The organism is Dactylosporangium sp. NPDC051087, assembly GCF_055586325.1.
In genome coordinates this window covers 26,760-84,247 of sequence record NZ_JBVJIJ010000041.1, presented here as the reverse complement: position 1 = coordinate 84,247, position 57,488 = coordinate 26,760, and the positions used below count along the sequence as shown (strand labels likewise).

Here is a 57,488-nt window from a genome sequence, read left to right as displayed (position 1 = left end):
GATGATGATGCCGGTGGCGATGAAGATGACGTCCATTTTCACGGCCGGGTCGATGCGGAACCCGATGCCGGGGACGAACCGGTCCAGGTCGCGGCTCAGACAAACTGACCAACCAGCCAAGATCACCAACAGCATCCGGAGCGTGCGCCAGAGGCGAGAACGAAACCCGTTTGTCGTTGAACTCGGGACCCACCGGTCGACGGTCGGATCATGTGTTCGCCAGTTCGGGACCCACCCGGGTTGCGTTGGTCGCGGGGCGGGAGCTCAAGGGTGGCGAGCCCGGTTCCTGGCCGACAGCTGACAGACCATGTGGACGCGTCGTCGTAGGGTGACGCCCAACGTCGACGGCGTGGAGGACGCGAAATGGCGCAGATACTCGCGAAGGGACAGAACGTGCCCGTGCAGGCGTCGGTGGTCCACGCCGTGCTGAGCTGGCAGCCGGGTCCCTCCGTGCCCGACGTCGACGTCTCGGCGTTGTTGCTGACCGGCGCCGGGCGGGTGCGCAGCGACGGCGACTTCGTGTACTACAACCAGGCGGGCCACGCGAGCGGGTCGGTCCGCCACGCGGGCAAGCGGACGGACCCGCGGTGGCTGGCGGACACCGTCAGCGTCACGCTCGGACAGGTCGAGCCGGTGGTGGAGCGGATCGTGGTCGCGGCGTCGGCCGAGGGGGTGTTCGGCCGGGTGCCGGGCTTGACCTTGTGCCTGTACGACGAGGCGGACACCGAACTGGTCCGCTTCGTGGTGGCGGGTGCGGTGACGGAGACCTCGATGGTCCTCGGCGAGCTGTACCGGCGCGGCGCCGAGTGGAAGTTCCGGGCGGTGGGGCAGGGCTTCGACAACGGGCTGGCCGGTCTGGCCACGGCGTTCGGCATCCAGGTCGACGACCCGCCAGCGCCGCCGGCGCCCGCCGCGGGGCCGCCTGCACCGGTCAACCTCGACAAGGGCCGGATGATGCTCCGCAAGAACGAGTCGGTGAGTCTGGTGAAGACCGGCGTGCCGCCGCTGGTCCGCATTCGGATGGGTCTGGGCTGGGATCCGGCGAAGGCCGGGAGAAGCATCGACCTGGACGCGGGCGTGATCGCCTTCGTCGGCGGCCAGCCGGCAGTCACCGTCTATTTCGGCAGGAAGACCGGGTACGACGGCGCGATCAAGCTCAGCGGGGACAACCAGACCGGCCGCGGAGAAGGCGACGACGAGCAGATCCGGGTGGCGCTCGACCTGCTCCCCGTGGAGGTGCACGCCCTCGTCTTCACTGTCAACAGCTACGGCTCGCACAAGTTCACCGCGATCAGGCGGGCCTACTGCCGGTTGCTCGAGGACCGCAGCGGCAACGAGCTCGTCCGCTTCGACCTCACCCAGTCGGAGCCGTCCACGGGCGTGCTGATGGCGGTACTGCGGCGTGGGCCGGCCGGTGTCTGGACGATGCAGGCGCTCGGCGTGTTCCAGGACGGCAGAAAGGCGGAGGACATGGAACCGCTGGCGACGAGGCTGCTGTCCGCCACGGCGTAGCCGGCGCCGCAGCGTCCGACCGAGATCACCCGATCGAGTCCCGGCTCACTCCCGGACGAATATTGGCGTCTTGCCAGATCCGGTCCACGTGGGTGTAAGGCGCCCGTAACGCCTCGACTGCCCGCGGGCCGGCCGAATCCAGCTCGGCAAGGCGGCCGGCGTCGTGACCGGCGGCGGCGCCACCTTCGTGACCAGCAAACGTCGAAATTCCCGCATTCGCCGACACCGTCGAACGCTCCACGCGCACCGAGCGCCGTCCGATAGCAACCTGGACCCACCCGACCAGCCGGGACATCCCGACGCTGCTGCAGCCCACCTATCTGAACCTCGCCGCAGGCTCCGACCCGCCGTTCTGAACAACCAGACCATGACCAAAGTGGATCCCGAACTCACCAACAACGACGAGCCTCCCGCCGGCATGGCGTCGGCCGTGGCGTCATGACCGCTGACCGGCCACCGCCCGGCCCAGCCGACCCGGCCGACATCCAGGCCACCAAGGCCACCCGACTGGCAGCCGGCCAGGCTGACACGATCGTCCGGCACTGGTGGAACGGCACGAGGGGACGGCTCAACCGGCGCGACGTCTACATCCGCACCGACGGGACCGCCTACACCCTGAAGCTCCGGCTCGGCGGTGTTGACGGCCGCCGGTGGCAGCGGCCGGACGACACCCGGACGAGTCCGCCGACGAGGCACGTGTGCGCTCTCAACAAATCTGATTTGGCCGGAAGCCGCTGAGCTGCGCGGATCAGATCGGTGAGAAATGCCGGGGCTCGGTGCTTCTTAACGAATGTGATCCGGCGGTGGGGATTCTTGCCGCTGACGGGTCGCCGCCACCGCCCGGCAGAGAGGCCGGGCGGTGGCGATGGTGACGGCAGGTCACGGCGTGCACTGCGGCCGCCAGGCGGGTATCGCGGTAGACGATGCCGACCGGCTTGCCGTCCTGCACCGGTGCAGTCACCGCCTGCCTGGCCGGCTCGGGCTGTGCTGGCTGGGCACGCCGGGGCGGTCCGGCGGCGGGCCGTGCCGGTACCGTCTGCGTGTCGGATTAGCCAGGGAGGGCGCACCGCTATGGATGCCAACAGCACTACACGTATCGACGCTCCCAGCCCGGGTGAGCTGGCTGGGCAGCTAGCGGTGCCGGCCGCCGAGCTTGGCGAGTTGGCCGAGGTGTGGACTTCTGGGCTGTCGGGCCGGGATCGGCTGCCGGCGCATCTGCGCTTGGCCGTGCTGGCCAGCGACGTGGTGCAGTCGGCCCGGCTTGTGCAGGTGTACCTCGACGAAGGCGACACCACCGGGGCGTTGCGGAATCTGCACGGCGTCACCGCGGTGTGCGAGCAGCTCACCGCGGCAGCCCGGGTGGCGGCGGTGCAGTACTGCGGGCCGCGGCCGGCGCTGGACGGGCACTGTCTGGCCACCGTGCGCCTCGGCCACGACGAGCAGGCATGGCTGTCCCTGCGGCCATACGCGTACTGCGACATGCCGGCCGAGCTGCGTTGCGAGCTTCCGGCCGGGCATCCCGAGCCGCACGCCGCCAGAGCGCAGGGCGGCGACGACCGTGGCGACTGGTGGGCCCGCTGGACTTTGCGGGCCTGCGAGCTGGTGCAGCTGCCGGACTGCCCCGCCAACCAGCCCGCCGGTGTGGAACCGGCTGCCGAGCCCAGCGGCTGCCCGCTGTACGCAGAGCACCCCGGCCCGCACGGCAGCGGCCTGCCGGGCTGACCCGCTAATAGCCGCCGCGGCACCACGCTGACGGCCGGCCGCTCCCGCTGCAGCTGCCGCTACGACCGCGCACCGGCAGTACCGACTCGAACGCCACCACTGCCGCCGCCGCCAGGCCATCACGCCGCTCACGACCGTCCACGCCGACGTACCCGACCACGAAGCCCGACAATGAAGCCCGACAACGACACCGGCGCCGAACCCTCCAGCGCCACCAGACCGCCCAACCCGCCGCCTCTTCGCCCCAAGATCAGGCACAGGCTATCGGCCGCTATCGCCGAACCCCGACGCGGGCGGATCAGAACGAATGAGACAGATCAGGTAGGGATCAGATCCGGTGAGAAGAGATCAGCTCCATTGAGAACCCCCAGCACGGCGTCACATGGCAGCAGATCAGCAGTGGCGCGACACTACTGCCACCCACACCAGAGCCAAGCCGACGCGACCGTAGCCCTAGCGGTAGCGCCCGCGGACTTTGCGGCTGGCCAGGTCTGGGGCGCCTGGTAGTAGACGACCTTCTTCTTAGGGTGCCAGACGCGCGCCGGATGCTGCGCGGAGCGCAGCGTGAAGTTGAGCAGTGACACGAAGCGCCGCAGGACGTCATCGTCCTCGGTGTCGGACCCACTGCGCGGTCGGCATCGAGGTGACCGGGCCGTCGCACAGCACCGCGAGTGCAGTCGTCGCAATCACTCCGCTGGCGAGCTGATGACGCGGATCGACCCAGACCCTTGCCCCCGGTAGTAGCTATTTTCCTCGACGTCACAGCGGCGTGGTGACCTCCGTGAGGCGGCGCCGCCGGAGACTCGCCCAGAGTCCTGGTCGGTTCAGATTTCGTCGGTCTTGAGCTTGCGGGTGTCGCGCAGCTCCACATAGGGCTCCTCGGTTTCGGCGTGGCCGGCTTGGATGGCGCGGCTGCGTTGGAGTTCGGCGTCGAACTCGGCGCCGAGGAGAATGGCGATGTTGCTGATCCACAGCCAGACGAGGAAGACGATGACGGCGGCGAGGCTGCCGTAAGTCTTGTTGTAGGAGCCGAAGTTGCCGACGTAGAACCCGAACCCGACCGATGCGGCCAGCCAGAGGATGACGGCGAGGATGCTACCGGGGCTGATCCACCGGAATCCGCCGTGTTTGGCATTCGGTGAGGCCCAGTACAGCAGAGCGAACAACAGGCTGATGATCACGATGAGGACCGGCCACTTGGCGATGCTCCACGCGGTGACGGCGGCGTCGCCGATGCCGATGGCCTTGCCGGTCTGTTCAGCGACGGGACCTGTGAACACCACCAGGAGCGCGGCAACGGTGAGCAGCACCCCAGTGATGGCGGTGATGCCGAGACGGATCGGCAGGGTCTTCCAGACCGGTCGGCCTTCCGGCACGTCGTAGATCGCGTTCGAGGCTTGCATGAACGCGCCGACGTACCCGGACGCTGACCAGAGGGCGGCGGCGATGCTGACGACGGCCAGAACCCCGGCGGTACTTTGTTGACCTTCCTGGAGGTTCTTCGCGGCGGTGCCGAGGATCGTACTGGTGGAGCCGGGAGCGACACCGCTGACGTTCTCGATGACCTTCTGCACGGTGTTCTTGCCGAACAGGCGTAGGACGGTGACCATGAGCAGCAATCCGGGGAAGATCGACAGGATGCCGTAGTAGGTGAGGGCAGCGGCCCAGACGGTGATGTTGTCGTCGGTGAACTCTGGCGCCCTGGGTGCCAGGTACGCGGCGCCGGGAAGCCATTCGCAGACGTGAAGGTTTGTCGGATTCCTGGCTTGCGATCGCAGCGGAATGCGGAAGTGTCCTCGGTGCCGGCGTTCCTCACGCCCTGCCGATCATGTTCGTTTTCAGGGGTCGGTCTTGTCGGCTGCGGCGGTTGGCGAGCTTGAGGGCCTTGAACTTCGCATCGGCGAAGAGCATCTCGCTCCGCGCGGAGCGATGTCGCGGGCCGCAAAGGAAAGAGGTCACTATCCAGGGCTGCCCCGCGGGCCCAAGTCGGCGAGCTTGCTCTTATCGGCGCACCTCGCACACGAGAAGGTCATTTCTCGTGTCAGGAGGGTCACCGTACGTGGCTTCGATGAGTAAGAATCTGCCTATGTCCGATGTGACTGCTGTGACCTTTGGGATTGATGTGGGATCCCGGCGAGTCAAGGCCGCTGTCGCCGATGTCGACGGCGTGGTGACAGTCGTAGGGTTCGACGGCACGTCGTGGCTGGATGCTGGGGTATATGTCGGTGTGGACGGCGCCGTGTCGACGGGTGCAGTGGCGCGGCAGCGCGCGCTGTACCGTCCACAGGGGTGGGTGCCCGATCCGATGGCCCGGTTGACGCACGGCGCGTTCGAGGTCGGCGGGGTGAGCGTCGACGCCGTGGATGTGGTGGCGGCGTTGTTGCGGCCGGTTCGGTCACGGGTTGGCGCAGTGGCGGTGTCCGGGCAGGGCGTGGTGCGGGTCGTGGTGCCGGCGGGCTGGGGACCACGACGGCGCACGGCGTTGCGTGCGGCGCTCGAGCGGGCCGGTTTCGCGGATGTGGAGCTGGTGGTTGCGCCGGTGGCGGTGGCGTGGAATCTGGCCGCTGGCGGTGCGGACCTCGAGGTCGGTCGGTGTCTCGTGGTGTGTGACTTCGGAGCGGGGTTCACTGTCAGTGTGGTGGCCCGCACCGTCGACGGTTTCGAGGTCCTCTCCACCATCGACGTTCCATCGGCGGGTGGGGCCGCCATGGATGCTGCGGTCGCCGATGTACTCACCGCCTTGGGGAACTCGAGCGACGTCCTGGGCGCGGATGTGGTGCCGACCGGGTTGCCCACCGTGGAAGCGGTGGAGCGGGCACGGATGACGAAGGAGGCGTTGTCGACGGCAACCACAGTGCAGGCGCACATGGGTACGCAGCCGACGCTGTTCACGGTGACGGATCTGCGGGCTGCCGTCGCGCCGGTCGTCGGTGCCGCTGCCGGGGCGGCCCGGCAGGCGGTGGAGGCCGCGGACATGACCGCTGGGCAGGTGCAGTGGGTGGTGTGTGTCGGTGGTGGTGCCCGCTCGCCAGTGATCGCGGACGTGTTCACCGCTGGCCTCGGTGTGCGACCGGTCATGGTGGCTCATCCCGAGGTCAGTGCGGTGTTCGGCGCGGTCCAGGCACCGGTCGTCACGTCATCGGACCGGTCCGCTGCGGGCGACACGGTGGACGTGGGCGGCGGAGCGGTGGCGGCGGTGGCGGCGGTCGGGGCGGTGGGCCTGTTCGCGCAGTTCGTGGCGGGTGCCGAGCGGCATGGGCCGCGAGAGTCGATCGTGCCCGGGATGCTGCTGGCGCATTGGGGTGGGTTGGCGTACGCCGCCGCATTGGCGGTCCTGGCGGCGTTGGCGGGCATGGCGTGGCTGGGTGCCATGCGGTTTGCGGAGCTGCGGGACGGGCGACTGCGCGTCCGCGTGTATGCCGCGATGCTGGCGGGTGGTGCGGTGCTCGGGACTGCGGTCGCGGCCGGGTTCGGGGTGTTCGGGGTCGGGTACTTCGACGTGTCGGCAGGGCCGTTGCTGCGGTGGTCGGTGCTGGCCGCGCTCCCCGTCGCGGCGGCGGCGCTGTTCACTGCTGTCGTGGTGTGGTGGCGGCCGGATGCTGCCGCCATGCCAGGTGGGTCGTGGGCGTTGTGGCTGCGGTTCCCGGTGTCGGCGGTGGTGCTGGTGGTCGTCGGCGCGACGCTGATCGGATACGACGGGACAGGATCGCCGACCGGACTGGACCCGCTGTGGCTGTGGCTGGAGCGGTACACATCGCCCACCAATCAGATCATCGGTGCGACAGGTCGGCTGGGTGGGGCGTGCGTGGGTGCCGCGGTGGCAATGTTGCTCGTGCGGCGGCTCTGGTTGCGGCCGCTGGTGGCGGTGCCGTTGGCTGCGTTGACCGCGGTGTCGTTGAGCTGGCGGAGCACCGGCCTGATCGCGGTGGGGTTCGTGGTGGCCGCGGCCTGGTGGTGGCTGCAGCGCGCGGTGTCAGTGCTGGCCCAGGGTGTGCTGCAGGCGGACACGTCGACGTCGTCATCCGCTGCAGAGCTCGCTATGTCCGGTCCGCCCGGTGAACCATCGGCGCATACTTCGGCACTGCCGGAGTCTCGGCCGGCGGCCGCGTACGTCGGTCGCGGCCTCCTGCCGGTCTCGGCGGTCAACGCGCCGGGCCAGCCCCTACAGCCCGCACCGACCGGGCAGGCCGAGCTCGTCACGCAGGTCGTGGAGCCCGGACCGGCGGCTGGTGAGCGGACGTGAGCCGGTCGCCGTGGGCCGGTGGCGTCGGCTGGGCCATGACCATGCGGGTCCTACGGACCGTGTGCATGTTCTGGCTGATGCTGACGACGCTTGCCGGTCTTCCCTGGGTGCTGGCCGTAGCGACCCGGCAGTTGATCCTGGCTGAACCGGACTGGGCGATGCTGATCGATGAGCCGCTCAGCGCGCCGGGCCTGGTGATCGGCGGCCTGCTCCTCGGCTGGCTAGTATGGCTGTGGTTGCTGATCACCTCGGTGCTCGACCTGGTCGACGCGATCCGCCGGCCGCAGCGACGGCACCACCGGTTGCCGGTGCCGGTACACACGGTGGTCACTGCCGCGGCCGGCTCCGCGGTCCTACTGATCGATGCCGTCACCGGCCGTGGCGCAGCAGCGGTGCCCGACCGGCAACCGCCGCAGACGCCGCAGCCGACCGTCGCCGCAGACATCGCAACGCCAACGCCAACGCATGGTGTGGCGGTGACCGACACCGCCGGGACCGACGCGCCGACAGCAGAAGACAGCGAAATCAGCGGTGTCAACCTTCGCGACGGCTGGCTGCCGCTGCCGACCGCGGCGGTGCTCGCGGCAGTGACCGCCCTCATGTGGACGCAACGCCGGCGCCACTACCACCCGCAGCCGCCCGGCCACGCCGACCGGCACGACCCCGACCTGACCCCGCTCGACCCGACCCTGGCGGTCCTGGACATTCTGCCGGACCTCGACACCGCAGCTCCATCCGCCACTGACGGCGACACGCCGCCGGTGGTCATTGGCGTCGCTGGTGACCGATGGCTGAACCTCACCGCGCTGCCCGGCGACGGCATCACCCTCACCGGTCCGGGCGCCCTCGACGCGGCTCGAGGCATGCTCATCGCAGCGCTCGCCGCAGCCATCGCCCGCGGCGACGGAACCCAGGTGATCCTGCATCGCCAGGCCGCCCGCCTGGTGATCGGCACCGAATCCGCCGCCGTGCCAGGGCTGCGGCTGCACGCCGACACGCCACGAGGTCCGGACCCCACGGACGCATCGATACCCCCACCGGCAACCGGTGCACCAACGGCGCTGATCGCCGTCAACGCGAGGAATACCGGCACCAACGACAACGCCATGCATGGCTTGCAGGATCTACACATCACCGTCGCCGACGGCGCGCCGCGCAGTGCAACGGTCTGGTCCGTCGCCGCCGACGGGACCGTCGGCACGCCGGCACAGCGAATGGCGGTACCCGCGGAGCCGACACGGCTCGCGATAGTGAACCTCCCCACGGCACGGACCTTGCTGTCGGTGCTGCGGCAGACCCCGGCGGCCACCGCCGCCCATGTAAACAGCGCACGCGACGTCCCCGCCGCGGCGGTGGCGCATACCACGACTCGCCCGCCCGGACCGCCGCTGACTGGCGTGCCGCACGGCAGCGTCGCACCATGGCCCGACCGGCCCCCGAACGACTCCTACCAGCCGCGTCGCCTCCTCGTCGGGGTCCTCGGCCCGGTCCAGGTACTGCAGCCCCGGCCGGACGGCACGTTCACCGCCGTCCAGGTTCGGCGCGCAGCGAGCCAGCACCTCCTTGTTCTGCTCGCCGTCCATCGCGACGGGGTCACCGGCAACGATCTCAAGGAAGCACTCTGGCCGGATGTGCCGAACAACGCCGCCACCCGCCGTCTCGCGACCAGCCTGTCGGAACTGCGGCGGGCGCTGCAGGACGCCGCTGGCGGTGACGTGGTGCGTCGCACCGCCGAACTCGCCGCCGGCGGCGGCCGGTATCGGCTCGACCCGGACCGGGTCCAGGTCGACCTGTGGCAGCTCCATGACCTCCTCGACGCTGCGGCGATCCACACCAGCGACGCCGCAGACCGTTACCGGCTGCTACACGAAGCTGCCGCACTCGATCGTGGTGAACTCGGTGACCGGCTTCCCGACGGCCCGTCCACCAGCTGGCTCGCTGTGTACCGGGAGCAGACAGCACGGCACGTCGTCGACTGCTACGTGCATCTCGCCGAAGCGGAGCCCGACCCGAATGCGGCGCTGCACCTGCTGCGCCGGGCGATCGGTGTGGCCCCGCACACCGAATCGTTGTACCGGGCGGTGATGACCCGTCAGGCCGCGGTCGGTGACCACGACGGGGTTCGGCGCACGATGGCGACCCTGACCGAACGGCTGACCGAACTGCACGTCGTGCCCGAGCACACGACCGTCGAGCTGTACCGCGACCTCGCAGCACACCAGGCTGAAAACCCAGCCGACGACCCAGTCGACGGCATGGCTCCCACCAGCGTGCCCGTGCCGCACGACCCGGTCGAAGCAGCGACGGACGACGGACCGCATGCCATGTCCAGCAGGCAAGGACACCTCCTGTGAACCATGACCTCGAGGGCACCCGCGTTCTGGTTCCGTACGGGCCGAGCGGCTACCCGATGCTGCCCGACCTCGATCCACCGGTCTACGTCATCCAATCACCCAACACCCGGGCTGCGCTTACACCAGCGGCCGGCGGGGCCCGTTCGCCGTTGACGCGGTGGCGTCTGCGGCGGGCAGGACGACGCCGGAGGCTCATCACCGCCGGAGTCGTCGCGGTGCTGCTGGGCGCGGTCCTGGTCCGCTGTTCCGGTATCGGAACGAGCGACTCACCGGAAACGGTGGTCCGGGCGCTGTTCGCAGCGCTCACCGACCGCGACGGCGCCCGGGTCGACCGGTTGGCGCCGTGCGACGACAGCCCGCTGTGCAGCCCCGCAGGGCTCCGAGACGGCTACCAGCCGCCCGAGCAGGTGACGATCGCGTCAAGCCGAAGCGTCACCAGGACCGCCGGCAAAGGCAAGGACGTCGTCGTGCGCTACACCGTCGCCGGTACCGCATACCAGGAGACCGTGGGACTGACCCGGTACCGAAGCGGATACCTCGGACACGTCTGGCTGATCACGCACCTCGCCGGCGGCCACCTCGACATCCGCAGCAGCGCCTACCGACGGGCCCAGCTCGCCGGTGTCGAGATCACCCCGAACCCGATCGAACCGGCTGGGCAGTCTGACGCTCAACGGATCTGGGCGCCACCGGGCACCTACACAGTCGCGGCCGGCGGCAACTCCCTCTATGAACCGGTCACGGTCTCCGTCACCGTCGCCGGGGGCATCGACCCGGCCGCTGTCATCCTCGATCCGACGCTCACCGCGGACGTCCTGCCGCAGATCGAACAACAAGTCCACGCCCGCATCGACGCCTGCGCCGCCATCCACGCCATGGAACCGGACACGGACGAGCGAGTCGGCTCGCTCCGCGACTGCCCCTTCCGGCACCTGTTTCCGTCACCATTCATCGACAACCCGACATGGACCGTGGACCAGTACCCGACCATCACGTTGCATGTCGACGCCACCGGTGCCGTCACAATCCGGACTGTCACACAGGGTGCCGCTACCGTCCGGTTCCGGTGGAGCACTGACATCGTCCAACCTCGCCGATGGACAGACGCCAGCGCCACCGTGCCGTTCGAGATCAGCGGAGATGTCATCTCCGCTGACGGTCAGCTCACCTGGATTCGATGACGCATCCAGCGACTTCTATCAAGCAAGGGATCGTTCATCGGTTCGGATGGCACGGGCGTGGGTGGTGCTGAAGATCGGCCTCGTGCAACTGTCCGCGAAACCGGTTGCTGCCGCCGATGGGGCTTCACCCCGATCCCGGACACGCGATCATGCGGTTTGGGCAGCATGGCCGTACTGGGCCACGACTCGAGCGACTACAAGCGCCGGCAGCAGCCGATGCTTGTAGTCGTCGACAGACATGGGTTGATGCGCCACAGCCCGCTGAGGAAGCCAGAACCAGCAGGCCGGGTGCGCATTACTCGCGCAGGCTTCGCGTCACTGCACCTCACCCGACGGGTCGAGGCTCTCTCCGCTGCCCTTCGTTCCCGGTGCCTGCGCGAGACGATAATCAGGCAAGGTGATGGCGTCGGCCGTGGTCGGCTCATTGGCAGCGCCCCGGCTCAGACGCGCTACCAACGGCGATGCCGCGGCCCAAGCACCGGCCCGCAGAAGCGGACGTTGCAGCAGCGAGCGTTCCAGTTGGGTACGGGGGTGGGCGACGCGGCAGATGGTGGGTGCGGACTTCTGGCCGGCGGCGACCATGGGACGCATGCGTCGTTCGTAGGCCGCGAACGCCGCGTACGGGTCAGGGTGGGTAGCGAGCTCACCGGCGAGGATGTAGCCGCCTGTCACGGCGAGCGTGGCTCCGATTCCGGCGAACGGCGAGGTGGCCCACGCGGCGTCGCCGAGCAGGACGACCCGTCCGCGGCTCCAGTTCGGCAGGCGGGCCTGCCCGAGTGCTTCGAAGTACATCGGGGCGTCGTCGAGTGCGGCGAGGATGCGTGAGGTCTCCCAGCCTAGGTCGATGAAGTTGGCGCGCAGCATGGTGACGATGCCGGCCCGGTCGAGGCGTTCGAGGCCGCGGACCGGAGTGCGCAGTGTCAGTGTGGTGGTCATCGTGCCGGCGTCGTGGGGGCGTACAGCGACCGTGCGCCCCCGGTCGGCCAGCAGCCAGCGCCAACGGTCGGTGTCGGTGTCGACGCGGGGAACGGTGACGTACGCGCAGTAGACGCCGAGCTCGTGTATCCGAGCCTCGGGCATGACCATCGCTCGGGTACGGGAGCGTAGGCCTTCGGCGATGACGACGACGTCGAAGCGACGGTGCTCGCCGCCGGCGAAGGTGACTGTCACGCCGTCGCCGTCGCCGTCGAGTGCGGCAATCTGGTCGCCGAAGCGGTATTCGGCGCCGTCGGCGTGGTCGACCAGCAGGCGCGAGAGTCGTCCGCGCACGATCTCGAGTTCGGCGCTGGGGCCGTCGCTGTCGCCGGTGCCAGCGGGGAGGCTGGCGAATGGCGCGCCGTCGTCGTCGACGAAGTCCAGACCGCTTTCGGCGGTGGTGGCCGCCCGCACGGCATCCTCGAGGCCCATGCGCCGCAAGACCTCACGGGCGGCGCCGCGCATGTCGACGTTCTGACCCTCTTCCCGTAGGCGGTCGAATCGTTCCACCACGGTGACGTTCCAACCGGTTCGGATGAGCCAGGAGGCAAGGGTGGGCCCCGCGATGCTGGCGCCGGCGGTCAGGACGCTTGGGAGAGTCACGTTCGCTACCTTCGTGGTTGACGGCGTCCGCCTGCGGCAGACCCGTCGACGATGAGCAGGTGCGCCTCGACGATCTCGGTGAGGGGCCATGGTCCGTACTGCGGCCAGCTCGATGAGCGCGAGGTCGACGCCATCGGGCGCCACCGATAGTGCAGCCCGTCCGCACCGGTCAACGACGCCCCAGCCTCTTGGCCGACCCCACCAACTCGACCGCCGCCAACGACTCCGCCAACGACTCCAGCCGCTCCTTCCTCGCGGTCATATCGTTCAGTGCCCCGGTCATCATCGCACCATCCTCACCCGGCATCCCGTGGGCCAGTGCAGGCCGGAAACACCGTTGGATCCGTGCTACCCCGGCGCCAGGATCGCTCAGAGTAGCCCGTCGGCGACTGCTGTGGGATGCCGTGCGACCTGCTGTGTTACTGCTGTGATTTCGTGTGAATTGCTGTGACCGGCAGATTCTCGTTCAACGTTCCGAGCTGGACCTACCGTGAGACGTCCGTCGATTCCCTCTATTCGACGGTTGTCTTGGTCCGCGGGCGGTCACGGTCGATGCCTGGCGCGGATGCCCTTTCACTGAGGGGTCGGTATGGCCATTCGTGTCTTGCGTTGGTGCGTGGCTGCACTGGCGCTGTCGCTTGCCCTGGTGGGTTTGCCGGGTCTGTTGGTGACGTTGCAGACCGCTGCCTGGCACGCCCTCGACTGGGCCGAGGTGACGGAGCAGCCGATCAGTGCCGCCACAGTGGTGTTGGCGGCTGTGGGCGTGGGTTGGCTGTTTTGGGGTTGGCTGCTCACTGCAACGGTCTTGGACGTCATCGCAGTCGCTCGAGGTGCCGCCGGTGTCCGCGCGCGGCTACCCGTGCCGCTGCATCACGCGGTGAGCGCAGCTGCTGGCAGCCTCGCGATACTGCTGCAGCCGTCCGCAGCCATCGCAGCCGTCGGATCTGGCCCGGTCGCTGCCGGACCGGTGGAACATGTTGCGTTGCAGCCTGTGTATCCGGCTGCGCAGCCGCCGGGGGGCGCGGTCGTGCTAACTGGTGGCGAGCTCGTGCTCGCCGGGGTGACGGGTCCTGCAGCATCGACGCAGCAAGCCACGACGTACACGGTGCGCCGAGGAGACGTGCTGTCGCGGATCGCGGCGCGGCAGATCGGCGACGAGAACCGTTGGCCGGAGATCTTCGCGCTCAACCGAGGCGTCCACTTCGAGGATGTCGGTGGGACGTTCACCAATCCTGACGTGATCTATCCGGGTTGGGTCCTGCGGCTGCCGGTCGTGGAGCCCGCTGTGCCAGCGCCCGTGGAGGCCGCTCCCCCGCCGGTAGCATCGCCGGAAGTCGGCGGCGGGACCGCCGATCCGGGAACGGCGGTCACCACGGCGCCCCCTGCACCGGCGGCATCCAGCACCGCGAGTTCTCCTGCGACCCGCCCGCCGGAGTCGAACCTGGACCATGTGCTGGCCTGGCTGGTGTTGGCGGGAGGCGTGGCTGCGGTGTCGGCCGGTGTTGCAGCCAGGCGGCGGTCACGTCGGTCCGGCGCGACGTCGCGACGATCGGGCATAGCCGGTCCGGACCGCCGGGACGGCAGCGGTGGCTCTCAGAACCGATCGGCCGCAGATGAGGCTTCCGTTGCCGGGACGAGCGGCACCGTCGTTCGTGCCAGCGTCACCGCGACGACAGCGACGGCTGGCAGCGATGCCGTGGACACTGGTCGACCGCCTACCCCGGGACCGAACGATGCTGGCACCCCTGACGATCGCGTCGCTGCGGCACGGGCTCGCATCGCCGCCCAACTGGCGGATCACGACCACCGGTCGGTCGTGCTGATCTGCGGCGCCACCCTCGTGTCATTGGCACCAGACATACCGGCTCAAGATGCACCGGCTCGAGCCGGGCTGACCGTCGCGGACACCCTCGGTGACGCGTTGCGGCTCTTGGAGACGGAGGTGCTGCGGCGCGCTCGACTCCTTGTCGAGCACGAGGCTGCCGACCTCAGCGAGTTGGACCAGACCGGCACCGCGCCGGATGATGATGGCGTCGATGGTTTCGCCGGCTCGATGCGGGCGGTCACGTTCATCGTGCAGCCGCCTGATGACCGGACGCGAGCCAGAGTCGTGGGTTTGCTCGACCAGGCCCGCCATCTCGCTGTCGACGGCATCGTGCTCGAGACCGCCACCGACACGTCCGCCACCACCCCGTCCGGCGCCGGTGTCGGTGTCGGCCCGGACCGTCAGGACTCCGGCCATGTCGATCGTCCGGCATCGGATTCGGGTCAGGAAGGGCGTCCGGTGAAGGTGCGGATTCGTGTGCTTGGCACTGTTGCGGTGCTCGACCCGGACGGCAGCGCAGTCCCCGGTATGCGCGCACTGGCCTTGGAACTGCTGACGTACCTTGCCGTCCATCGGGGCGGGGCGGCGCTGCCGGACATCATGGAGGCGATCTGGCCCGACGCCACCGTCACCCGGGCAGGTCAGCGTCTATCCACGGTGGTCGGCAATCTCCGGCACGGCATCCGCGTTGCCGCCGACGATCCGCATGCGCAGCCGGTGACGAACACAGGTGGCCGGTATCACCTCAACCCGGAACTCGTCGATGTCGATGCCTGGCGGCTCGACGACGCCCTGGCCGTCGCCCGATCCGGATCGTCAGGACAGGAGACTGCGCTGCGCACAGCGGTCGCAGCCTACACGGGAGACCTCGCCGGCCCGTTGGCGTACTCCTGGATCGACGCGGACCGGGAGGCGTACCGGCGTCGGGGTATCGCCGCCCGGACGCAGCTCGCCAGGCTGCTGAACAGTACGTCTCCCACTGACACTGGCGAGGCCGCCGACCTGCTCGACGCGGCTGCCGACATCGACCCGGCAAGTGACGTGCTTGCCCGCGACGCGATCGTCGCCTTGGCCCAGGCAGGGAACCTGCGACGGGTCACCGCGCGGTGGGAACGGCTGCATGCCGCGCTCGCCCATATCGGGGAGCGCCCTGAGGAGGCTTCAGCGGCCCTCTACGCACAGATCCGACGGACGCAGACCGCCGGTACGGGAAGGAACAGCGATGTGTGACGCCCTTTTGTTCCGCGACAGCAGCACAGGCTGGTCGCCAGCGCTGCAGCCGTGCACGTGTCCGCGTTCGGCAGGGAGCCGTCGGCGCGTCCGACAGGACCGCCTGCCGCGTCCAGGTATCCGGTGGCGGACGGAACCGGCCGCGTCAGGAGTGGTGACGTGGGAAGGCGCGTGCCGTCGAGGTTCAACGGAAACGGTCAGCGCCGCGCGCAGCCGGCGAGCGGTGCGTCAATGTCGTGCTGTCGTTGCATTCGCTGGTTCGGCGAGTCACCCGGAACCGGCCCGCTGGTCCGGCGGGCGAGCACACGCGAGGCACCACTGATGATCGTCTCGTTGGAACCGGAATTGGTGGCGCGACTGTCACGGCTCGACGGTGGGGCCAGTGACGTCACGGCCGAAGCACTCGACGGTGATCTTGCTGCTGCGGTACGTCGGGCGACACGGACGCGGCGCCTGTTCTACGTCGTCGTCCTCGTCGTCGCCTTGTACGGAGCCGCGACCGGCGCGGTCGCCACCTTCGCGCTGCCGTGGTGGATCGCCGTTGGTGGGGTTGCCGCGCTGGAACTCGGCGGAGTCGTGTTCCTCACCGACGCCGACAACCGCCGACGTCTCGGTGAGCACGCGAACCTGTCCCGGCTGGTCGGCGGCATTGTCGCGGGCGCGGCGGCCAGCTTCAATGCCGCCACCCACGACAGCGCCCTACTCGGCGGATTCTTCGCACTGATGAGCGGCCTGGGCTTCGTCAGCTGGTGGATCGACGTGGAGAACCAGCGCCGGGACCGGCTCCGGGCCCGTGGGCAGCTACCGCCGCCGACGCCGAGGTACGAACTTTGGAACCACTCGATACGGCACCCGATGCTCACCGCCAGGGCCCGTAGCCTTGCCAAGACCCATCCGTCGCTCGGCCTGTACGGATCACTCGAAGCAGCGCTGATCGTCAAGCGACAGGAACGACGCAACGCAGCACTCGCGGGAGTGCTCGGGGGTCGAATCCGCAACGCCGTCGGTGACGACCTAGCCGCCATCGCCACACTCACCTTCGACCTTGACGAGATCGCCCGGCGGCTCAGCACCAACCCGGACTACGACGGCATCACCGGCTTGCTGGCCAGCGAACTCACCGCAGAGCGGATCTTGCAGGGATCCTGTGATACGGCCACCGCAACCGCTCACAAGCTCGAGGTCCGCAGCAGCCAGGTGCAGCCGTCAGGCACGCCCGACGTACACAACCGAGCGGACAGCGTTGTCCGCAGGGATGTTTACCGGCCACGACGGGTGACCGCTGGGCAGATCCGGCGGACGCGGGTCAGCAGCCGCCCGAGGCAAGCTACGCCGCCCGGCTGCTCACCGGCCACCATACCGTCCAATGCCGGCCCTGCAGCATCTGTCGACACGGGCGAGGTGACCATGCCGGATCGAGCTCGCGCCGCACCGGGTACACACGCCATGCTCTCCACCCGCGGGAAGGTCAATGGCGGGTACGGCCCATCGGCTGGCATTGTCCAGGTCAGGATGATCGACGGTCCGTCGATCCTGGACAGCGAAGGTCGGTCCGTCGGAGGATTGCGGACCAAAAGTCTCGAGCTGCTGACATATCTGGTGGCGCATCGGTCCGGTGCCTACATCACTGACATCGTTGACGCCGTGTGGCGAGGCGTGCCGCACGACAAAGCCAACCAGCGGCTGTCAACGGTCGTCAGCAACCTACGTGGTGTCATGCGCGGTGTGCTGCGCGCCAGCGTGCCGCCGCAGACAACGGTGCCTGAGCCCATCCTCAACACAGGCGGCCGGTACCAGCTCAACACAGCGGTCGTGGTCGTCGACTGTTGGCAGCTGGTTGACAAGGCGGGATCACCGTCGGCGCCTGGGCCGTCCGGCGGACTCCGCGCCGACGCGCTGCAGCTCGCTCCACACAGCTACGTGTGGCTGGACGAGCACGATGACAGACGACGGCACGCAGACGAATGACGCGCATGATCCAATGCTGCCTGATCCGCCCGCACACCGACCAGATCAGGGCTGGGGCGGCACGGGCGATGGACAGATCACGATCGTCGCAGGCTGACGCGCCTTTCCGATCCGCGTAGCAACGTGACTGATCGGCTGGTCTCCGTGTGTGGGGATGACCAGCGTGAAACCGGTTTTGATGTTTGAGGCGCTGTATCAGCCGGTTGGCGGGATGAGCGGGAAGGCAATGCCGCCGACGTTTCCGCCGGTGGAGCGGGACGGTTCGCCGTATCTTGCTGGAGGACCGGTGGTCAGACGGTGCACGGGTCTCGACGGTGATGTTGGATCAGTTGCCGAGTCAGGCCAACCCGACGGCGAGGCGCACGTAGGCGTCACCGTTACGCAAGGGACCCATGCAGGCAGTGCCCACCAGCCTGTGTTGAGACGCCGCCACCGATTGGCTGTGCGCCGTCCCCTACCGCACCCAAGACCCGCGAGTCACTGGAGACCCGCGAGTCACTGGCTGGCCGAATCGTCAGGAACGGCTCAGGCCGTGGCGAGGTCTGCGGTGCAGTGCGGGCAGCGGACCGCGCCCGCCGGCACGTCCTCCATCCGGCAACTCGGGCAGGTCTTCGTCGGGGGCGGGTCCCCGAACACCGTTCGGCCGCGCTTCTGCATGTACGCCCGGTACGGCACGACTATCAGGAAATAGATGACAGCCATGAAGATGATGAAGTAGATCAAGGCGCCGATAAAGGCCCCTAGGTCGATCCGCTGGCCGTTCACCGTCCAGCCGATCCCCTTCCCCGTCGCGCCGCCACCTGCCAGCGCGTTGACCATCGGCGTGATGACGCTGTCGGTGAAGGCCTTGATCAAGGTGCTGAAGGCCAATGCGACCACCAGGCCCACAGCAACGATGATCAGGTCGCCCTGCATCAGGAAGTTCTTGAAGCCCTTCAACATCTGTACTCCCCCCGAGGCAGCCCGCTGAGCCCTCTCTACCGAGCCGGCGCCGACCTAAACCATCCCGACCGCACCGACCTGGACCAACGAGTCAGCGCGACGCTATGGAGGCCCGGTTCACATCTGGGATCTCAAAACGTCGACCTCGCAACCCGGCGCGGACGGATCGAAGCCGTGCTCGCTCAGCCAGCGGATCGCCAGCAGGCTCCGCAGCGACCACCACGCGCGGATCCCGTCGAGGTCGACATCTGCGCCGTAACCGGCGATGACGTCGCCGAGGTGTTCCTGGTGTCCGAGCGTCAGGGCGGCCAGATCGAACAGGGCGTCGCCGCGGCTGGCCTCGGACCAGTCGATCACCCCGGTGATCTCGTCGGCGTCGGCGAACACGTGGCTGATGTGCAGGTCACCGTGGGTGAAGACCGGCGTGTAGGGGCGGAGTGCGGCCTCGGCGATGCGGCGATTGTGGTTGACCAGTTCGGCTGGAAGGACGCCGTTCGTGATCAGCCATTCGCATTCGGTCTCGAGGTCCGCCGCGATCTGGTCGAGGCTGCGGCCGGGCCACGGTGGCAGCGGCGCGTCGTGCAGCTTCCGCACGGCGGCGCCCGCCGCGACCCATGCCGCCGCCGACGCGGTGGACGGCCGGCCGAGGCGGCCGAGTGCCTTCCCCGGTACGGTGGCGAGCGCAAGTACGGGCGGCTTGCGCCACAGGACCTCCGGCGTCGGGATCGGCGCCATGGCGATCGCCGCGACCTCAACGTCGATGCGCATCTGATCAGTGTCGATCTTCAGGAACACGTCGCCGGCGCGCAGCGTCGCGCGCGACTGATGGGCGATGACGACCTCGAGCCCGTCCACACGGCCATTCTCGTGGCCATGACCACCGACGTCACCGGATTAACGAAGCAACCCCTTATGGCTGAGCTCCATGGACGGCGTCAAGGACCACTGCCGGGCCCGTAAGGTTGCGGCCACCGGAGGCTGGAGCTGGACCCATCAGCAACCGCACGGCCGCCAGTCTGGCATCGGCCGAGCTGAGGCCACGGTCCACGGCATGGACATACCCGTCGTAGTGGGCGAGGGCAAATGCTGTCGTCACTATCGCGATCCTCGCACCGTCCGGTAGGCGTTCGGGAATTGCCGCCTCTTGGACAGCTCCGAGCGGCAACGGGCCGGGCCCGGCGTCCACTACGCACGTCTGGCCGCCTAGCTTGTCTGCATCCCACTGCTTTGCGAGGATTTCCGGTCCGCCGCAGCGGAGTACCTCAGCCCTGCCGCATCGGTCCACCCGCACGAAGGTGGCAGCCACATATCCGTCTGGAGCGTATCGACGCACCAGTGGTGTCAACAGAGCGGCCATCTGGCGCAGTTCCGCACCGCCGCGCCGCGTTGCAGCACTGAATGCCCGCTCCAATGCCCGCGCGCACCGTCGCGGATCCGATACCTGCCCCATCACCATGCCGATCAGCACGCAGACGCCCCCATCGGAGGGGTGCGCCGTCGCGACGACTTCGCCGGGCAGCCGCGACACGGCCAAAATCACCGGGCGGTTCACCCGACCCGCACCCACATCGATGATGGCCGGCCCCGCGGCGTCCACTTGGCGGGTTCGAGCTCGCATGCGCCGCCAAGACGCCATCGGCAGCACCGCCAGGTAGATGGCGGACGCGGCAAGCGAGTCTCGGTCACCGCGATGGCCGGGGACGATCGGCACCGCCACTGACAGCAGAATCAGTAGACCCGCCCAGCTGGACATCAAAGCCGCCGTTCGTGGCCGCGTCACCATTCCCGCCACACCAGGCACCAGTAGCCATCCGATGGGGGCGGTTACACCGACGGCGCCCATCACGACCGCATTGCCGGTAACGGCGAGCAATGCCGTCCGCGTCGATACCTTCACGAGTCACACCGTAGCGCCGCATGCCGTGATGTCGAGAGGGTGGCAAGCTCGTCGTTGCCGTGGAGTACCGCCCCAGCTGGCGGCGGGACTGCAGTGTGTCGGATCGTCATAATGCTGCGGACGAATGACTAAACCAGGTGTCGGCGGGAGACCGGGCGAAGGACGGGCGCACGTCCGCCGTGACAGGCATGTATACGGTTGTCACCGATGCTCGGCTGGTTGCTCGGCCTGCACCCCGGCGGCAGTCCCAGTCACCGCACCCCAGTCGGTGGATGCGTCAGCCAAGACCGAACCAGTCCCGCAACATGCAGAAGCTGGCCCAGGTCAGCAGCACAGCGGACAAGCCGAGTATGGTCAGAACTAGGGCGGTTGATACCGCAGTACCAGCAAAGACGATTGTCGGAATACCCCCTATAGCCACAATGAGCGTTCCGAGTGCTACGCGGAAGCGCCATCGTGCTACAGGTTCGAGTCGGGTCAACGCTCGTGCTAGCGCTGGGTCGTCGCCTGCAATCTGCTGTTCAATCATGCGCAGACGCCACAACTCGCCTTCGTCGAGCATCCAACCGTCCATCAGCATCACCAGTCATCGAATCACCAGCGATCCTCACTGCGGGACATGACGGGCGCTCTGCAGATATATGACGATCGCACGACGTTTTCCGCTGCCGTAGCGGGCGCAGTATTCGCCGGTTGGTCGCTCCGGTACAGGTCGTACCGATCAGCCGGGCGGTCGTGGGGATCGGTTGCATGTTGCGGTTGTGGCGACGAAATCGCTGATGATGATGATGGTGGTGGTGGTGGTGGTGTCACCCGCGCAGGAGCTGTAGCCCGTTGGCGTCATGCATCGCGTCGACACTCATGCAGGTTGGTGATATCAGTCGGTGACCGTCCCTGGCCGCCCAACGGGTAACGCTGCAACGCGTACGGTGTGTCTTGCCGGCTGCGGCAAGATCCCACGTGGCTCGGCAGCCGAGCAAGATCCGCGACTCGACAGCGCCCGCCCGGATGTCGCGTTCGCTGACGTGTGGAATGCGTTGCCTGGGGACAGGTTCGCCAAGGTGCTTAGCGACTGCCTCGCGCAGGCAGCCTGTGGTGAGGTCGAATTCCCGCCACCCGGCCGGCGTCCGTTGCCGGAGCCTTCGACGGCCCCGCGGGCGCTGGAAGCCTCGACCGAGAATCTCCTGACTGCATCAAACCGTCACGGCCGAGGCGTCGCCGATCACGGGACGGATGTAGAACCGCGCCGAGGTCGTACGGGCGCCGAGGCCGCCACCTCGGCACCCGTACTTTGAACGCAACCCAGGCCCTATGGCCTCGGATCGCTACTGAATCGTTCGTGAGACACCCCTGCTTCACGAAGCGAATCTGCTGCGGCTCGGGCGCATTCCCCTACCGCTCGTACCGTTCTCGAGCCACCTCACCGGCTCCATCAAAAGCGTGCCTGGTGACCGTTACAGGTCAATGACGAACTGAAGTATTCGTGTGACGTGCTGCTGCAGTGCCGACTGTGGCGTCGCGGTCGGCGCGCGGTCATGATGCAGGACCTCCGATCTGCGGGCCAGCATCTGCCTGCTGGTGCCCGCCATGCATGTCGAACTCGTCCCTGCCGGACGAAGGGCAGCTGGCATGCGCCGTATGCCAGGACCCGCCGGTGAACGCACGTGACTCGCCACTCCGTACGGCGCTCTGCGGCACGCCGGCACGCGCGGGGAAGCCTCAGTCGAAGGCACCGCTCGGAGCCGAGCGGTGGCGTAAAGCATTGTGATTGTCGATCAGCGGGCGTATCGCAGCAGCGTGCGGACACGGTCCTGGTGCACGGCGAGGGCGGTGAGCCGGTCTTCGCGGGCGGGCCCGTACGGGAGCGCCTGGTACATGCGGATCTCCCGGCAGCACAGCAGCATCGCGTTGACCGCGAACGCGGCGCTGATACCGGCTGTCTCAGTCCGGACGAGGATGGCCTGTGCAAGGGTGGGACTGGCGTGAGCACCGACGGTGTACAGCACGGCAAGGTCGTAGCCGGGAAGGTACCGGCCGGCGTATTCCCAGTCCACGAGGGCCCATCCGGTGCCGTCGGACAGCAGGTTCGTCGGCAGCGGGTCACCGTGCGCGATGGGCAAGTCGGTGTGGTGCAGGAGCTGCTGGGCGGTGGCCAGGTCGCTGTCGTCGAGGAGGCCGGCGTCGTGCTCGGCGGCGAGCCGGGCATGGTAGTCGACGGGTTCCGGCAGGGTGGGCGCCGGTTGCCACGCCGCGACCTGGTCCAGGGTGTCGAGGAGGCGGCCGGCGTCAGCAGGGGTGAGGTCGCCGGTGAGGTGCCGTTGTTCGTCGAGGCGGGTGCCGGTGATGTGGGTCAGGACGGTGAGTCGGTCGTCGTGAGTGATGAGGCGGGGTGCCCGCACCGGCGGCGGGTGGGTGGTGAAACGCTGGTAGATGCTGAGTTCGTGGTCGCGGCGGGCGGTCCAGTACGGGTCGCCGGTAGTGAGGAGCTTCGCCACGACCGGACGCCCGTGCAGGGAGCCGGCGGCGACGATGGCCTTATCGGTGTGGTGCAGCACCACACCGAGTTCGACACCGGCACGGTCGGCTCGCCGCTGCAGTTCGGCCAGGTCGTGCTCAGCCATGCGTGGCGTGTTCGGTCGGGCTGGTCACCCCGTGATGATGGCCGCTCCTGCGGCGCCAGCGGGCGAGGTACGCCCGAGTGGCAGATGCGTGTCGCCGACGCCGCGACGGGACCACGTCGAGGCTGCACTCGACCGCGCTTACGCCCGCGGACGGGCACGCCACGACTAGGGGTTCCGCTGCGCAGACGTTCATGTCCGCGTCCGCTGCCGTAAGCAGTCGTGCTCTTCGTCATGTCTCCTGTCTCGCACGCGATCTCGCTGAGGAGTTTCTGGTCCTCGGACGCACGGTTCGAGGCGCCAGCCGGCTTCAGTTGGACCAGCGAGGTACTGCCAGCATGGCTACCTGTCTCACCGAGACCGTGTCCCGCGTGCCGCCGTCCACCAACCGTTCTCGGTACAGCGACCAGTTCCAGTCCGACCTGTACGAGCTTGCGGCGGGGAGCTCGTCGCGATGGGCGCAGGGGCGTCCGCGGTTCGGCTGTTGGATCGAGCCTGAGTGCTGCGCGCCGAGCTACACGAGGTTGCCGTCGGACGGACCGACCGGTGAAGGCGGCCCTCGCTGCCAGCGGTCTTGGCCGGATTCTTGCTGCGTCTGCGGGTGCGGGTGCGACCGCCTTGATCCTGCTCGGCCTCATGCTGCTCGCGCTCACCCGCGGTGGGCAGTTGGGTGATCACCAACCCGAAGCGGACCAAGAACACCGTCGCCATCATCATCGTTGTACGGACCCGGCCAGACGTCCCGGCTCGGACGTCGCGCCATCAGCGCACCCGCCCATCCGGCACCATCGGCCGCCGGCGGCCGTGCCCTCACGGGAGCTGGCTGTGGACTCGCGACAGCTCGAGCAGGCCGACGGATGGCCCGCACCGTATGTGAAGGGCCTGCGTGAACAGCGGCACGACAGTGCGCTAATCCGTGAAGTAGGCGGCGCTCTGCGGGTCTGCCGGGTAGTAGGCCTCGATGGCGACCTCGTCCAGCGTGATGTCCATTGGGGTCCCGAATGTGGTGATGGTCGAGAACAGTCGCAGCTCCCGTCCGTCGATGCGAAGGATCATCGGGATCACGACGTCTGACTCGATTCGTTCGCACGACGGGCCCGTGGGTTCGGGCGCGAGCAGTTCTTCGTAGAGCGCGGTGAGCTCGGGGTCGGGTGCGGTGGCGAGCTGGCGCGTGATCCGGTTACGGAACACGGCTCGTACGTCGGCCAGGTTGACGACCATGGGCGCGAACCCGCGCGGGTCCAGTCCCAGCCGCACAAGGTTGACCGGCGGCCGTAACAGGTCGGGCGCCACCCGCTTGAGGAACGGGTCGACGGCGCGGTTGGTCATCACGATGTTCCACCGGCGGTCGAAGACCAGCGCTGGATACGGCTCGTGGGCGCGAAGCACCCGCCTGACCGCGTCGAAGGCCGCCGACAGCGCGTTGTCGTCGAGCGGACGCTCACTGTGCCGAGGTGCGAAGCCGGCGGCGAGCAGGAGCCGGTTGCGATCTCGCAGCGGTACGTGCAGCTGCTCCGCGAGCCGGAGGATCATGTCGGCACTCGGCCTGGACTTGCCGGTCTCGACCAGGCTGACGTGACGGGCCGAGACGTCTGCGGCGATCGCGAGGTCAAGTTGGCTGAGCCCGCGCCGCTGACGCCACTGTCGCAGGAGCTCCCCCACCGTGTGCACGATCATGCAGCGTACTCATTGTCGAGCCGAACGCCATGAAATCCGATGTCATCGACAACCGAAGGCGGCTGCGGAAACACTGCGTCCATGACCACACAGAACAAGAGCATCGTCCAACAGGCTCTTGCAGGACTGATCGAGACCGGCGATGTCAACGCGCTGGCATCGTTTCTCAGCGACGACTTCATCCATCACCGACCCGGCACGACCACCTCGACCAAGTCGGAGTGGCTCGCCGCCGTCGACGCCGCACTGGTGCCGCTCGCCGGCATGCAGGTCGAGATTCATCGGGTGCTGTCCGATGGTGATCACGTTGTGATGTATTCGCGGCGGTGGCTTCCCGACGCGGGACCGGAGATCGCGGTCGTCGACATGTGGCGGATCGGCGACGGGCTGATCGTCGAGGGGTGGGAGATCATCGAACCGGTGGCTCAGGTGGCCGCCAACCTGGTGTGGTGGACACCCACACAGCGCTGACCATCAGTGCGCCACCTGCGATGCGGACCTCGCCGAACGGCAGGTCAGGTCCCCGACGATTCCCATCGATGCGCGCCCGACGCAGTCCGGCAAGGGCGGCGGCTTGACCGAAGCAACGCCTTCACAAAATTTGAGCCAGGGCCTCGTTCTCGCGGACGAAGCCATCGCGTTGGTGGCGGCTGAGGCGCAGGCCTGACCGGGCCCAGCCCGCAGCTCTCTACGGGCGGGGTCCGAGTGGTGCAGCCGTGTTCAGGGCCGGGGGACGCCGATGGCTGTCAGGGTGGCGCCGGCCAGTATTGATGTGGCGCCGAACAGCAGCATCCAAGTTAGTGTGAGGCCGGTAACCGGCAGGGTGGCGCTTGCCGCCTGTACCGTTACCGCGAACGACAGGGTACGTGTCACGCCGGACTGGTCCACGCCGAGTGCCACCACGGTGTGCGAGCCAGCTGCCAGGCTCGCTGGGACTGTCACCGGCTGGAGCACGTCGCCGTGGTCGTCGGCGACGGCGGTGGCCAGCAGCTTCGGTTCCGAGTAGATCGCGATCTTGACGGTGGAGTGGGCCGCGAAGCCGTGGCCGACGACGATGACCTGCTGGCCAGGGGTGGCGGTTTGGATGTCGCCTTGGTCGGTGGTAAGGGTCGCATCGGCCAGCGGTGTGGCAGCCGGCACGGCCGGTGGTGCCGGGGTGGCGGGGTTGGTGACCGTCGGTGCGGAGTCGCGGCCGAAGGCGCCCTCCGCGACGATCGACACGGTGTAGGCCGTGCCTGCGACCCCGCCGAGCACGCAGCTGGTGTCGGTGGCCTTTGCGTGGCAGGTGGCCGGTCCGGGGTTTGCGGTCAGCTGGTAGCCGGCGATGCCGGAGCCGGTCGCGGCCGGGGTCCACTGCACGGTGATCGACGCGGTGCCGCCGGTTGCGGTTGCTGCCGGGCTGCCGGGTGCGACGCTCGGCGTGGCGGTGACCGGCTGGCTTGGTTCGGAGTCGACGACTCCCGATGCGTACACCTTAATTGTGTACGCGGTGGCGTTGGTAAGGCCGTGGATGGTGCAGGTGAGCGTCGGCGCGGTTGCCTGGCAGTCCGCGGCGGGGTTGTTGGAGCTGGCCGGGTACGCGAGGGCGTGGTAGGTGACTGCGGTCGCGGGTGCGGTCGCGGTCCAGGTGACGGTGACCTGTCCGTCACCCGGCTGGACGGTGATGGTGGTGGGTACGCCCGGGGCGGCGACCACCGTCAACGGCGCCGACTCGGTGGACGGGCTGCCCGTGCTGGCGGCGTTGACGGCGGTCACTCGGGCCCGGTAGGCGGTGCCGACCTCGAGCCCACCGACGAGACAAGGGCTCGCGGTCGGGCCGGCGCATTCGCCGCTGCTGATCGGGGTGTACGAGTCGCTGCCTTTGGACAGTTCGACGGTGAAGCGGGTGGCAGGTGCGGCGGCGCTGCTCGGGTAGGTCCAGGTGACGCGCAGCTTGCCGTTGCCGGCGACGGCAAGTTGCGGTGTGCCCGGCGTCGCTGGGCCGTCGAGGGCGGTGACCTCAGCCGACGGGACGGACTGGCTGCCTTCCATGGCCGACGCCACGGCGGAGATCTTGAACCGGTACGCCTGGCCAGGGGTGAGGCCGGTGACCGTGCACGGGCTGCTCATCGGTGTGCCGGCGCAGGTGCCGGAGCCGGCCGCGGTGTAGGGGCCGCCGCTGGACACGTACACCTTGAATCCGGTGACACTGCCGGACGGCCCCGTCCACGCGACCGTGAGTGTGCCTGGCCCGGTGACCGTGACCGCGGCCGGCGTGGGCGCCGACGGTGCTGCCACGGCCGTGACGGCGCCTGACGGGCTCGACGGGGACCCCGTGCCGGCGGCGTTGACGCCGACGATCTTGAACTGGTAGCTGCCGCCGCCGGTGAGGCCGGTGACGGTGCAGCCGCTGGCGACGGTGACCGCCGCGCAGGTCCCGACGCCCACCGGCGTGTACGAGCCGCCACCGAGGGAAGCCAGCACCTGGAAGTTGGCGGTGGGCGCGGCCACGGTGGCGGGGTCGGTCCAGGTGACGGTGAGCGTGCCGTCGCCGGTCACGGATGCACCGACGCCGGTCGGTGCGGCCGGTGGCCCGATGGCGGTGATGTTGACCGGGTTCGACGGAGAGCCCTCCGCGCTGCTCAGCACGCTCGCGACCTTGAAGTAGTACACGGTCCCGGGGGTCAGGCCGCCGACCGTGCAGGACGTTGCGGTGACACCGGAGCAGGTGCCGGAGTTCACGGCGGTGTAGGAGCCGCCGCTGGTCAGCCCCTGATACACGACGTATGAGTCGGCGCCACCGCTGGGTGCGTCCCAGTCCAGCTCGACGTTGCCGGCGCCCGCGGTGACCTGTGCGGTCACGTTGTCGGGTTCCGGCGGCCCGAGCGTGCTGATCGTGATCGAGCCTGCGGCGTAGTTGTCGTCGGAGGCGAATACGGATGGCGAGTCTTCCCGTGTCGGGTCGACGTAGCTGCTCCCGCCGCCGCCGGGGCCGCCCTCCGACGACATGCTGTCGGTGGCGCCGCCGCCCCCTCCACCGTAGTAGCCGCCGCCACCGCCGCTGCCGCTCTTCGACCCGCTCGGTCCACCGTTGCCGCCGTACCCCAGCGTTCCCGCGCCGCCTGCGGACGCGACGCCGTACGCCGCGCCGCCCGCGCCGCCCGCACTCTGAGTGCCGGCGCCACCCGGGTGAGCGAAGCCGCTGCCGGCCGTGTGCGATGGGTAGGCCGCCGTGGGGGGCTTGCCGCCACCACCGCCGCTGTACACGGTGCCACCGCCACCACCGCCGGCGACCACGGTGCGGTCGTTCAACTGGCATGAGCTAGTAGCGGCGCAGGAGCCCTGGCGGATGTCGGAGGCGTCGCCACCGTCGCCGCCGCCCGTCGCGGACAGACCGCCGCCGTTCCAGCCGGCGGTGCCGCCGACCATGACCTGGATCTTGTTGCCCAGGCCTGCTGGGGTGGTGATGACCGCGGTGACGGTCCCGCCGCCCCCGCCTAGGCCGCCGGCGCCTTGTGCGCCCTTGACCACGACCTGCAGCTTCGTGGTGCCGGCCGGGATGGTGTACGTCTGGACTGAGCCGGTGTAGTTGAACGTTATCGTGGCCGCGTGCGCCGGTGTTGCCGAAACGGCCAGGAGACCGCCGGACCCGACTGCGGCGGCGAGGACCGCACCGGCACATCGGACAAGACTCATCCATCACTCCAGACACTCAGCGTGATTGAACAATAACTTTTAGAAACGAATCTGGTCATCGTTCACGCCAATTGAGGCGGAGGTACTGCGCACATCGGGGCCGTACAGCGGCATTAGCGACGGCTTCATCAACCACCGCCGGCGAGGATCCTTGCAGGCCTTCCCGCCCGCTCGGACCCAGACACTCTGCCGCCGCCACCTTCAGATACGGCCGCAAGACCATCGGCGTGATGCATATCAGTGGCGGCGCCGATCACGCCGGCATAGAGCACGATCAGCGCCGCCACGCCCGCATCGCTCCTCGACGCTGAGTACCGAGGGCGGCGACAGCGTGGCCCGGAACCACACATCGGAATCGGCACAGCCGGCCAGATCAACCAGCGCGGCCACTACACGGCCGTCGCGGGTGACGCGCGACGAGAACGGTGTCGACGTCCCGTCTACGCCCGTCCGTGGATGCCCAGCGATCCGGGCGTCGCACGGAACGAATTTGGCATCTGAGGTATGGATGCTCGTGGACTCGAAGGCGGGGCAAGTGCTGCGCGGGTCAGAATACCGTCCGGAGCGGTCGCCTGGACGGCGAACGGGCCGGTCGCCGCCCGGGGTGAACATCAACTGCCGGTGAGGGCTGCAGTTGGACTGTCACGCGGGTTGAATCAACACGTAGCAGGTCGCGGTTGCCCTGGCCGCGTTCGACGCGCGCTGGCGATCGCCTGAGCGGGCCGGTCGCGCACCACCCGCTCCTGCTAACCGATCCCGGTCGCTCCAGGCCTGGCCTGTCGCCCCGTCCGGGCGCTGGCCTCCAGGACGACCTTGCTGTTCGGCGGCCGCATCCACCTCGCCTGCAGCGGTGTCATGGACGGACTTGTCGTAGCCAGTTCAGCACGACCTGCTCCGACCGCTTCAGGGCCGACCCGAACAGCTACAACCTCATCGAGGCCGAGGGCGTCAGCCAACGGTCGCTAACCATTCGTCTCAGACGTTCGATCATCGGTTCCAGCGGCTGGCTTGGTGCCGCCACGCGCGTGCGGACCGGTGCCGTGGCGCTACCGGTTGCGCCGCCAGACCCTGACACTGGCGACCGCCGCGGCTAGAACCAGCACGCCAACACCTGCACCGGCCCAGCGACCGGGCCACTGCCGCACAGACTGCTGCACCCGCTGTACCTGCGGCCGGCCGCCGCCGGGCACCGAGGTCGCCACGTGCCGCACCACCTCACCCGACCGGGTCTTCCCATGGCCGGACCCGGTGAACGACTGCACCGGCCCGTCGACATCCTCATGGACGGCAGCGAACCGTGCGTGCAGCTCATCGACCCCGTCACGTGTAGTCGTCATCGCCCGTTCCTTTCCCCGCACTCGGGGTGCCGCATATCCCTTACTTACCCACACTTACCGGCGGTGTCGCCGTCGAGCCGCCTGCTCGGCGTAGTCGACATGACGACCGCGACACGAACGTCAGAATCCCGCAACCGGAGCACCCAGGCGTCATCGGGCGCAACATCTGCCTCGAACGAGGTACACGCCCTTCCCGAATGCGATCCGACTAATTCATACGCGCGGTGTGAACCCGCCGCGATGCCGGAGTCCGGTCAGGCGCAACCATCTCGAGGCGCCGAGCACGTTGCACCACGGGCAGCAAGACCATGATCAAGACGCCTGAGGGTCGGCGCCTGGGACGAACTCGATCGCCACGATGCCCAGCCGCCAGATGGCGGTGCGCTGCGCGCAGGTCTCACAGTTGGCCGCAACGGGCATCACAGCAGCGTGTCGCACGAAAACTCCAGTCCGTCATAGGCCTGCAACGGACGTCCGGCACCCGTCACGGCTACCACCCAATCTCGCTCGGCCGGTACGAACGTACGGGCTCACAGCGGAATAGCCCGTAGGGCGCTCTTACGTTTGCCGATCGATATGCGCGTTTTGGGCGGGTGCCAGCCGATCTCAGATAACGGCGGCGAGTTCGGTGAACGCTGCGGCTATGCGGATGTCACAGTTCGCGGGAGCGCCGCCCCAGATCGGCCGTACGGTGGCTACGTGGAGCAGGGCGCCGAGTCCGACATCGCCGCCCTGCTTCATCGCGGGGGCGAGTCGGGGTGCCTGTGCGCGGATCGGGTCGGCAGTCCCGTTCGGTTTCTTGGAGGTCTGCTCGGTGATGGTCCTGGTCTGGCGTTTCAGGGTGTCGTCTGGGGCGGGCGGTTAACGGTGGCCAGTAGGCAAAGCGGAGTTCGCCGCCGGTCTGGCGTCTGGGTCGCCCGCACGGCGGAGACGTTTGGTGATGTCAGCGATGGCGAAGGGCAATAGTTGGGCCATGACGCCGACGAGGGACCGGCCAGGGCGGACGTGCGCGCCCACCATGCATCGAACGACGTTGCCTGCAACATCGGGACCGGCTCCGTGCGGACCTGCACTTGCTCCAAACCGCCGCGAACGGCCGCACCTGGCGCCCAGCTGCCCCGCACGAGACCTCGCGATCCAGCAGGGTGGCGCGCCCGACATGTCGGCTTTCCGCGCGCCGGCGACCCGATCGCGGTCGCGTATTACACCACCCAGTACGGCAAACAGATAGAGGTCTACGGCCGCGGCGCCGCCGGCGTCACCTGGTCGCGGGCTTACACCCCAGGCGGCGGCTGGTCGACTGGTACTCCCTGGGCGGCAACCTGACCTGATCACCGTCCCAACTGCGGCGGCCCCGTGCAGCCATGAGCGATACCGCCACGGTTGCCCTAGCACTGCCAGATCCGGTTCCGCAACGACTCGAGATGCATGGAACTGAAACCTACCCGTTGAGAGCGGTATGGATTCCCGCGTGGGCAGCTGGCCCACAGCAACACCCTGACCGACGTTGTCAGCTGCTGTTCGCAGGTCCGGCGGCGGGGTTGGTACGGCATCCGGAATTCACGTACAGCGGGAGCACCAGTGCTCCCCCGCGCTGGCTGCAGCCCGATTGCAGCGTCGCCGGCCACGGCCTCGACGTCGTTCGGCTCGGGTTCGTCGTCCAGCTCATACCCTTGATGCTTCCACAGGTCGCGGATCTTCTTCACCGCTGCTGATCGTTCCGCCGTCGGCACGTCGATGCCGTACGTGCCGACGACGCGGTACACATCGAGGGTGTACTGCACCCGGTCGGAGTTGCAGGTCGTCTTCCGCTCCTCTACCACGATCAGCTCTGCCCCGGCCGCTGCCGCGGCCTCGGCGGCATAGCCGTGCACGAGCGCAGTGGTGTCGGTCACCGTCGCCACGGCGCCCACTGACTCGACGACGTCCGGCGGCGGTTCCGCACCGCAGGCAAGGGGCCATGACCGCCAGCGCACTCCCCGCGATCACCCCAGGTCTCATGACCGGCCACGTTACCTATCACCCGCAACCGGCCCGTCCCGGTCTGACAGATGGGGAGCAGCGATGCGGGTTCAACCGTTGAGCTGATGGCCGGGCACAACGGGCTGGCCCGTTACGGCAGGGTGGCAGTCCGCTGCGCGGGCGGGTCTATCAACCAGCTCAGGACGGCTTCGAGAGATGAGGGGGCGTGCGGCGATCCAACTCGGGATGATCCGCTCGAGATGATCCAAGGACCTCTCCACGACCGGCCGCCGGAGCGTTTCGGTCGACGTCAGGTATCAGTGGCCCGACCCGCTCGTGGTCAATGGGCTGGTCATGATCCGCCAGTTGGCGGCGGTGTGGCGTTGTTGCCAGAAGGTGGCGAAGCGGCCAGCTCGGGCGAGCAGGTCTTCGACGGTGCCGTCCTCGACGATGCGGCCGTCCTCGATGAAGATCACCCGGTCGGCGTGGCGGATGCTGGCGAGACGGTGGGCGACGATGACGCGGGTGCGCGGCACCGGGTCGGCGGTGAGTGCTCGGACGATCGCCACCTCGTTTTCGGTGTCGAGGGCGCTGGTGGCTTCATCGACGAGCAGTACTGGTGCCGGTTTGAGCAGTGCGCGGGCGATGCTGACCCGCTGCCGCTCGCCGCCGGAAAGGGCGGTCCCGGCTTCGCCGACGGCGGTGCGGTCGCCGTCAGGGTGTCGCATGGTGAGTTCGTCGACCCGAGCGAGAGCGACGGCGTGTGCCAGCCGGTCAGGGTCGGCATCGGGGTCGCCGGCGAGGACGTTGTCGCGGACTGTGCCGTCGAACAGGTACGGGTGCTGGAACACCATGCTGATCAGGGCGGAGCGCGCCTGCGGGCGGAGGGTCGCGCTGTCAGTGCCGTCGATGAGGACGCGGCCTGCGGTCGGCTTGTGCAGCCCGGCAAGCAACGCCAGGACGGTGCTCTTGCCTGAGCCGGACGGTCCGACGATCGCCGTCGTGCTGCCCGGTTCCAATGTCAGGTCGAGATTTTCCAGCACCGGCGGCGCTTCGGGTGTGTAGCGGAACTCGACCTGTTCCAGGCGGATGCGGGGAGGTGCGGCTGGTGCCGACGCGTCGATGGTTCCGTCTGACGCCGCGGGGGCGTCGAGGACGGCACGGATGCGGCGCAGCGTCCCGGTGGCGGTTTCGATACCGGGGGTGAGGTCGCCCAGGGTGGTGAAGGGTTCCAGGTAGCGCGCGATCACGACGATGAGGGCGATCGCCTCCGGAACACCGATCTTCCCGCGTACCGCCAGAACTGCGGTTGTCCCCGCGAGCATGACGAGCGTGAGCTGGCTGGCGATGCTGAACAGGATCTGTCCGGGGATCAGCAACAGCAGCAGTCTGACGGTGGCGCCGTGCTGGGCGGTGAGCGCGGTACCGACCAGGCTGCGCGTCGGCTCGGCTCGTCGTGCGGCGCGCAGTGCCGGTTGGGTGCGAGCGAACTCGACGATCCGTTCGGTGAGTGCGGTGTTGGCGGCTGCTGCGGTCCGGTCCGCGGCCCGGCCGATGCGTCCGGCGGCCCAGAACGCGCCGAGGAGCACCGGAACCCCGGCGAGCGCGGCCGCGCTCAGCGGTGCCGAGATGGGCAGCAGGGCTAGCCCGATCGCGATGGGTAACAGGACTGCGCCGAGGACCGGTGTGACGAGGTAGATGATCAGGCCGACGAGGTCGGGACCGGTCGCGGCGATTGCCTGCCGGGCGGTGGCGGTGTTCTCGGCGGTGAACCAAGTCAAGCGAGTGCGGCTGAGCCGGTCGGCGACATCGTGCTGCGCGTGATCGAGCAGCGCGAAGCCGAGGTCGACGCCGATGCCGGCGGCGAGCACGTCGACGGCCCAGCCGATCGCGGTGACACCGGCCAGCGCCGCGAGCCACCGCCAGGCGCCGCCGGGATCGTCACCGAACAGGGCACCCACGAGCGGGACCAGCAGCACGGCCGCCGTGGCGCGCAGCATAACGCTGAGGACAGTCAGGGCGGTGTGGCCGACGGCGCGGCGGCGGAGGTCGGCCGGCAACAGGTGCAGCAGAATGCGGATCACAGGGTCGTCTCCTCGGGCGTGTCGGCGGGCGTCGTGTCGGCGGTCCAGAGCTGGTGGTAGCGGCCGCCCGCGGCAAGGAGCTCGGCGTGGGTGCCGGATTCGGCGACGCTTCCTGCGTCCAGTACGACGATGCGGTTGACCCCGGTGACGGTGTGCAGGCGGTGCGCGATCACAACGATGGTCCGACCGGCGGTCAGCCGGGTCAAGGCCTGCTGGACGGCGTGCTCCGACTCGGGGTCGGCGAACGCGGTTGCCTCATCGAGGACCAGCACCGGGGTGTCAGCAAGCAGCGCCCGGGCGATCGTGAGGCGCTGCCGTTCGCCACCGGACAGCGCGGCGTCGGGTTCGAGCACGGTGTCATAGCCGTCCGGCAGACGTGTGATCCGGTCGTGGATGTGCGCGGCGCGGGCGGCCGTCTCCACCTGCGCTCGGGTGGCGTCAGGGACGGCTAGGGCGATGTTGTCGTGGATGGTGCCGTGGACGAGCTGTGTCTGCTGGAACACGAACCCGACCCGCTCGTAGAGCTCGTCAGTGCTCAGGTCTCGCAGGTCGCGCCCACCGACACGAATGGCGCCGGAGCCGACGTCATGGAACCGGGCCAGCAACGCGGCGAGGGTCGACTTGCCCGAGCCTGACGGACCGACCAGCGCCGTCACTGTGCCCGGTCGCAGGACCAGGGACACGTCGCGGATGACGGGGACGCCGGGTCGGTAGGCGAATCCGACCCGGTCGAACACGACTGTCCCAGGATCGTCAGTCACGTCCGTGGCGGGCGCATCCCGGACTGCCAGTTCCGGCTCGTCGAGGGTGTTCTGGATGCGGCGGGCGGCGAGCAGCCCGGTCCGCAGACCGCTTAGGCCGTAACCGATACCGAGCAGTCGTGCGCCGAAGCCGGTGCCAAGCAGCAGGAACGGCAGCAGTTGCACCGGCTCCATCGACCCGGCTGTGATCAGCCATGTGCCGAGCGCGGAGATGAGCAGCAGGAACGTCGCCGGGCGGGTGGCCAGGTCCATGAGGGTCTTCTTGCCAGTGAACGGTCGCTGCCAGTCGTTGAGGAAGCCGATGTACTCCTCCAGCCGTGCCCGGAAGGTGGATGCCGCCGCCCCGCCGAAGACGCGGATCACCGGTTGGCCTTCCAGATATGCCCCGGCCTCGCCGTTCATTCGCTCGGTCCAGCGCAGCGACTGCGCGGTGCGCGCGCCGGACTGCACCAGCATGATCCACATCGTGACGATGTAGACGAGGACCGGCAGGAACATGGCGAGCGCTAACCGCCAGTCGACGGTGAACAGGTAGGAGAGGACGGCGACCGGAGCGACCACGGCGGCGACGGCGTCGGGGACAGCGTGCGTGACCAGGTAGTGCAGCGCGAGGGTGTCGTCCTGCACGACCTGCTTGACGTGTCCGGAGCCACGGGCGGTGAACCAGCCCAGCGGTAGCCGGGCCAGTTTGCCGAGCAGCCGGTGACGCAGCGCTCGGGAGAAGCGGGCGTCGACCGTGTGCAGCCAAAGCGTGAGCGCCGAGCCGAGCAGCGCACCGACGCCGAGCAGGCTCAGCGCCCAGCCGCCGACCGTCCACAGTGCACTGGCAGGTGCCCCGGCCAGCATCCGCCGGGCGAGCTCAACGAGTAGGACGAACGGAGCGAGCTGGACGAGCGTGACGATTGCCTGCAGCGCTCCGGCGAGCCACAGGGTCGGCTTGAGCGGCTCCATCAGCCGGCCTGCGGCCTGTGTCCGCCAGGCGCCGCGCACGGGCGCCGGTGCGGTGCTCGCTGTGGGCGACGGTGTCGGCGTGGCAGGTGGTGTCGGCGTTTGCTCGGTGGAGCGGCGTTTGCCGAACGCGCGGCCGTGATACCAGTACGCCTGCGCGTGCACTTCCGTCTTCGGGAATCCGAACTCGTCGCGCAGCCGGACTCGCAGGTGCTTGAGCGAGCCTGACTCGGGCCCGGCCCACACGTACCAGTCCGACCAGTCCCGTGCCTCGATCGCGGCCGCCAGGGACGTGTCGCCGTGCCGGGGAACCCAGTGCGTGGACAGCCGCGGGTGGGTGGCGAGGGGAATGCGGTGATCGGCCTCGTCGTGCTGCTCGAGGTACAGCTCGACCGGGATCTCCGCGGGGACCGCGCCGAGGATGCCGTTGATTGCGGGGATCGACGCCGAGTCGCCGATCAGCAGATACCCGGCAGGTGGGTCGTCGGCGACGTTGAACCGTGATGACCCGAGCGAGGAGACCGCGATGTCGGATCCCGGTTCGGCGCGCTGCGCCCAGGCGGATGCGGGACCGGTCGGCTCGTGCAGCACCATGTCGATCGTGAATTCGCCGGTTGACGGGTCCGCCGACGTGATCGTGTACGCGCGCTGATGCTCTGCCTCACCGCCGTTTGGATCGGGGAACCAGAACCGCAGCCATGCCGTGGGGCCGGTTTCCGCGTCCTCGAAGAGCGTCGGCGAGATCAGCCGCAGCCGCACGAAGTGCGGTGTGATCGCCTCCCGACTGATGACGGTGGCTCGGTGGTCACGGGCGCCGAAACCGCGCATAAGGGCACCCTGGAACCCACGCTTGGCCATCACAGCTCCTTCTGGGTCGTCGCGAGGTCCGCGATGATCTCCTGGACGGGCCGACCCGGCGGCGCGGCGAGCAGCAGACCGCGGATAGCGCCGGTGAGCACGAGACACACGTATTCGTCCCGCGGCATCTGCGGCAGCGCGAGGTGGGCAGCGCCGAGCCGCGCGTCGATGCTGATGCCGGCGATCGCGGCGTCGCGCTCACGGCCGAGGCCACCGGCGTCGTCGGCCTCGGCTGCGGCACTGTGTTCCTCGGATGCGGCCATCGCGATGCTCAGTGACGCGACGGCGCCGCTGAGCACGATCGCCTCTTCCGTGGAGTAGCCACGCCGGTGTAGGGCCTGAACCTCATCGGTGAGCACCTGCCGGCCGGCTTCGCCGCGCGGGAACAGCACCTGCAGGTATCGTGCGAGCCCTCGATGCTGCAGGGTGAACTCCCGCAGCTGCAACGCAAATGACAGCAGGTGTGGCTCGACAGGAAGTGTCGGATCGTCCGTGATCGCCAGGTCGCCAAGGATGCTTTCCCCGACGAGGCGCTCCAGATCCCACCGTCCGTCGACGTGCCGATACAGCGCAGCAGCGGTCACACCCAGCTCGGCGGCGACCGCCTTCACGCTTAACGCCCGCAACCCCAACGCACGTCCCGCCAGCACAATGTCGGCGACATCGAAGCGCGGCGGGCGACCTCCGATACGTCGACCAGCCACCACGACACCTCAAAGTTATTGGGGGTAACAAAGGGTACCCTAAGTTACTTTCATCGGCTGCGCAAGTGCCGACGACGTTGGGTCTGCCGAGAAGGTCAGCCCAGGTCAGCGCTCACCGAACGCCGCTGCCAGAAGCTGTATCGGAGGCGGCATAGCACTGCACAGCAGATTGCCGACCAGCAGCGCGGCGTGCACCACGGACGACGTGGGCTTAGCGCTGCCGACTCGGAATGCGGCGGCGAGTACCATGCCAGACGACTTGCTGAAATGTCCGACTTCGCCGTGACCCTTAGGACCCATCACTGACTGGTCCCCTACTGCCGCCCGTCGACCAAAGCATGCCACGGGTGATCACACAGTGGCCGAATGCGACGTATCTCCATATTAATCCTGGCGACGCACACCGGCCGCCGCGTCCGCCATGCGGGGCGCGACGCGCTTGTAGGCCGATCGGCACGCCGGACGCGGACGCGGCCCGAGCTGCTGGACTCACGCTAACCGGCGGCCGGCGGCCGCCACTGCCACGAAACCGGGTCGGGACGAGAGGCTTGTCACTGACCTACAGCAGGACCCGCCGTCGCCATCGTCGAGGCAGCCGTTGGCCGGGGCGGCGCTCCGCGCACACCTGCGCGCTCGGTGGGGGCGTGCCACCGGCCCCGGACCCGCGTCCACGGTTTCAGCCGCGGGTCGGTGGGCACCCATGCGCGAGCAACGCTACCGCGGTACCGGGACGAACCGGTCCGCCATCGTGGGGGGTGACGGACCGGTCCGGAGGTCGGAGGCTATGTCGTGCGCTGCGCCCACTGCTGGTTGGTGCCGCTGTTGCAGGTCCACTGGTCGACCACGCCGCCGTCGGCGGTGGAGAAGCCGGCGACGTCCAGGCACTTGCCGCTGTGCCGGGCGACCAGCTGGACCCCGCCGCCCGAGGGGCGCAGCTGCCACTGCTGGTTGGCGGAGGCGGTGTTGCAGGTCCACTGGATCACCGCGGCACCGTCGGTAGTGGAGGCGCCGCTGACGTCGAGGCATTTTCCGCTGTGCTGGGCGACGAGACGATAGTAGCCGCCGCCGGCGTCCTGCAGGGCGAAGCGCTGGTTACCGCCGTTGCTGCAGGTCCACTGGATCGCGGTGACGCCGTCGGTGGTGTACCCGTCCTTCATGTCCAGGCACTTGCCGCTGTGGGCCGCCACGAACTGTTCGGTGCCGCCGCCCCCTATGACGCCGGTCGTGGTGTCGACCGTGAGGTTGGCGGTCCAACTCATGCTCATGGTGGTGTTCGTCGGGAAGGTCAACGGCAGCCACACGTAGGTCGACGTGTTGGCCTGTTTGCCGTCGCCGGCCCAGCGGTCACCCATGTACAGGTAGCTCGTGGTCTGCGTGCCCTGGATGGGCAGAACGTAGGCGGTCTGCGACCCGAACGCCGTGCCATCGCCGACGTTCTGCAGCCCGGACCAGGAGCTGGTCACGCTGGACGCGGTCGCGTACTCCTGCTGGTTGGGTGACCAGCCGGTGGCGCCGGACGTGAGCAGGAAGTACACGCCGTTGCGCTTGAACATGGCCGGCGCCTCGCGGTAGTTGCCCGGCCACAGGTTCTGGACCTGTGCGCTGATCCCCAGGTAGTCCGAGGTCAGCCGGTACACGTGCAGATCCTTGTTGTCGTTGGCCGCCGAGATCATGTACGCGGTGCCGTCGTCGTCCTTGAACAGGGTGATGTCGCGCGACATCTGGTTGACCGGGCGGAACGCGCCCCGGTAGGTGTAATTGCCGTCCACAGTGGAGGAGGTCGCGACCGCGGCCTGGGCGTCCAGGTAGTCGCGGCCGTTCTCCTTGTGCATCCACATGACGAACTGGCCGGTGGCGCTGTTGTAGATGACCTTCGGCCGCTCGATGACCGCCGTCTGCAACTGCGGCGACGACGCCTGGGTGAGCACATTGTTGCGCCATTCCCAGTTCTTCAGGTCATTGGAGCGGTAGACCGACACGTACCGGAATGTGTTGTCGGTGTTGCGGTTCTCGCCGAACCAGTAGTAATAGTCGCCTACTTTGATGACGCCGCCGCCGTGGGCGTTGAGCGGGTTGCCGTTGGTGTCGTTGAACTGGGTGCCGTTGGTGATGCTGACGGTGGCCGCCTGCGCCGGTGTCGCGAGGCCGGCTGCGGCCGCCGCTACGAGGGCCGCGACGAGCGCGACCAGTGTTCTCCGAGCCATCGGGCTGCCTTTCTGTCGAGGGTGGACCGGTCCGCCGCACCGCCGGCGGCGGACCGGTCCCGCACAAGGACCTAGGTCCGGGCCCATTTCTGGTTGGTGCCGCCGTTGCAGCCCCAGATCTGCAGCAGCACGCCGTTGGCGGTGCCGTGGCCGGTGGCGTCAAGGCACTTGCCCGACCCGACGTTCACGACCGAGCCATCAGCGTTGAGGTTCCACTGCTGCGCGCCGCTGCTGTTGCAGTCGTAGATCTGTACCGGCGTGCCGTCCGCGGTGCCCGAGGTGCGCACGTCCAGGCACTTGTTGCCGTACACCGTCAGCGCCCTGGTGCCCGGATTGAATGTCCAGGACTGGTTGGCGCCGCCGTTGCAGTCCCACAACGCGACCTGGGTGCTGTTGTTCTGGGTAGCGCCGGGCACGTCGACGCACCGGCCGGACTCGTTACCCTTCAGCACGCCGGTGGCGTTGGGGGCACCGCTGCCGTTGTACGACGGGGGCGCCGCCGACGCCGCGGTGGCCCACGAGGTGTTCGCGGAGGTGCCGAGGGTGAACGCCAGGGTGCCGCCACCGGTGATGAAGGACGGCGGCAGGTAGGCGTTGTTCCAGGTCGCGCCGTTCAACGAGGCGCTCTGCACGTAGGGCGCGTTCGTCGCCGCCTGCGGTGCGCTGATCGTAATCCGGCCGCCGCCGCCCAGCGTGATGTCGACCGATGTGAACAGCGGGCTGCCGAGGGCCATGTCGGCGGTGCCGGGGGTGTTCGGATACATGCCGATGGCGGAGAAGACGTACCAGGCGCTCATCGTGCCGAGGTCGTCGTTGCCGACGCCCCAGTTGGCCGGTGAGGTGTTCCACAGTTCGTTCTGCACCTGGCGGACCTTCGCCTGGGTCTTCCACGGCTGGCCGACGTAGTCGTACGCCCACGGCAGGTTCATCGACGGCTCGTTGCCCATGTCGGCCTTGTCCGAGTCGTTGCTCTGGCCGTGCAGGTTGGACAGGACGCTGTCCAGGTAAGCGACCATGCCGGCGTTGCCGCCCTTGGCGTCGGCGAGGCCGCGCAGGTTGAACGGCACCATGCCGGTGTACTGCCAGGACGTGCCCTCGACCATGTCGGTGCTCTTCTTCGGGTCGAAGCCGGGCCGCCACTGACCGTTGAGCTGCTTGCCCTGCATGAAGCCGGTGGCCGGGTTGAACACGTTGCGCCACGACTGGGCCCGGTTGACGAACCTGGTCTGGTTGGCCGTGTCGCCGAGGCGGCCGGCCATGGCCCCGATCGCGAAGTCGGACGTCGCGTATTCGAGGGTCGTGGCCGTCGGGCCGTAGAAGCCGCTCTCGTAGGTGCCGTCGGTGGGTAGGTAACCGATGGTGTCGATGTACCGGTTGCCCTTGCGGATCTTGTTCTGGGCGTTGCCCTGGGCCACCATCGCGTTCTTCGCGGCGGTGGTGTCGAAGTTGCGTGCGCCGAATGCGTGGTAGTCGGAGATGATGATCGGCGCGGGGTCACCGTTCATCACGTCGGTGTCGGCGTGGTTCAGGGTCCACTTCGGCAGGAACCCGCCGTTCTGGTTGTAGTCGTTGATCAGCGACTGCGCCGCGTCGCTGGCCGACTGCGGGTCGACGAGGGCGTGCAGCTGCGCCTGGGAACGGTAAATGTCCCAGCCGGAGAACGTCGCGTACTGCCCCTTCTGCGCCCCGCCGACCGTGTGCGTCTGCCGGTCGAAGCCGGTGTACTGGCCGTTCACGTCGCTGTAGACGTTGGGGTGGATCAGCGAGTGGTACAGCGCGGTGTAGAAGATCTTCTGCTGGTCGCCGGTGCCGCCGCTGATTTTGATCTTGTTGAGTTTGTCGTTCCACGCGTTGTGCGCGGCGGTCCTGACGCCGTCGAAGTCCCAGCCCGGGTTCTCCGTGCTGCGGTTGAGCGCCGCGTTGGCGTCCGACACGAACGACACGCCGACCTTCGCCTGCACGACCCGGTTGGACGAGGCGTCGAACGTGACGGAGTTGCCGCCGCTGAACGTACCGTCGGACGTCATCGGCCGGTCGAAGACCATGCTGAAGCGCAGCGTGTAGGTCGGGCTGTCGGCGCAGAAGTGCCCGGACGTGATCCAGCCCCGGATCTCGGTGCTGGAGACCCGGGTGAAGCTCTGCGCGTCGGTGCGGGTGCCCGCCGAACCCAGCTTGAACAGCAGGTTGGCCTGGCTGGTCTGCGGGAACGTGAAGCGGGCCATACCCGTGCGGGTGGTCGTGGTCAGCTCGGTCTTCACCCCGTTGCCGAGCGTCACGGTGTACGCGCCGGCCGTCGCCGTCTCGTTGGCGTGCGAGAACGTCGAGGTCGCCGAGCCGTTGACCGCGCCGACCGTCGGCAGGATCGGCACGTCGGCGGTGGCGTTGCAGCCGGGGCCGGACAGGTGGTTGAGGCTGAACCCGGTGATACTGGTGTCGCTGTAGGCGTAGTTGCCGCCCGGCGGCCGGGACGGCGTGTCGGGGCTCCACTGGACCATGCCGAACGGCACGACCGCGCCGGGGAACGTGTTGCCGCCGTTCGAGGTGCCCAGCAGCGGGTTGACCAGCGCCGCCGGGTCGGCGACCGCAGCCGAGGCGGCGGTGACCGGCAGCGTGACGAGACCGAACGCGCCGAGGGCCAGGACGGCCGGGGCGCACCACCAACGTCTTCTCATGTCTGTCTCCTAGGTTCAACGGCCAGCCCGCCGGGCTCGGCAGGCGGGCCGCCACGATGTGATGTCAGCTGCGCGACCAGCGTTGGTTAGCGCCGCCGTTGCAGGTCCAGATCTGCAGGAGGGTGCTGTTGGCGGTGCCGTGTGCGGTCGCGTCGAGGCATTTGCCGGAGGCGACGCTGACGACGGTGCCGTTGTCGTTGAGCGTCCACTGCTGGTTGGTGCCGCCGTGGCAGTCGTAGATGATGACCGCCGCGCCGTCGGCGGTGCTGGCGCCGCTCACGTCGAGGCACTTGCTGCCGTACACCTGCAGTTGCCGCGAACCGGTTGTGGCCCACCGCTGGTTGGCGCCGCCGTTGCAGTCCCACAGCGTGACCCGGGTGCTGTTGTTCTGGGTGGCGCCGGGCACGTCGACGCACCTGCCGGATTCGGCGCCCTTCAGCACGTTGCCGACCGGTGTGGGCGGTGTCGTCGGCGGGACGGTGCTGCCCAATGCGGCGACCAGGGCGGCCGCAGCGGCGGCCTGGGTGTTGTAGGTCCACAACGCGAACGGCCCGACGAACGAGTTGCCCTGCTGACCGGCGGCATTGGTGTCGTTGGCCAGGATCGAGTTGGCGGTCGTGGTCATGAAGGAGTCCCATTCGGTGGTGTTCGTCGCCGTCGCCAAGGCCCGCAGGTAGCGGATGAAGATGCCCTTGAACGACTGGCCGTCGCCGGTACAGTTCGGCTCGCAGCCGTCATACAGGACGTTGTTGCGGTTGAACCGGGCGACACCGGCCGACGCGATCTGCTTCGCCGTGGTGAGCAACGCCGTGTTGCCGGTGGCTTTGGACAGCTCGATCAGGCCTTGCAGGACCACACCCTGGTTGTAGCTGAAGACGGCGGTGCTGTATCCGCAGCCGGGCACGTTCTGCCCGTCCCGGACGAGGTTGTTGCTGATCAGGCCGGAGTTCTTGAACCAGTTCCACTCCTCGTTGGCCCAGCCCAGGTAGGTGGTGTCGCCTGGGATCCGGTTGTGCAGCCCCGCGGTCGCGGCCAGGAACAGCTCGTTGGCGATGGACGCTTTGTATTTCTTGTCGGTGTGCCAGTACACGCCGCCGCCGCACTGGGTGTCCCAGTAGCTGTGCATGTACTTGGTCGTGGTTTCGGCCATGTTCAGGTAGTTCTTGTTGCCCGTGATGTCGTAGGCCTGGATCCAGACCAGCGCCCACCAGCCGGTGTCGTCGATGTATTCGTTGGTGAAGTTCTTGTTCTTCGCGAACGCCTCGGAGATCGCGTAGTCGTACTGGGTGTCGCCGGTCGCCTGCCGGTAGGTCATCACCGTGCTCAGCGCTACCGCCCCGGTCCACCAGCCGCCACCGATCCGGCCGGAGTTGCTGTCGTAGGACTTCATCAGCACACCGATGCTGTTGGACGCCGGGGTGGCTGCCTCGGCGGTGCCCGTCACACCCACCAATACGCCCAGTGCCATGGCTGCGGCCGCGAGGCCGGACAATATCTTTCGCATGGGTTGTCCTCAGCTCCGCGACCAGCGCTGGTTGGCGCCGCCGTTGCAGGTCCAGATCTGCAGGAGGGTGCCGTTGGCGGTGCCGTGCGCGGTCGCGTCCAGGCACTTGCCGGACGCGACGCTGACGACGGAGCCGTCGGCGTTGACGGTCCACTGCTGGTTGGTGCCGCCGGTGCAGTCGTAGATGATGACCGCTGCCCCGTCGGCCGTGCTGCCGCCGCTGACGTCCAGGCACTTGCTGCCGTACACCTGCAGCTGCCGCGAACCGGTCGCCACCCACTGCTGGTTGGCGCCGCCGTTGCAGTCCCACAGCGCGACCCTGGTGCTGTTCGCCTGGGTGGCGCCGGGCACGTCGACGCACCGGCCGGACTCGGTGCCCTTGAGGACGCTGAGGACCGGGCCGGCGTTGGCGGTGACGCTGAGGTTGTCGAACTGGTTGGTCTGGTAGCCCACGACGCCGACGCCGGCCATCCCGCCGCCGAAGGAGCCGTCGCTGGCGGTACCGACGACCGTGTTGTCGATCTGGGCGGTGATCTGCGTGCCGGAGAACCCGAGCTTCAGGTTGTGCCAGCTGTTGAGGCCCAGCGCCGCCCGGGTACCGGAATTCAGTGTCGTGTTGGAATTGTCGCTGCCGTGGCGCACGATCGACCAACCGCCGGTGTTGCTGACCCGCAGCTGGTAGGCGGCCTGCCGGTTCTGCGGGCGCAGCTGGGTGTTGGCCCGGCCGAGCAGTGTGACGGTGCCGGCCTGCTGCATGTTGACGTCGAGGCTGACCGTGTAGTTGTTCCACGCGGGGTCGCCGACGAGGGTGAACGCGTCGCTGTCGTCCTGCCAGTTGATCGGCCGCTGCGGCGCGACCTGCTGCAGGCACGTGCCGGTCCGTCCGGCGGCGCAGGCGCGGGTCTCGTAGGAACCCTGCATGTCCTCGAAGTACTTCGGCGACTTGCGCACCGTGTAGCTGTCGAAGTTGTCGGTATACGGCAGGCTCAGCGTGTTGCTCGCCGGGCTCACCGCACCGCCCTTGGACTGGCCGGTGGTGGTGGTCAGGGTGTAGATCCGGTTGGGCTGCATGGTGAGGCTGTAGCTGCCGTTGGACGGCTGGATGTCGGTCTGCTTGACGAAGTACGTCGACGGGTTCGTCGAACCCATGTCGGTCGACCACACGTGCACCGTGCCGGTGCTCAGCCCGCCGGACACGGTGACGTTGACCGTCTGCGTCGACGTGGTGCCGCTGGTCTCGTAGATCGTCGAGTAATCCGTGTTGTTACTGGATTTCAGCGACACATAACTGCCGTTCGCGCGGTTCCCGCCCAGGTAGCCGCTCGCCGAGCTGTTCAAATACTTCCACCCGGGGGCGGTGAACTGCCCGTAGTGCGCGTTCGCCCACAGGTTCTTGCCCACCCGGTAGGACCCGGACCACGGCGAACCGGCGTCCATCAGGCCGACCGTCGAGTACGGCAGGTTCGGGGTGATCGCCGCGATCAGCGGCCAGTTCATGTACCCGGAGATCTCCGCGTCCAGGTAGCCGCGGTTCACGGTCCGGATGTACGGCACCACGCCGCTGTTGTCGTCCTGCGACCCGAACTCGCTGGCCCACAACGGCTTGCCGCTGTTGCGGGCGTTCGTCGTGGTGCTGCACGAGTCGGCCTGCGACAGGTAGCCGCACACGTAGTGGTTGCCGAGCACCCCGACGGCGTTCTTCAGCGTGGTGTCGCCGAACTCGTCGGCCATGCTCCAGCCGCTGTCGTCACCGACGATCTGCACACTGCCGTAGCCGGCGTTGTTCAGCCCGCTCCGGAGGTTCTTGTACCAGCCGCTGTCGTGGCCGCGCTCGTTCCAGCCGCCGAGGTAGCTGATGTTCAGGCCGTGGCCCTTGGCGCAGTTCAGCCAGGAGATGTCGTAGTCGATCATGTCCTGGGACCAGAAGTTGCCGCCGCCGATCCAGCCCGGCGCCGCCCACGGCAACGCCACCAGCTTGATGCCAGGGTTGCGGGCCACAGCCTGCTCACCGAGCCAGAACTCGTAGCCGACATTGCAGTTGATGTCGCCGCGGACGTGCTGGTGCGAGGGTTCGGAGCCGTCGGTGGAGTTGGCGTCGCCGCCGATCTCCAGCTTCAGCAGCTGCACCTGCGCGCCGTAGTTGGGCTTGAACAGGTAGTCGAGGATCTGCGAACGCTGCGGCTCCGGGTAGTCGATCAGCAGCCGGGAGTTGCCGCCGCCGCCGCTGATCGCGCCGACCCCGTCGAACGTGCGCCCGACGATGCCGCCGTTGATGTTGATGCTGGTGGTGGCGGCGCTCGCCGGTGTGGCGGCGACGATGTATGCGGTGGTCGCCGCGAGCGCTGCGGCGGCCATGACGGCGATACTTCGGACTCTTCGTCCGCGTGAAGCATGGTGCATGTGCGTGTTCTCCTCGATGTCTGGCGGAACGATCGGGAGGAGGCCAGCCGGGATGCGCAAGGGCGCCGCGGGTGGGCGCGGTTCGATGACGGTTGGCGGACCAGATCGAACAGAAGGTCGACGTTGTCGTAATGCCGGCATTGTTTCCGTACTCGACGGCGACGCTGGAGGGGCACGAGCGCCGCCGCAGCGCGGCAGTGATCCGGTGCGACTCACCGCACGGACCATCGCTGGGCGCCGGTGCTGTTGCATCCCCACAGCTGCACAAGGGTGCCGTTCGCCGTGCCGTTGGCGTTCACGTCGACGCATTTGCCGGAGCTCGCACCGGCGATGGTGCCGTCGGCGTTGAACGTGAACCGCTGGTTCGTGCCGCCGTTGCAGGTCCAGATCTGCATTTTTGTGCCGTTCGTGCTGCCACCGGCGTTGACGTCGAGGCAGCGGTCGCCGTAGACGCGCAGTTCCCCGGCCGCGGTGCGGGTCCAGCGCTGATTGCTGCTGCCCTTGCAGTCCCAGATGAGCGCCTGGGTGCCGTTGGCGGTGCCGGCACCGGACACGTCCAGGCAGCGTTGGGACTGGGGGTTGACGATCGAGACGGCCGTGCCGACCGGCGGGGCGCCGCCGTTGCTGACGCTGCCGGGCACCGCCAGCAGCGCGGTGTACCAGCGGGACGCCATCTTGTCGTAGCCGGCCGCGGTCGGGTGGACGCCGTCGGCGAGGTCGGTCACGGCGACCACGGCGTGCATGTCGACGAGGTGCGTCTTCGGGCCCTTCTGCGCGACCACGCCGGGGATCGCCGCGTTGAAGGTCTTGACCTTCGCCTCGCGGGCCGGGTCGGCCTCGGGGGCGATCTGGGCGACGAAGAGCTCCACCTGCGGGCCGGTCGCCCGGATCTTGTCGATGAGCGCGGACAGCCTGGCCGGGGCGTTCGCCAGGTCGTAGTCCTGGTTGACGTCGTTGGTGCCGATGTGCAGCAGGATCGTGCGGGGGTTGGTGGCACGCATCCAGCCGACGACGTTCGCGTCGATCTGGTCGATGCGCCACCCGGAGTGACCCTCGTGGTCGTGGTCGGGCAGGGAAGCGGGCCCGTTGGCGGCGGATCCGACGAAGTCGATGGTGTAGCCGGCGCCTGCGAGTCGCTGCCACAGGCCGATGCGGTAGCCGCCCGGGACGGTGAACCCGTCAGTGATCGACGCGCCGAGCGGCATGATTCTCGCTCCGCCGTTGGACTCGGCGGCGTCGGCGGGAGCGGTGAACGCGAGGCTCGCGGTGGCGGCAAGCGCGAGCGCGGCGATGCCGAGGGGAAGGCGCACGGATGATCTCCTTCGCTACGGGCCACGGCCGTCCCGGGCGTGGCGGCGCCCGGGACGGCCTGCGATGGGGCGGGGCTAGCTACGGGTGAACTTCTGGTTGGCGGCGCCGTTGCACGGCCAGATGACGAACTGGGTGTTGTTGGCGGTGCCGTGCCCGATCACGTCGAGGCACTTGCCGGAGCCGACGTTGATGACCGCGCCGTCCCAGCGCAGCTGCCATTGCTGGGCGGCGGAGCCGTTGCAGTCCCAGATCTGGACCGGGGTGTTGTCGGCGGTGGCGCCGCCGGCGGCCTCGAGGCACTTGCTGTCGAAGACCTTGAGCGCGTTGGTCTCGGTCGACGTCCACGCCTGGTTGTTGCCGTTGTTGCAGTCCCACAGGGCGGGCCGGCTGCCGTTGCCGGTGTTGTTGCCGGGCACGTCGACGCATTTGCCGGACTCGGTGCCCTTGAGGATGCCGTCGACGGCGGCGCGGGCCCATTTCTGGTTGGGTCCGCCGTTGCAGCCCCAGATGACGATGCCGGTGCCGTTGACGGTGCCGTGGCCGGTGGCGTCGAGGCACTTGCCGGAGCCGATGTTGACGACGGAGCCGTCCGGGTTGACGTTCCAATGCTGGGCGGCGGAGTTGTTGCAGTCGTAGATCTGCACGACGGAGCCGTCAGCGGTGCCGCCGGCGTTCACGTCCAGGCACTTGCTGCCGTACTGCAGCTGCTTTGCCGGGGTCAGCGTCCAGCTCTGGTTGGTGCCGCCGTTGCAGTTCCACAGGTTGACGGCGGTGCCGTTGGTGGTGCTGTAGCCGGGGACGTCGATGCACAGGCCGGACTCCTGGCCCTTGAGGATGCCGCCGAGGTTGCCGGCCGGGTTGGCGGTGACGCTGAGGTTGTCGAACTGGTTGGTCTGGTACCCGACGACGCCGACGCCGACCTGGCCGGTGACGAACGACCGGTCATTGGCGGTGCCGAGGGTGACGCCGTCGGCGATGGCGGTGATCTGGTTGCCGGAGAAGCTGAGCTTGAGGTTGTGCCAGCTGTTGAGGCCCAGCGCCGAGCGGGTGCCGGAGGCGAGGGTGGTCAGGATGCCGCCGCTGGTGTTCTTGGCGATCGACCAGCCGCCGTTGTTATTGATCCGCAGCTGGTACGCGGCCTGGTTGCGCTGCGGCCGCTTCTGGATGTTGGCCCGGCCCAGGAGCGTCACGGTGCCGGCCTGCTGCATGTTGACGTCGAGGCTGACCGTGTAGTCGGTCCAGTTCGGGTCGCCGACGAGGGTGAACGCGTCGCTGTCGTCCTGCCAGTTGATCGGCTTGATCGGCGCGATCTGCTGCAGGCAGGTGCCGCCCCGACCGGCGGCGCAGGCGAGGGTCTCGTACGAGCCCTGCATGTCCTGGAAGTACTTCGGCGACTTGCGCACCGCGTAGGCGTCGAAGTTGTCGGTGTACGGCAGGTTCAGCTTGGACTGCACGGGGCTGGCGGCCGTGCCCTTGCCCTGGCCGTTGGTGGTGGTCAGGGTGTAGATCCGGTTCGGCTGCATGGTCAGCGTGTACGAGCCGTTGGAGGGCTGGATGTCGGCCTGCCGCACGAAGTAGTCGGCCGGGTTCGACGAACCCATGTCGGTCGACCACACCCGGACCGTGCCGGTGCTCAGCCCGCCGGACACCGTCACGTTGACCGTCTGCGTCGACGTGGTGCCGCTGGTCTCGTAGATCGTGGAGTAGTCGGTGTTGTTGGTCGACTTCAGCGACACGTAGCTGCCGTTCGCGCGGTTCCCGCCCAGGTAGCCGCTGGCGGAGCTGTTCAGGTACTTCCAGCCGGGCGCGGTGAACTGGCCGTAGTGCGCGTTCGCCCACAGGTTCTTGCCGACCCGGTAGGACCCGGACCACGGCGAGTTCGCGTCCATCAGCCCGACCGTCGAGTAGGGCAGGTTCGATGTGATCGCGGCCAGCAGCGGCCAGTTCATGAACCCGGACAGCTCGGCGTCCAGGTAGCCGCGGTTGACGGTGCGGATGTAGGGCACCACGCCGTCGTTGTCGTCCTGGGAGCCGAACTCGCTGGCCCACATCGGCTTGCCGCTGTTTCTGGCGTTGGTGGAGGTACCGCACGACTCCGCCTGGGACAGGTAACCACAGACGTAGTGGTTGCCGAGCACCCCGACGGCGTTCTTGAGGGCGGTGTCGCCGAACTCGTCGGCCATGCCCCAGCCGCTGTCGTCACCGACGATCTGCACGCCGCCGTAGCCGGCGTTGTTCAGCCCGCTCCGGAGGTTCTTGTACCAGCCGCTGTCGTGGCCGCGCTCGTTCCAGCCGCCGAGGTAGCTGATGTTCAGGCCGTGGCCCTTGGCGCAGTTCAGCCAGGAGATGTCGTAGTCGATCATGTCCTGGGACCAGAAGTTGCCGCCGCCGATCCAGCCCGGCGCCGCCCACGGCAACGCCACCAGCTTGATGCCAGGGTTGCGGGCCACAGCCTGCTCACCGAGCCAGAACTCGTAGCCGACATTGCAGTTGATGTCGCCGCGCACGTGCTGGTGGCTCGGTTCGGAGCCGTCGGTGGAGTTGGCGTCGCCGCCGATCTCCAGCTTCAGCAGCTGCACCTGCGCGCCGTAGTTAGGCTTGAACAGGTAGTCGAGGATCTGCGAACGCTGCGGCTCCGGGTAGTCGATCAGCAGCCGGGAGTTGCCGCCGCCGCCGCTGATCGCGCCGACCCCGTCGAACGTGCGCCCGACGATGCTGCCATTGATGTTGATGCTGGTGGTGGCGGCGCTGGCCGGTGGTGCGGCGATGACGTAGGTGAGGGTCGCGGCGAGCGATGCCGCGGCCAGGATGGCGAGGTTGCGCAGTTTTGAACCCACTGCGGGTCTCCTTACACGTTGGCGGACGTGGGTTGCGGTCACTGAGGGGGCAGTGCCCACTGCTGGTTGGTGCCGGTGCCGCAGTCCCAGATGACGAGCTGCGTGCCGTCGGTCGTGCTGGAGCCCGGGTTGTCCAGGCATTTGCCGGTCGCGGTGTTGCGCAGGGTGCCGTTCACCGGGGTCCACTGCTGGTTGGGGCCGCCGTTGCAGTCCCACAGCGCGACGAGGGTGCCGTTGGTGGCGTTGCCGCCGGTGACGTCGACGCACCGGTTGTAGATCCGCAGCGTCCCGTCGCCGGGGAGGTGGATCGACTGGGCGGATGAGCCGTTGCAGCTCCAGATCTGGATCTTCGTGCCGTTGGCCCTGCTGGCGGCGTTGTCGTCGAGGCACTTGCCGGAGTTGCCGGACACGACCGTCCCGGTGCGGGTCTTCGGCAGGGTCCAGCGCTGGTTCGTGCTGCCGGTGCAGTCCCAGATGACGAGCTGGGTGCCGTTGGTGGTGCTGCCGCCCGGCACGTCCAGGCAGCGCCCGGACGCCGGGTTCTTCAGCGCGCCGGTGGCCGGCTGGTAGAGCCATTGCTGGGCGTTGCCGAGGTTGCAGTCCCACAGCTGGACCTTGCTGTTGTTGGCGAGGCCGCCGCCGTTGACGTCGAGGCACTTGCCGCCGAGCATCACGGTGTTGTCGCCCTGCAGCGTCCACTTCTGGGCGGCGCTGCCGTTGCAGTCGTAGCTCTGCGCGGCGGTGCCGCTGGCGGTGCTGCCACCCGCGGCGTCGAGGCACTTGCCGGCCACGCCCGAGGTCACGGCGCCGGTCGGTCCGACCAGGGTCGCCGGTGGCTGCGCGCCGCCGGTCCCGCCGTAGGACGGTAGGCCTGAGGATGCGGCCGTCGCCCATGACGTGTTGGGGTTGGTGCCGAGGGTCAGGTTCAGGGTGCCGCCGCCGGTCGCGAAGCTCGCCGGGAGGTAGGCGTTGTTCCAGTTCGCGCCGTTGAGGGTGGCGCTCTGGATGTACGGCGCGTTGGTCGCGGCCTGCGGCGCGTTGACGGTGATGGTGCCGCCCCCACCGAGCGCGACGGTGACCGTCGTGAAGAGCGGGCTGCCCAGGGCCAGGTCGGCGGTGCCGGGGTTGTAGGGGTACATGCCGATCGCCGAGAACACGTACCAGGCGCTCATCGTGCCGAGGTCGTCGTTGCCGACGCCCCAGTTCGCCGGCGAGTTCGGCCACAGCTCGTTCTGCACCTGGCGGACCTTCGCCTGGGCCTTCCATGGCTGGCCGACGGCGTTGTACGCCCAGGGCAGGTTCATCGACGGCTCGTTGCCGAGGTCGGCGAACGCGGTGCCGCCTGAGCCGCCGTGCAGGTTGGACAGCACGTTGTCCAGGTAGGACACCATGGCCGCGTTGCCGCCCTTGGCGTCGGCGAGGCCGCGCAGGTTGAACGGGACCATGCCGGTGTACTGCCAGGACGTGCCTTCGACGAAGCCGTCGCTGCTGGTCGGGGTGAACCCGGCCCGCCACGAGCCGTCCTTCTGCCGTGGCTGCATGAACCCGCTGGCCGGGTTGAACGAGTTGCGCCAGTTCTGGGCGCGGTTGATGAGCTGGTCCCGGGTGGCGGTGTCGCCGAGCGCGCCGGCGAACGCGCCGGTGGCGAAGTCCGTCGTGGCGTACTCGAGGTTGGTGGCGACGGGGCCGTAGAAGCCGTAGGGGTAGGTCGCGTCCGACGGCAGGTAGCCGTAGTTCGACGAGTACTCCAGGCCGGTGCGGATGCTGTTGACGACGGTGCCCTGCCGGACCATCGCGTTCTTCGCCGCGGCCGTGTCGAAGCCGCGAGCGCCGAACGCGTGGTAGTCGGCGATGATGATGGGCGCGGAGTCGCCGTTCATCACGTAGGTGTCGTACTCGCCGATGGTCCATTTCGGCAGCAGCCCGTTCTGGGCGTAGTCGTTCACGAGGGACTGGGCGCTGTCGCTCGCCTGCCTGGGTGCGACCAGGGCGTGCAGCTGCGCCTGGGAGCGGTAGATGTCCCAGCCGGAGTACATGCCGTACTGCGCCTGCTGACCGCCGCCGACGGTGTGCACGACGTGGTCGAAGCCGCGGTAGCGGCCGTCCACGTCGGACACGACGTTCGGGTGCAGCAGCGCGTGGTACAGCGCGGTGTAGAACACGACCTGCTGGTCGGCGGTGCCGCCGGAGATCTGGATCTTGCGGAGCAGCTGGTTCCAGGCGTCCTTGGTGGCCTGGCGGGTGGCGTCGAAGTTCCAGTTCGGGTTCTCCGTCGCGCGGTTCGCCCGCGCGCCGTCGCCGGAGACGTAGGACAGCCCGACCTTCGCCTGCACGATCCGGTTGGAGCTGGCGTCGAACGTCACCGAGTTGCCGTTGGTGAACGCGCCGTTCGAGCTGAACGGCCGGTCGAACACCATGTTGAAGTACAGCGTGTAGGTGGGGCTCGACGCGCAGAAGTGGCCTGACGTGACCGATCCGGCGACCTCGGTGCTGCTGAGCACCGAGAACTTGATGTCGTTGGTGTTCGTGGCCGCGGCGCCGAGCTTGAACAGCAGATTGGCCTGGTTCGTCTGCGGGAACGTGAACCGGGCCATGCCCGATCTGGTCGTGGTGGTGAGCTCGGTCTTGACCCCATTGCCGAGGGTCACCGTGTACTGGCCGGCGCTCGCGGACTCGTTGGCGTGCGAGAAGCCCGCCGTCGCGGTCCCGTTGACCGCGCCGGTCGTCGGCAGGATCGGGATGTCGGCCATCGCGTTGCAGCCCGGCCCGGACAGGTGCGTCAGGCTGAAACCGGTGATCGTGGAGTCGCTGTAGGCGTAGTTGCCGCCCGGCGGCCGCGACGGCGTATCCGGGCTCCACTGCACCATCCCGAACGGCGCGTCCGCGCCTGGGAACGTGTTGCCCTCATGCGAAGTGCCGAGCAGCGGGTTGACGATCGCCGCGGGATCCGCGACGGGGGCCGCCGCAGCCTGGGCGGCGGGGAGCACCACCAGGCTTCCGACCAACAGCAAGGCGATCGCTATCGATTGACGCATGCACTACTCCAAGATCGACTGGTCTGGCGGGACGAGTGCGACTTCGGTGTCGTCAGCTCTTGACGGAGCCGGCCATCAGTCCGCCGATGAACCAGCGGCCGAGGACGATGTAGACGAGGAGGGTGGGCAGGGAGGCGATGAGGGCACCGGCCATCGACGCGGCGTAGTCCGGGGACTGGGCGCCGGCGAGGGCGTTGAGTGCGATGGTGATGGGTCCGTTACGGGTGTTGGACATGAAGATGGCAAAGAGGTAGTCGTTCCAGGCCGAGGTGAACTGCCAGATGACGGTGACCACGAACCCGGGTGCGGACAGCGGCAGGATCACGGATGCGAAGGTGCGCAGCATGCCGGCGCCGTCGACGCGGCTGGCTTCGATGATCTCGACGGGGACGGTGGTGGCGTAGTAGTTGCGGAAGATGAGCGTGCAGATGGGGATGCCGTAGACGCAGTGCACGAAGACGAGGGTCGGGATGCCCGGTGGGAGACCGATGTCGTGGACGATGGAGCGCAGCGGGATCATGACGGCCTGGTACGGGATGAACATGCCGAACAGGATCAGCGTGAAGATGACGTCGGCGCCGGGGAACCGCCACCGGGACAGCACGAACCCGTTGGCGGCGCCGAGGATCGAGGAGATCGCGGCGACCGGTACGGCGAGCTCGAACGTGCGGATGAACGACGGCCGCAGCGATGTCCAAGCCTTCTCCCAGGAAACAAGCGTCCATTCCTGGGGCAGGTTCCACTGGCCGTTGACGCCGATCTCCCGGCCGGACTTGAGGCTGGTCACGATCAGCACGTACGCCGGCATCAGCACGATCAGCAGGAAGCCGATCAGCAGTGCGTAGTTGACGGTGCGGGCCAGCGGTGAGCGGCGGCCGACCCCGCCCTGCGGCCGGCGGGTGGCCTCGGGCGCGGTGACCGCATCGCCGCGGGTCAGGGTGGCGGTCATGAGCGGCGCTCCACGCGGTTGTTGTAGACCAGGTAGGGGACGATGACGACCGCCACGAGCAGCAGCAGGATCATCGAGATCGCGGCAGCTTTGGCGTAGTCGCTGGTGAGCAGGGTCTGCCACACGTAGACGGCGGGGACCTCGGTGATCCACTGGGCACCGGAGACGCTCATGATGAGGTCGAACATCTTCATCGACATGTGCCCGAGGATGATCAGCGCCGACAGCGCGGTCGGGGTCAGCTGCGGGAAGATGACGTGCCGGTAGAGCTGGTAGCCGGACGCGCCGTCCATCGCGGCGGCCTCGCGCAGTTCGGCCGGGATGCCGCGGAACCCGGACAGGAACAGCGCCATCACGTAGCCGGACAGCTGCCAGATCGCCGGCAGCGCCATGGCGGCCATGCCCCAGTCGGGGTCGGTCCACCACGGGTTCTGCAGAAACCCCAGGTGCAGATCACCGAAGATGCGATTGAGACCGCCGGCGGAGTCGCCGGTGCCGGAGTTCATCAGCCACCGCCACACGACGCCGGACGCGACGAACGACACGGCCATCGGGAACAGGTAGACGGCGCGGAAGAACCCTTCACCGCGCACACCGCGTTCGAGCAGGAATGCCCACAGCAGGCCCATCAGCAGGGCGCCGAGCATGAACACGACCGTGAAGACGAGGAGATTCTTCAGCGAGTGCACGAACCGGCCGTTGATGTCCTCGGTGAACAGGTCCATGAAGTTGCGCAGCCCGACGAACCCCTTGCTGCCCAACGCGTCGTGCTCGTCGGTGAGGGAGAGTTTCAGCGTCCAGCCGATGAGGCCGTACACGAAGATGCCGAGAAGGATCAGCGACGGCGAGAGCAGCGCGAGGCCAGGCAGCCAGCGGCGTATTGCCGTGCGTGGGACACGGCGGTGTCGGGCTGGGGCGGGGGTGGTGGTCACCGGGGCGTCCTGTCGTCTTGACGGTGCGTGGTCCGCAGCGGAGGCAGGGCATGCGCGCGCCTGCCTCCGCCGCGTGCTTACGGTTACTTGCCGGCGAACTGCTTGGCGGCGGCGACGAGCGCCTTCTGCAGCCCGGCGACGTCACCGTCGCTGGAGAACTTGCCCTGCGCGGAGCCGACCGCGCCCTGCCAGCCCTGCGAGCAGGCCGAGCCGTGCGGGCACGACGGGACCGGGGTGCCCTTGGCCCAGTCGGCGATCGCGGCCTGCTGGTAGGCCGGGTAGTCGGCGGCGACAGCGTCGGTGCGGGCCGGGATGGAGCCCTTCTTGACGTTGAACGCCTTCTGGCCGGCGGCCGAGCCGAGCGTCTTGAGCCAGCACTTGGTGCCCTCGGGGTTCTTGGCGTTCTTCGGCAGCACGAACGAGTCGGCGAGCCACTGGTAGGCCATGCCGTTGCCCGGGAACACCGAGTAGCTGTAGTCCTTGAAGTTCTTGGCGTCCAGGTCCGCGGCCTCCCAGTCGCCCATGAGCTGGAACGCGGCCTTGCCCTCCATGAGCAGCTTCTCCGCGTCGGTCCAGTCGAACGTGTCGCGGTCCTTGTTGCTGTAGGTCAGCAGCTTCTTGTAGTCGTTGATGGCGTCGGTGATGTCGGCGCCGGCCCAGTCGGTGGACCCGGTCCACAGGCCGTTGAACTTGTCCGGGCCGAGCTTGGAGATGAGCACGGCCTCGAACAGCATCTGCTGCGTCCAGTCCTTGCCCAGCGCGAGCGGCGCCGCGATGCCCTTGGCCTTCAGCGTGTCCAGCTGGGTGAAGAACTCCGGCAGCGTCGTGGCCGGCGCGGTGATGCCCGCGTTCGCGAGGACCGTCTTGTTCGCCCACAGCACGTTGGCGCGGTGGATGTTCGCCGGCACCGAGTAGATCTTGCCGCCGACGGTGAGGCTGTCGACCAGACCCTTCGGGAACGCGGAACTCAGCCCCCATTCCTTGTACTGGGCGCTGAGGTCCTCGATCTGACCGGCCTTGATGTAGTCGGACAGCTCGGCGCCGGCGTGGGCCTGGAACGTGTCCGGCGGGTCGCTCTGCTGCAGGCGCGAGGCGAGCACCTGCTTGGCGTTGGAGCCGGCACCACCGGCGACCGCGCCATTGACGAACTCGAACTGCGAACAGTCCGTCTTGAACTGCGCGACGAGCCCGTCCAAACCGGCCTTCTCACCGCCGTCGGCCCACCACGTGAAGACCTCGACCTTTTTGCTGCCACCGCTGCCGCTGGTGGTGCTGCCGTCACCGTCATCGGCGCCGCAGCCACTCGCCGCCAGAGCCAGCACGAGGCCGGCTGCGGCGAGGGTTGATGTGCGCATGCTGAAGCGCATTCGTCCTCCGGGATTTACAAGGGGTGTCAACTGTCGATCTGTACGCAGGCACTGTGCATGTTTGATGGATCGTGTTGAAGCGTGGGGACCGCTGTAGGGCAGACTGAGCCCAGCGCTCGGTTCTGTCAAGACTTGTTCTATTTGGCCGTCAAATCGCGGTATTTTGTCGGTTTCACGTCCATGATCGGATGACCTGCCGAACTGGATCCATCATGTTCGGTCACTTATTGACAGAACTTGCCTACTGCGCGCATGATCTCGCAACGATGCTGGCCTCTTCGCGACAACTCGCCATCCTCGAGATCATCGATCGCGAGGGCGGCGCCTCGCTGCGGCAACTGACCGCCGCCCTGCATGCCTCGGCCGCCACCCTCCGTCGCGACCTGGCGGAGCTCGACACGGCCGGCTTCGTCGTGCGGGTCCACGGCGGAGCGGTCCGGCGGTTCCCCGCCGAACGTGGCGCCGGTGCCCGGCGTATCAACACCGCAGGTGTGATGCAGCGCGCCGCCCGCACCTCGATAGCTGCTCATGCCGCCACCTTCATGCGGGGCACCTCGACGGCCTTGTCGGCGGGGCCGATCTCGCTCCTGCTGGCCCAGCAATTGGCGGCAGTTCCCGGACTGACCGCAGTCACGTATTCGTTGTCGGTCGCGCAGGCGTTCCGTGCCCGCCAGCGCGCCGGTCAGCAGCTCGTGCTGACCGGCGGCGTGCTCGGCGACCGGCACGACATGACCGGCCCGTTGGCATCGCAGACCATGCATGCGCTCCACATCGACACCGGCTTCATCGAATTCGACGGGGTGGACCTTGAGGGTTGGCCGGCGAACATCGCCGAAGGCGACGCAGATCTCAACCGGGTCGTGGCAGCCGTCGCGGACCGGGTCGTCTGCTTTGCCGACCACACCGCCTGGCACCGCATTGCCACGCACCGCGTTGTCACGCCCGGACCACAGACAGTCCTTCTGGTCGACCAGCACGTGCCCGTGACGGTCCGGCAAACGCTCGCCGCCGGTGCCCAGGTCGCCGTCGCCGGCGACCACGGTCTGGCCGCGATGGCATCAGCACCCCGAATCCCGTAGCGGGGGGGGGGGGGGGGGGCCCCCCCCCACCCCCCACCCCCCCCCCACACAGGGAGGGGAAACCCCAAAGGAGGGGGCGGTTTGCCTCCACGCCATTAGCCATCGGTCTTTTTTTCCCTTTT

At 68.3% G+C, this 57,488-nt stretch carries 35 protein-coding genes; 11 read left to right on the top strand and 24 right to left on the bottom strand.

The genetic code is table 11. The annotated features are described in order from the left end of the window. The first annotated feature begins 363 nt into the window (after nucleotides 1–363). The gene (locus ACZ6TV_RS48800; protein ID WP_465307376.1) at nucleotides 364–1,512 is read left to right on the top strand and encodes a TerD family protein; all 1,149 of its coding nucleotides are present in this window, start codon (nucleotides 364–366) and stop codon (nucleotides 1,510–1,512) included. Between the two features lie 25 nt (nucleotides 1,513–1,537). Here the strand turns inward: ACZ6TV_RS48800 and ACZ6TV_RS48795 are convergent, their stop codons facing one another. After that, nucleotides 1,538–1,807 carry a hypothetical protein gene (locus ACZ6TV_RS48795; RefSeq protein ID WP_465307374.1) on the bottom strand — a complete coding sequence of 90 codons (270 nt, stop codon included), beginning with the start codon at nucleotides 1,805–1,807 and terminating at the stop codon, nucleotides 1,538–1,540. Between the two features lie 143 nt (nucleotides 1,808–1,950). Here ACZ6TV_RS48795 and ACZ6TV_RS48790 point away from each other — a divergent pair, with 143 nt between their 5' ends. After that, nucleotides 1,951–2,250, top strand: coding sequence for a hypothetical protein (locus tag ACZ6TV_RS48790; RefSeq protein WP_465307372.1), 300 nt, complete (start codon nucleotides 1,951–1,953; stop codon nucleotides 2,248–2,250). Between the two features lie 333 nt (nucleotides 2,251–2,583). Continuing rightward, a complete protein-coding gene (locus ACZ6TV_RS48785; protein WP_465307370.1) occupies nucleotides 2,584–3,234 on the top strand; it encodes a hypothetical protein in 651 nt (216 codons plus the stop codon). Nucleotides 3,235–4,058: 824 nt separating this feature from the next. Here ACZ6TV_RS48785 and ACZ6TV_RS48780 read toward each other — a convergent pair. Further along, the gene (locus ACZ6TV_RS48780) at nucleotides 4,059–5,018 is read right to left on the bottom strand and encodes a YihY/virulence factor BrkB family protein (RefSeq protein WP_465307384.1); all 960 of its coding nucleotides are present in this window, start codon (nucleotides 5,016–5,018) and stop codon (nucleotides 4,059–4,061) included. Between the two features lie 284 nt (nucleotides 5,019–5,302). Here ACZ6TV_RS48780 and ACZ6TV_RS48775 point away from each other — a divergent pair, with 284 nt between their 5' ends. The 3 genes from ACZ6TV_RS48775 (at nucleotide 5,303) to ACZ6TV_RS48765 (ending at nucleotide 11,012) form a co-directional block, all read left to right on the top strand. Then, nucleotides 5,303–7,477, top strand: coding sequence for an Hsp70 family protein (locus ACZ6TV_RS48775; RefSeq protein ID WP_465307368.1), 2,175 nt, complete (start codon nucleotides 5,303–5,305; stop codon nucleotides 7,475–7,477). Between the two features lie 65 nt (nucleotides 7,478–7,542). Next, entirely contained in the window at nucleotides 7,543–9,831 is a 2,289-nt protein-coding gene (locus ACZ6TV_RS48770; protein WP_465307366.1) for an AfsR/SARP family transcriptional regulator, read from the top strand. Beyond that, nucleotides 9,828–11,012 carry a hypothetical protein gene (locus ACZ6TV_RS48765; protein ID WP_465307364.1) on the top strand — a complete coding sequence of 395 codons (1,185 nt, stop codon included), beginning with the start codon at nucleotides 9,828–9,830 and terminating at the stop codon, nucleotides 11,010–11,012. Before ACZ6TV_RS48770 ends, ACZ6TV_RS48765 begins: the two co-directional genes overlap by 4 nt. 315 nt (nucleotides 11,013–11,327) lie before the next feature. Here ACZ6TV_RS48765 and ACZ6TV_RS48760 read toward each other — a convergent pair whose 3' ends face one another. Then, nucleotides 11,328–12,590: an FAD-dependent monooxygenase gene (locus tag ACZ6TV_RS48760; RefSeq protein ID WP_465307362.1), complete on the bottom strand. Its 1,263-nt coding sequence runs from the start codon at nucleotides 12,588–12,590 to the stop codon at nucleotides 11,328–11,330. A 616-nt stretch (nucleotides 12,591–13,206) separates the two neighbouring features. Between ACZ6TV_RS48760 and ACZ6TV_RS48755 the strand changes: the two genes are divergently transcribed. Both ACZ6TV_RS48755 and ACZ6TV_RS48750 read left to right on the top strand, forming a co-directional pair. After that, on the top strand, nucleotides 13,207–15,645 hold the full coding sequence (locus tag ACZ6TV_RS48755) for a LysM peptidoglycan-binding domain-containing protein (RefSeq protein WP_465307360.1): 2,439 nt from the start codon (nucleotides 13,207–13,209) through the stop codon (nucleotides 15,643–15,645). A gap of 321 nt (nucleotides 15,646–15,966) precedes the next feature. Next, nucleotides 15,967–17,613, top strand: coding sequence for a hypothetical protein (locus tag ACZ6TV_RS48750; RefSeq protein WP_465307358.1), 1,647 nt, complete (start codon nucleotides 15,967–15,969; stop codon nucleotides 17,611–17,613). Nucleotides 17,614–18,138: 525 nt separating this feature from the next. On the opposite strand, the gene ACZ6TV_RS48745 is transcribed toward ACZ6TV_RS48750, so the two are convergent. The 6 genes from ACZ6TV_RS48745 to ACZ6TV_RS48720 form a co-directional block, all read right to left on the bottom strand. Beyond that, nucleotides 18,139–18,555 (bottom strand): MscL family protein, encoded by a 417-nt coding sequence (locus tag ACZ6TV_RS48745; protein ID WP_465307356.1) that lies wholly within the window; start codon nucleotides 18,553–18,555, stop codon nucleotides 18,139–18,141. A gap of 117 nt (nucleotides 18,556–18,672) precedes the next feature. Beyond that, on the bottom strand, nucleotides 18,673–19,410 hold the full coding sequence (locus ACZ6TV_RS48740; protein WP_465307354.1) for a phosphotransferase family protein: 738 nt from the start codon (nucleotides 19,408–19,410) through the stop codon (nucleotides 18,673–18,675). Between the two features lie 55 nt (nucleotides 19,411–19,465). After that, complete coding sequence (locus ACZ6TV_RS48735) at nucleotides 19,466–20,452, bottom strand: hypothetical protein (RefSeq protein WP_465307352.1); 987 nt, start codon at nucleotides 20,450–20,452, stop codon at nucleotides 19,466–19,468. Nucleotides 20,453–20,729: 277 nt separating this feature from the next. Further along, complete coding sequence (locus ACZ6TV_RS48730) at nucleotides 20,730–21,032, bottom strand: DUF3040 domain-containing protein (protein ID WP_465307350.1); 303 nt, start codon at nucleotides 21,030–21,032, stop codon at nucleotides 20,730–20,732. A 1,195-nt stretch (nucleotides 21,033–22,227) separates the two neighbouring features. Continuing rightward, a complete protein-coding gene (locus ACZ6TV_RS48725; protein WP_465307348.1) occupies nucleotides 22,228–23,073 on the bottom strand; it encodes a phosphotransferase in 846 nt (281 codons plus the stop codon). A gap of 906 nt (nucleotides 23,074–23,979) precedes the next feature. Continuing rightward, entirely contained in the window at nucleotides 23,980–24,747 is a 768-nt protein-coding gene (locus ACZ6TV_RS48720; RefSeq protein ID WP_465307346.1) for a helix-turn-helix domain-containing protein, read from the bottom strand. An 81-nt stretch (nucleotides 24,748–24,828) separates the two neighbouring features. Here ACZ6TV_RS48720 and ACZ6TV_RS48715 point away from each other — a divergent pair, with 81 nt between their 5' ends. Further along, nucleotides 24,829–25,218: a nuclear transport factor 2 family protein gene (locus tag ACZ6TV_RS48715; protein ID WP_465307344.1), complete on the top strand. Its 390-nt coding sequence runs from the start codon at nucleotides 24,829–24,831 to the stop codon at nucleotides 25,216–25,218. A gap of 249 nt (nucleotides 25,219–25,467) precedes the next feature. On the opposite strand, the gene ACZ6TV_RS48710 is transcribed toward ACZ6TV_RS48715, so the two are convergent. The 3 genes from ACZ6TV_RS48710 to ACZ6TV_RS48700 form a co-directional block, all read right to left on the bottom strand. After that, complete coding sequence (locus tag ACZ6TV_RS48710) at nucleotides 25,468–28,422, bottom strand: fibronectin type III domain-containing protein (RefSeq protein ID WP_465307342.1); 2,955 nt, start codon at nucleotides 28,420–28,422, stop codon at nucleotides 25,468–25,470. 2,725 nt (nucleotides 28,423–31,147) lie between these two features. Beyond that, entirely contained in the window at nucleotides 31,148–31,663 is a 516-nt protein-coding gene (locus ACZ6TV_RS48705) for a hypothetical protein (RefSeq protein WP_465307340.1), read from the bottom strand. A 375-nt stretch (nucleotides 31,664–32,038) separates the two neighbouring features. Further along, entirely contained in the window at nucleotides 32,039–33,592 is a 1,554-nt protein-coding gene (locus ACZ6TV_RS48700; protein WP_465307338.1) for an ABC transporter ATP-binding protein, read from the bottom strand. Between ACZ6TV_RS48700 and ACZ6TV_RS48695 the strand changes: the two genes are divergently transcribed. Next, entirely contained in the window at nucleotides 33,542–33,865 is a 324-nt protein-coding gene (locus tag ACZ6TV_RS48695; RefSeq protein WP_465307336.1) for a hypothetical protein, read from the top strand. The genes ACZ6TV_RS48700 and ACZ6TV_RS48695 overlap by 51 nt on opposite strands. Here the strand turns inward: ACZ6TV_RS48695 and ACZ6TV_RS48690 are convergent. The 12 genes from ACZ6TV_RS48690 to ACZ6TV_RS48635 form a co-directional block, all read right to left on the bottom strand. Beyond that, the gene (locus ACZ6TV_RS48690; RefSeq protein ID WP_465307334.1) at nucleotides 33,802–36,372 is read right to left on the bottom strand and encodes an ABC transporter ATP-binding protein/permease; all 2,571 of its coding nucleotides are present in this window, start codon (nucleotides 36,370–36,372) and stop codon (nucleotides 33,802–33,804) included. The genes ACZ6TV_RS48695 and ACZ6TV_RS48690 overlap by 64 nt on opposite strands. Then, entirely contained in the window at nucleotides 36,372–37,076 is a 705-nt protein-coding gene (locus ACZ6TV_RS48685) for a TetR/AcrR family transcriptional regulator (RefSeq protein ID WP_465307332.1), read from the bottom strand. The genes ACZ6TV_RS48690 and ACZ6TV_RS48685 overlap by 1 nt, the downstream gene beginning before the upstream one ends. Nucleotides 37,077–37,858: 782 nt before the next feature. After that, on the bottom strand, nucleotides 37,859–39,280 hold the full coding sequence (locus ACZ6TV_RS48680) for an RICIN domain-containing protein (protein ID WP_465307330.1): 1,422 nt from the start codon (nucleotides 39,278–39,280) through the stop codon (nucleotides 37,859–37,861). A gap of 71 nt (nucleotides 39,281–39,351) precedes the next feature. Beyond that, on the bottom strand, nucleotides 39,352–41,952 hold the full coding sequence (locus ACZ6TV_RS48675) for a lectin (protein WP_465307328.1): 2,601 nt from the start codon (nucleotides 41,950–41,952) through the stop codon (nucleotides 39,352–39,354). 64 nt (nucleotides 41,953–42,016) lie between these two features. Beyond that, nucleotides 42,017–43,456, bottom strand: a complete 1,440-nt coding sequence (locus ACZ6TV_RS48670) for a glycoside hydrolase family 76 protein (RefSeq protein ID WP_465307326.1) — start codon at nucleotides 43,454–43,456, stop codon at nucleotides 42,017–42,019. Nucleotides 43,457–43,465: 9 nt separating this feature from the next. Next, nucleotides 43,466–45,811 (bottom strand): RICIN domain-containing protein, encoded by a 2,346-nt coding sequence (locus ACZ6TV_RS48665; RefSeq protein WP_465307324.1) that lies wholly within the window; start codon nucleotides 45,809–45,811, stop codon nucleotides 43,466–43,468. Between the two features lie 257 nt (nucleotides 45,812–46,068). After that, nucleotides 46,069–47,166, bottom strand: a complete 1,098-nt coding sequence (locus tag ACZ6TV_RS48660; RefSeq protein WP_465307322.1) for an RICIN domain-containing protein — start codon at nucleotides 47,164–47,166, stop codon at nucleotides 46,069–46,071. Between the two features lie 75 nt (nucleotides 47,167–47,241). Next, complete coding sequence (locus ACZ6TV_RS48655) at nucleotides 47,242–50,004, bottom strand: ricin-type beta-trefoil lectin domain protein (RefSeq protein WP_465307320.1); 2,763 nt, start codon at nucleotides 50,002–50,004, stop codon at nucleotides 47,242–47,244. Nucleotides 50,005–50,042: 38 nt separating this feature from the next. Next, nucleotides 50,043–53,015, bottom strand: a complete 2,973-nt coding sequence (locus tag ACZ6TV_RS48650; RefSeq protein WP_465307318.1) for a lectin — start codon at nucleotides 53,013–53,015, stop codon at nucleotides 50,043–50,045. 76 nt (nucleotides 53,016–53,091) lie between these two features. Next, the gene (locus tag ACZ6TV_RS48645; RefSeq protein WP_465307316.1) at nucleotides 53,092–53,988 is read right to left on the bottom strand and encodes a carbohydrate ABC transporter permease; all 897 of its coding nucleotides are present in this window, start codon (nucleotides 53,986–53,988) and stop codon (nucleotides 53,092–53,094) included. After that, nucleotides 53,985–54,812: a carbohydrate ABC transporter permease gene (locus tag ACZ6TV_RS48640; RefSeq protein ID WP_465307382.1), complete on the bottom strand. Its 828-nt coding sequence runs from the start codon at nucleotides 54,810–54,812 to the stop codon at nucleotides 53,985–53,987. The genes ACZ6TV_RS48645 and ACZ6TV_RS48640 overlap by 4 nt, the downstream gene beginning before the upstream one ends. Before the next feature lie 191 nt (nucleotides 54,813–55,003). Further along, nucleotides 55,004–56,275 carry an ABC transporter substrate-binding protein gene (locus ACZ6TV_RS48635; RefSeq protein ID WP_465307314.1) on the bottom strand — a complete coding sequence of 424 codons (1,272 nt, stop codon included), beginning with the start codon at nucleotides 56,273–56,275 and terminating at the stop codon, nucleotides 55,004–55,006. Between the two features lie 224 nt (nucleotides 56,276–56,499). On the opposite strand from ACZ6TV_RS48635, the gene ACZ6TV_RS48630 reads away from it, so the two are divergent. After that, nucleotides 56,500–57,366 (top strand): DeoR/GlpR family DNA-binding transcription regulator, encoded by an 867-nt coding sequence (locus tag ACZ6TV_RS48630; protein ID WP_465307312.1) that lies wholly within the window; start codon nucleotides 56,500–56,502, stop codon nucleotides 57,364–57,366. Nucleotides 57,367–57,488: the final 122 nt, after the last annotated feature.

Coding starts and splice junctions, on each gene's coding strand:
- ACZ6TV_RS48800 (WP_465307376.1), top strand. CDS start 364: ATGGCGCAGATACTCGCGAAGGGACAGAACGTGCCCGTGCAGGCGTCG.
- ACZ6TV_RS48795 (WP_465307374.1), bottom strand. CDS start 1,807: ATGTCCCGGCTGGTCGGGTGGGTCCAGGTTGCTATCGGACGGCGCTCG.
- ACZ6TV_RS48790 (WP_465307372.1), top strand. CDS start 1,951: ATGACCGCTGACCGGCCACCGCCCGGCCCAGCCGACCCGGCCGACATC.
- ACZ6TV_RS48785 (WP_465307370.1), top strand. CDS start 2,584: ATGGATGCCAACAGCACTACACGTATCGACGCTCCCAGCCCGGGTGAG.
- ACZ6TV_RS48775 (WP_465307368.1), top strand. CDS start 5,303: ATGAGTAAGAATCTGCCTATGTCCGATGTGACTGCTGTGACCTTTGGG.
- ACZ6TV_RS48770 (WP_465307366.1), top strand. CDS start 7,543: ATGTTCTGGCTGATGCTGACGACGCTTGCCGGTCTTCCCTGGGTGCTG.
- ACZ6TV_RS48750 (WP_465307358.1), top strand. CDS start 15,967: ATGATCGTCTCGTTGGAACCGGAATTGGTGGCGCGACTGTCACGGCTC.
- ACZ6TV_RS48745 (WP_465307356.1), bottom strand. CDS start 18,555: ATGTTGAAGGGCTTCAAGAACTTCCTGATGCAGGGCGACCTGATCATC.
- ACZ6TV_RS48730 (WP_465307350.1), bottom strand. CDS start 21,032: ATGCTGATGGACGGTTGGATGCTCGACGAAGGCGAGTTGTGGCGTCTG.
- ACZ6TV_RS48725 (WP_465307348.1), bottom strand. CDS start 23,073: ATGGCTGAGCACGACCTGGCCGAACTGCAGCGGCGAGCCGACCGTGCC.
- ACZ6TV_RS48720 (WP_465307346.1), bottom strand. CDS start 24,747: ATGATCGTGCACACGGTGGGGGAGCTCCTGCGACAGTGGCGTCAGCGG.
- ACZ6TV_RS48715 (WP_465307344.1), top strand. CDS start 24,829: ATGACCACACAGAACAAGAGCATCGTCCAACAGGCTCTTGCAGGACTG.
- ACZ6TV_RS48710 (WP_465307342.1), bottom strand. CDS start 28,422: ATGAGTCTTGTCCGATGTGCCGGTGCGGTCCTCGCCGCCGCAGTCGGG.
- ACZ6TV_RS48690 (WP_465307334.1), bottom strand. CDS start 36,372: ATGGCCAAGCGTGGGTTCCAGGGTGCCCTTATGCGCGGTTTCGGCGCC.
- ACZ6TV_RS48680 (WP_465307330.1), bottom strand. CDS start 39,280: ATGGCTCGGAGAACACTGGTCGCGCTCGTCGCGGCCCTCGTAGCGGCG.
- ACZ6TV_RS48675 (WP_465307328.1), bottom strand. CDS start 41,952: ATGAGAAGACGTTGGTGGTGCGCCCCGGCCGTCCTGGCCCTCGGCGCG.
- ACZ6TV_RS48670 (WP_465307326.1), bottom strand. CDS start 43,456: ATGCGAAAGATATTGTCCGGCCTCGCGGCCGCAGCCATGGCACTGGGC.
- ACZ6TV_RS48665 (WP_465307324.1), bottom strand. CDS start 45,811: ATGGCCGCCGCAGCGCTCGCGGCGACCACCGCATACATCGTCGCCGCC.
- ACZ6TV_RS48645 (WP_465307316.1), bottom strand. CDS start 53,988: ATGACCGCCACCCTGACCCGCGGCGATGCGGTCACCGCGCCCGAGGCC.
- ACZ6TV_RS48635 (WP_465307314.1), bottom strand. CDS start 56,275: ATGCGCACATCAACCCTCGCCGCAGCCGGCCTCGTGCTGGCTCTGGCG.
- ACZ6TV_RS48630 (WP_465307312.1), top strand. CDS start 56,500: ATGTTCGGTCACTTATTGACAGAACTTGCCTACTGCGCGCATGATCTC.